Origin of the sequence: Nocardioides sp. LHD-245 (assembly GCF_030929495.1) — a bacterium.
Classification (GTDB): Bacteria; Actinomycetota; Actinomycetes; order Propionibacteriales; family Nocardioidaceae; genus Nocardioides.
Map to the genome: position 1 here is coordinate 227,051 of NZ_JAVFWN010000009.1, position 55,779 is coordinate 282,829.

General features: G+C 72.4%; 56 protein-coding genes (2 of these 56 only partly in view). 14 read left to right on the forward strand and 42 right to left on the reverse strand.

Going from position 1 to position 55,779, the window contains the following annotated elements:
- Positions 1–492 carry the final stretch of a Glu/Leu/Phe/Val dehydrogenase dimerization domain-containing protein gene (locus RB608_RS14660; protein WP_308088722.1) on the forward strand. Its footprint begins 786 nt before the window's first position, so only the last 492 of its 1,278 coding nucleotides appear in the window; its start codon lies beyond the left edge, outside the window; the stop codon is at positions 490–492.
- A 7-nt stretch (positions 493–499) separates the two neighbouring features.
- On the opposite strand, the gene RB608_RS14665 is transcribed toward RB608_RS14660, so the two are convergent.
- From RB608_RS14665 to RB608_RS14715, 11 genes are all read right to left on the reverse strand, one after another.
- Positions 500–1,672: a thiolase domain-containing protein gene (locus RB608_RS14665; RefSeq protein WP_308088723.1), complete on the reverse strand. Its 1,173-nt coding sequence runs from the start codon at positions 1,670–1,672 to the stop codon at positions 500–502.
- Entirely contained in the window at positions 1,666–3,213 is a 1,548-nt protein-coding gene (locus RB608_RS14670) for an AMP-binding protein (protein ID WP_308088724.1), read from the reverse strand. The genes RB608_RS14665 and RB608_RS14670 overlap by 7 nt, the downstream gene beginning before the upstream one ends.
- Before the next feature lie 5 nt (positions 3,214–3,218).
- The gene (locus RB608_RS14675) at positions 3,219–3,818 is read right to left on the reverse strand and encodes a carboxymuconolactone decarboxylase family protein (protein ID WP_308088725.1); all 600 of its coding nucleotides are present in this window, start codon (positions 3,816–3,818) and stop codon (positions 3,219–3,221) included.
- Positions 3,815–4,522 (reverse strand): ABC transporter ATP-binding protein, encoded by a 708-nt coding sequence (locus tag RB608_RS14680; RefSeq protein ID WP_308088726.1) that lies wholly within the window; start codon positions 4,520–4,522, stop codon positions 3,815–3,817. Before RB608_RS14680 ends, RB608_RS14675 begins: the two co-directional genes overlap by 4 nt.
- Positions 4,515–5,243, reverse strand: coding sequence for an ABC transporter ATP-binding protein (locus RB608_RS14685; RefSeq protein ID WP_308088727.1), 729 nt, complete (start codon positions 5,241–5,243; stop codon positions 4,515–4,517). The genes RB608_RS14680 and RB608_RS14685 overlap by 8 nt, the downstream gene beginning before the upstream one ends.
- A complete protein-coding gene (locus tag RB608_RS14690) occupies positions 5,240–6,238 on the reverse strand; it encodes a branched-chain amino acid ABC transporter permease (protein WP_308088728.1) in 999 nt (332 codons plus the stop codon). The genes RB608_RS14685 and RB608_RS14690 overlap by 4 nt, the downstream gene beginning before the upstream one ends.
- On the reverse strand, positions 6,235–7,146 hold the full coding sequence (locus tag RB608_RS14695) for a branched-chain amino acid ABC transporter permease (RefSeq protein WP_308088729.1): 912 nt from the start codon (positions 7,144–7,146) through the stop codon (positions 6,235–6,237). The genes RB608_RS14690 and RB608_RS14695 overlap by 4 nt, the downstream gene beginning before the upstream one ends.
- Positions 7,147–7,222: 76 nt before the next feature.
- Positions 7,223–8,536: an ABC transporter substrate-binding protein gene (locus RB608_RS14700; RefSeq protein WP_308088730.1), complete on the reverse strand. Its 1,314-nt coding sequence runs from the start codon at positions 8,534–8,536 to the stop codon at positions 7,223–7,225.
- A gap of 12 nt (positions 8,537–8,548) precedes the next feature.
- Complete coding sequence (locus tag RB608_RS14705; RefSeq protein ID WP_308088732.1) at positions 8,549–9,349, reverse strand: cyclase family protein; 801 nt, start codon at positions 9,347–9,349, stop codon at positions 8,549–8,551.
- 50 nt (positions 9,350–9,399) lie between these two features.
- Entirely contained in the window at positions 9,400–10,368 is a 969-nt protein-coding gene (locus tag RB608_RS14710) for a fumarylacetoacetate hydrolase family protein (protein ID WP_308088733.1), read from the reverse strand.
- A gap of 121 nt (positions 10,369–10,489) precedes the next feature.
- Positions 10,490–12,133: a helix-turn-helix domain-containing protein gene (locus RB608_RS14715; RefSeq protein WP_308088734.1), complete on the reverse strand. Its 1,644-nt coding sequence runs from the start codon at positions 12,131–12,133 to the stop codon at positions 10,490–10,492.
- Positions 12,134–12,229: 96 nt separating this feature from the next.
- Between RB608_RS14715 and RB608_RS14720 the strand changes: the two genes are divergently transcribed.
- Positions 12,230–12,820, forward strand: a complete 591-nt coding sequence (locus RB608_RS14720) for a helix-turn-helix domain-containing protein (RefSeq protein WP_308088735.1) — start codon at positions 12,230–12,232, stop codon at positions 12,818–12,820.
- 25 nt (positions 12,821–12,845) lie between these two features.
- Here RB608_RS14720 and RB608_RS14725 read toward each other — a convergent pair whose 3' ends face one another.
- Positions 12,846–13,481: a TetR/AcrR family transcriptional regulator gene (locus RB608_RS14725; RefSeq protein WP_308088736.1), complete on the reverse strand. Its 636-nt coding sequence runs from the start codon at positions 13,479–13,481 to the stop codon at positions 12,846–12,848.
- A 76-nt stretch (positions 13,482–13,557) separates the two neighbouring features.
- Here RB608_RS14725 and RB608_RS14730 point away from each other — a divergent pair, with 76 nt between their 5' ends.
- Genes RB608_RS14730 through RB608_RS14740 form a run of 3 tightly spaced genes read left to right on the forward strand, consistent with a single transcriptional unit; the run spans position 13,558 to position 16,437 of the window.
- Positions 13,558–15,156, forward strand: a complete 1,599-nt coding sequence (locus tag RB608_RS14730; RefSeq protein WP_308088737.1) for a FadD3 family acyl-CoA ligase — start codon at positions 13,558–13,560, stop codon at positions 15,154–15,156.
- 46 nt (positions 15,157–15,202) lie between these two features.
- Positions 15,203–15,685 carry a thioesterase family protein gene (locus RB608_RS14735; RefSeq protein ID WP_308088738.1) on the forward strand — a complete coding sequence of 161 codons (483 nt, stop codon included), beginning with the start codon at positions 15,203–15,205 and terminating at the stop codon, positions 15,683–15,685.
- Positions 15,682–16,437, forward strand: a complete 756-nt coding sequence (locus RB608_RS14740) for an SDR family oxidoreductase (protein ID WP_308088739.1) — start codon at positions 15,682–15,684, stop codon at positions 16,435–16,437. The genes RB608_RS14735 and RB608_RS14740 overlap by 4 nt, the downstream gene beginning before the upstream one ends.
- Positions 16,438–16,526: 89 nt before the next feature.
- Here RB608_RS14740 and RB608_RS14745 read toward each other — a convergent pair whose 3' ends face one another.
- Together RB608_RS14745 and RB608_RS14750 are read right to left on the reverse strand one after the other, a co-directional pair.
- The gene (locus tag RB608_RS14745) at positions 16,527–18,200 is read right to left on the reverse strand and encodes an NAD(P)/FAD-dependent oxidoreductase (RefSeq protein WP_308088740.1); all 1,674 of its coding nucleotides are present in this window, start codon (positions 18,198–18,200) and stop codon (positions 16,527–16,529) included.
- Positions 18,201–18,295: 95 nt separating this feature from the next.
- A complete protein-coding gene (locus RB608_RS14750; RefSeq protein WP_308088741.1) occupies positions 18,296–18,901 on the reverse strand; it encodes a hotdog fold domain-containing protein in 606 nt (201 codons plus the stop codon).
- Between the two features lie 96 nt (positions 18,902–18,997).
- Between RB608_RS14750 and RB608_RS14755 the strand changes: the two genes are divergently transcribed.
- Complete coding sequence (locus RB608_RS14755) at positions 18,998–19,765, forward strand: SDR family oxidoreductase (protein ID WP_308088742.1); 768 nt, start codon at positions 18,998–19,000, stop codon at positions 19,763–19,765.
- Positions 19,766–19,829: 64 nt separating this feature from the next.
- On the opposite strand, the gene RB608_RS14760 is transcribed toward RB608_RS14755, so the two are convergent.
- The 12 genes from RB608_RS14760 to RB608_RS14815 form a co-directional block, all read right to left on the reverse strand.
- Positions 19,830–20,714 carry an LLM class F420-dependent oxidoreductase gene (locus RB608_RS14760; protein ID WP_308088743.1) on the reverse strand — a complete coding sequence of 295 codons (885 nt, stop codon included), beginning with the start codon at positions 20,712–20,714 and terminating at the stop codon, positions 19,830–19,832.
- Complete coding sequence (locus RB608_RS14765) at positions 20,711–22,297, reverse strand: AMP-binding protein (RefSeq protein WP_308088744.1); 1,587 nt, start codon at positions 22,295–22,297, stop codon at positions 20,711–20,713. The genes RB608_RS14760 and RB608_RS14765 overlap by 4 nt, the downstream gene beginning before the upstream one ends.
- Complete coding sequence (locus tag RB608_RS14770) at positions 22,294–23,262, reverse strand: amidohydrolase family protein (protein WP_308088745.1); 969 nt, start codon at positions 23,260–23,262, stop codon at positions 22,294–22,296. The genes RB608_RS14765 and RB608_RS14770 overlap by 4 nt, the downstream gene beginning before the upstream one ends.
- Before the next feature lie 2 nt (positions 23,263–23,264).
- Complete coding sequence (locus RB608_RS14775) at positions 23,265–24,446, reverse strand: thiolase family protein (protein WP_308088746.1); 1,182 nt, start codon at positions 24,444–24,446, stop codon at positions 23,265–23,267.
- Positions 24,447–24,462: 16 nt separating this feature from the next.
- Entirely contained in the window at positions 24,463–25,275 is an 813-nt protein-coding gene (locus RB608_RS14780) for an SDR family NAD(P)-dependent oxidoreductase (RefSeq protein ID WP_308088747.1), read from the reverse strand.
- A complete protein-coding gene (locus tag RB608_RS14785) occupies positions 25,275–26,444 on the reverse strand; it encodes an acyl-CoA dehydrogenase family protein (protein WP_308088748.1) in 1,170 nt (389 codons plus the stop codon). Before RB608_RS14785 ends, RB608_RS14780 begins: the two co-directional genes overlap by 1 nt.
- Positions 26,445–26,588: 144 nt before the next feature.
- The gene (locus RB608_RS14790) at positions 26,589–27,587 is read right to left on the reverse strand and encodes a nuclear transport factor 2 family protein (protein WP_308088750.1); all 999 of its coding nucleotides are present in this window, start codon (positions 27,585–27,587) and stop codon (positions 26,589–26,591) included.
- A gap of 4 nt (positions 27,588–27,591) precedes the next feature.
- Complete coding sequence (locus RB608_RS14795) at positions 27,592–28,506, reverse strand: SDR family NAD(P)-dependent oxidoreductase (RefSeq protein ID WP_308088751.1); 915 nt, start codon at positions 28,504–28,506, stop codon at positions 27,592–27,594.
- 30 nt (positions 28,507–28,536) lie between these two features.
- Entirely contained in the window at positions 28,537–29,241 is a 705-nt protein-coding gene (locus RB608_RS14800; protein WP_308088752.1) for an ABC transporter ATP-binding protein, read from the reverse strand.
- Positions 29,186–30,007, reverse strand: a complete 822-nt coding sequence (locus RB608_RS14805; protein WP_308088753.1) for an ABC transporter ATP-binding protein — start codon at positions 30,005–30,007, stop codon at positions 29,186–29,188. Before RB608_RS14805 ends, RB608_RS14800 begins: the two co-directional genes overlap by 56 nt.
- Positions 30,004–30,927, reverse strand: coding sequence for a branched-chain amino acid ABC transporter permease (locus tag RB608_RS14810; protein WP_308088754.1), 924 nt, complete (start codon positions 30,925–30,927; stop codon positions 30,004–30,006). Before RB608_RS14810 ends, RB608_RS14805 begins: the two co-directional genes overlap by 4 nt.
- Before the next feature lie 16 nt (positions 30,928–30,943).
- Positions 30,944–31,831, reverse strand: a complete 888-nt coding sequence (locus RB608_RS14815) for a branched-chain amino acid ABC transporter permease (protein ID WP_308088755.1) — start codon at positions 31,829–31,831, stop codon at positions 30,944–30,946.
- A gap of 258 nt (positions 31,832–32,089) precedes the next feature.
- On the opposite strand from RB608_RS14815, the gene RB608_RS14820 reads away from it, so the two are divergent.
- The 4 genes from RB608_RS14820 to RB608_RS14835 are packed head-to-tail and all read left to right on the forward strand — an operon-like array spanning position 32,090 to position 35,245.
- Positions 32,090–33,361, forward strand: a complete 1,272-nt coding sequence (locus RB608_RS14820) for an acetyl-CoA hydrolase/transferase C-terminal domain-containing protein (RefSeq protein WP_308088756.1) — start codon at positions 32,090–32,092, stop codon at positions 33,359–33,361.
- On the forward strand, positions 33,358–33,843 hold the full coding sequence (locus RB608_RS14825; protein ID WP_308088757.1) for a MaoC family dehydratase: 486 nt from the start codon (positions 33,358–33,360) through the stop codon (positions 33,841–33,843). The genes RB608_RS14820 and RB608_RS14825 overlap by 4 nt, the downstream gene beginning before the upstream one ends.
- A 17-nt stretch (positions 33,844–33,860) precedes the next feature.
- Positions 33,861–34,373, forward strand: coding sequence for a nuclear transport factor 2 family protein (locus RB608_RS14830; RefSeq protein ID WP_308088758.1), 513 nt, complete (start codon positions 33,861–33,863; stop codon positions 34,371–34,373).
- A complete protein-coding gene (locus RB608_RS14835) occupies positions 34,370–35,245 on the forward strand; it encodes a TIGR03620 family F420-dependent LLM class oxidoreductase (protein WP_308088759.1) in 876 nt (291 codons plus the stop codon). Before RB608_RS14830 ends, RB608_RS14835 begins: the two co-directional genes overlap by 4 nt.
- 271 nt (positions 35,246–35,516) lie before the next feature.
- On the opposite strand, the gene RB608_RS14840 is transcribed toward RB608_RS14835, so the two are convergent.
- From RB608_RS14840 to RB608_RS14910, 15 genes are all read right to left on the reverse strand, one after another.
- Positions 35,517–36,677, reverse strand: a complete 1,161-nt coding sequence (locus RB608_RS14840) for an ABC transporter substrate-binding protein (RefSeq protein WP_308088760.1) — start codon at positions 36,675–36,677, stop codon at positions 35,517–35,519.
- Between the two features lie 48 nt (positions 36,678–36,725).
- Positions 36,726–37,880 carry a thiolase gene (locus tag RB608_RS14845; protein WP_308088762.1) on the reverse strand — a complete coding sequence of 385 codons (1,155 nt, stop codon included), beginning with the start codon at positions 37,878–37,880 and terminating at the stop codon, positions 36,726–36,728.
- The gene (locus RB608_RS14850) at positions 37,877–38,272 is read right to left on the reverse strand and encodes an OB-fold domain-containing protein (protein ID WP_308088763.1); all 396 of its coding nucleotides are present in this window, start codon (positions 38,270–38,272) and stop codon (positions 37,877–37,879) included. The genes RB608_RS14845 and RB608_RS14850 overlap by 4 nt, the downstream gene beginning before the upstream one ends.
- Positions 38,273–38,276: 4 nt before the next feature.
- Positions 38,277–39,815: an AMP-binding protein gene (locus RB608_RS14855; protein ID WP_308088764.1), complete on the reverse strand. Its 1,539-nt coding sequence runs from the start codon at positions 39,813–39,815 to the stop codon at positions 38,277–38,279.
- Positions 39,812–40,843 (reverse strand): acyl-CoA dehydrogenase family protein, encoded by a 1,032-nt coding sequence (locus tag RB608_RS14860; RefSeq protein ID WP_308088765.1) that lies wholly within the window; start codon positions 40,841–40,843, stop codon positions 39,812–39,814. Before RB608_RS14860 ends, RB608_RS14855 begins: the two co-directional genes overlap by 4 nt.
- Entirely contained in the window at positions 40,840–42,045 is a 1,206-nt protein-coding gene (locus tag RB608_RS14865) for an acyl-CoA dehydrogenase family protein (protein WP_308088766.1), read from the reverse strand. Before RB608_RS14865 ends, RB608_RS14860 begins: the two co-directional genes overlap by 4 nt.
- A gap of 67 nt (positions 42,046–42,112) precedes the next feature.
- Positions 42,113–43,006 (reverse strand): LLM class flavin-dependent oxidoreductase, encoded by an 894-nt coding sequence (locus RB608_RS14870; protein ID WP_308088767.1) that lies wholly within the window; start codon positions 43,004–43,006, stop codon positions 42,113–42,115.
- 57 nt (positions 43,007–43,063) lie between these two features.
- Entirely contained in the window at positions 43,064–43,864 is an 801-nt protein-coding gene (locus RB608_RS14875) for an LLM class flavin-dependent oxidoreductase (RefSeq protein ID WP_308088768.1), read from the reverse strand.
- Positions 43,865–43,901: 37 nt separating this feature from the next.
- The gene (locus RB608_RS14880; protein WP_308088769.1) at positions 43,902–45,074 is read right to left on the reverse strand and encodes an ABC transporter substrate-binding protein; all 1,173 of its coding nucleotides are present in this window, start codon (positions 45,072–45,074) and stop codon (positions 43,902–43,904) included.
- Positions 45,075–45,206: 132 nt separating this feature from the next.
- Entirely contained in the window at positions 45,207–46,082 is an 876-nt protein-coding gene (locus RB608_RS14885) for a MaoC/PaaZ C-terminal domain-containing protein (RefSeq protein ID WP_308088770.1), read from the reverse strand.
- Positions 46,083–46,123: 41 nt separating this feature from the next.
- The gene (locus RB608_RS14890; RefSeq protein WP_308088771.1) at positions 46,124–47,035 is read right to left on the reverse strand and encodes a hydroxymethylglutaryl-CoA lyase; all 912 of its coding nucleotides are present in this window, start codon (positions 47,033–47,035) and stop codon (positions 46,124–46,126) included.
- A complete protein-coding gene (locus RB608_RS14895; protein ID WP_308088772.1) occupies positions 47,035–48,129 on the reverse strand; it encodes an acyl-CoA dehydrogenase family protein in 1,095 nt (364 codons plus the stop codon). Before RB608_RS14895 ends, RB608_RS14890 begins: the two co-directional genes overlap by 1 nt.
- Before the next feature lie 89 nt (positions 48,130–48,218).
- Complete coding sequence (locus RB608_RS14900) at positions 48,219–48,824, reverse strand: TetR/AcrR family transcriptional regulator (RefSeq protein ID WP_308088773.1); 606 nt, start codon at positions 48,822–48,824, stop codon at positions 48,219–48,221.
- Positions 48,825–48,914: 90 nt separating this feature from the next.
- Positions 48,915–50,102 (reverse strand): acetyl-CoA acetyltransferase, encoded by a 1,188-nt coding sequence (locus RB608_RS14905; RefSeq protein ID WP_308088774.1) that lies wholly within the window; start codon positions 50,100–50,102, stop codon positions 48,915–48,917.
- Positions 50,102–51,484: a hypothetical protein gene (locus RB608_RS14910; RefSeq protein ID WP_308088775.1), complete on the reverse strand. Its 1,383-nt coding sequence runs from the start codon at positions 51,482–51,484 to the stop codon at positions 50,102–50,104. Before RB608_RS14910 ends, RB608_RS14905 begins: the two co-directional genes overlap by 1 nt.
- A 129-nt stretch (positions 51,485–51,613) precedes the next feature.
- Here RB608_RS14910 and RB608_RS14915 point away from each other — a divergent pair, with 129 nt between their 5' ends.
- The 3 genes from RB608_RS14915 to RB608_RS14925 are packed head-to-tail and all read left to right on the forward strand — an operon-like array spanning position 51,614 to position 54,292.
- On the forward strand, positions 51,614–52,798 hold the full coding sequence (locus tag RB608_RS14915; protein WP_308088776.1) for an acyl-CoA dehydrogenase family protein: 1,185 nt from the start codon (positions 51,614–51,616) through the stop codon (positions 52,796–52,798).
- Positions 52,795–53,802, forward strand: coding sequence for a TIGR03617 family F420-dependent LLM class oxidoreductase (locus RB608_RS14920; RefSeq protein ID WP_308088777.1), 1,008 nt, complete (start codon positions 52,795–52,797; stop codon positions 53,800–53,802). Before RB608_RS14915 ends, RB608_RS14920 begins: the two co-directional genes overlap by 4 nt.
- Positions 53,803–53,812: 10 nt before the next feature.
- Complete coding sequence (locus tag RB608_RS14925; RefSeq protein ID WP_308088778.1) at positions 53,813–54,292, forward strand: nuclear transport factor 2 family protein; 480 nt, start codon at positions 53,813–53,815, stop codon at positions 54,290–54,292.
- Positions 54,293–54,368: 76 nt separating this feature from the next.
- On the opposite strand, the gene RB608_RS14930 is transcribed toward RB608_RS14925, so the two are convergent.
- Positions 54,369–54,851: an Lrp/AsnC family transcriptional regulator gene (locus RB608_RS14930; protein WP_308088779.1), complete on the reverse strand. Its 483-nt coding sequence runs from the start codon at positions 54,849–54,851 to the stop codon at positions 54,369–54,371.
- Positions 54,852–54,982: 131 nt separating this feature from the next.
- Between RB608_RS14930 and RB608_RS14935 the strand changes: the two genes are divergently transcribed.
- Positions 54,983–55,779, forward strand: partial view of a Glu/Leu/Phe/Val dehydrogenase dimerization domain-containing protein gene (locus RB608_RS14935; RefSeq protein ID WP_308088780.1) — the 5' portion only. The gene runs 295 nt beyond the window's last position; 797 of the gene's 1,092 nt are visible here — the first part of the coding sequence; its start codon is at positions 54,983–54,985; its stop codon lies off the right edge, out of view.

Consider the following 55,779-nt stretch of genomic DNA (forward strand, 5'->3'; position numbering starts at 1 on the left):
GACGGCTTCACCGCCGACGAGGTGCGCGCGCTCTTCCTGGCCAAGGAGGGCAATGCACTGCGCGCCGACGACCTCGTCCCGTTCGATGCGCTCGACGACGCGATCTGGGACCTGGGCGCGGAGATCTTCCTGCCCTGCGCCGCCTCCCGCCTGGTCTCCGCCGAGCACGTCAAGCGGCTGGTCTCCGGCGGTCTCGAGCTGATCTCCGCCGGCGCCAACGTCCCCTTCGCCGACCCGGAGATCTTCTACGGGCCGACCTACGAGTTCGCGGACCAGCACGTCGCGGTGATCCCCGACTTCATCGCGAACTGCGGCATGGCCCGGACCTTCACCCTCCTCATGGAGGGCATCCCCGAGGTCTCCGACGAGGCCGTCTTCGGGGACGTCTCCCGGACCATCCGGGGGGCCCTGGAGAAGTGCCACGCGCGCTCGCCGTACCCCACGTCGGTGGCGGCCACCGCCTTCGAGATCGCCCTCGACCAGCTGGTCTGAGCCAGCGCTACAGCGCGGCCAGCACCGACACGTGGTTGGCCACCGCGAGACCGCCCATGTTGTGCACCGCACCGACCCGGGCGTTCTCGACCTGGACACCCGGGAAGGTGCCGGTCAGCTGCATCGCGACCGACACGTGCTGGGAGACCCCGGTCGCGCCGACCGGATGCCCCTTGGACTTGAGTCCGCCCGAGGGGTTCACCGGCAGCGCGCCGCCGGGGAGCACGGTGCCCTCGTCGAGGGCGCGCCGGCCCGCGCCGCGCGGGGCGAGGCCGAGCACCTCGTAGAGCTGGAGCTCGGCGATCGTGAAGCAGTCGTGCAGCTCGACGAGGTCGAGATCGGCCCGGCTCATCCCGGCGTCCGCGAGCGCCCGCTGCCAGGCGAGCTCGGTGGCCGCGAACGCGAGCGGGTCCCGGCGCGCCGTCGGCAGGTGGTCGTTGGCGAAGGCCCAGCCGGCCACCCGGACCGCGTCGTGCCGGCGGGAGGTGGGCCGGCGGCCGAGCACCAGCGCCGCCGCGCCGTCGGAGACCGGTGAGCAGTCGGTACGCCGCAGCGGCTCCGCGACCATCGGGTTCCGGTCGGAGGTGGTCGAGCAGAACTCCGCCCCCAGGTCCTTGCGCAGGTGCGCGAAGGGGTTGGCCGCGGCCAGCCGGTGGCTCTTGGCGGCGATCGCGCCGAGGGTGTCGCCCACCGGGCCGTGCCGCTCCTCGTAGGCCCGCGCCACCTCCGCGAAGAGACCGGCGAAGCCCGTCGTCGAGGTGGTGCCCGCGGCGTCGTAGTCGGCGCCCAACAGCGCCGCGCCCACCGTCTCCGGCGGCAGGCCGGTCATCTTCTCCGCGCCGATGACCAGCACGTGCTCGGCCCGGCCGGACAGCAGCTGGGCCAGGCCGGTGTGCACCGCCGCCGACCCCGACGCGCAGGCGTTCTCGACCCGCAGCGCGGGCACGCCGAGGAGGGCGTCGTCGATCTGGAGCGCCAGCGACGACGGGAAGCCGAGCGGCTGCAGGCCGGAGTTGAACTGGCCGAGCACGACCAGGTCGACCTGCCCCGGCTCGATCCCGGCGTCGAGCAGCGCCGCCCGGCCCGCCTCGACGACCAGCGACTCCAGCGTCGCCTCCGCGTGCTTGCCGAACGCCGTGTGACTCCACCCGACGACCAGCGCCTCGTCCCTGCTCACCATCCCGGCCAGCCTCCTCGCAGCTGCTTCTTGTCGATCTTCCCGACGACCGTCGTCGGGAGCGTGTCCACCAGCACGACCGCCTTCGGCCGCTTGTACGTCGTCAGCCCCTGCCGCGCCGCGGACCTGATCGCCGCCGTGGTCACGTCGGGATCCACCGGCCCGTCGGGCACCACGAACGCGACCACGGCCTCGCCCCAGTCGGGGTGCGGCACCCCGGCCACCGCGACCTCGCGCACGCCGGGGACCCGGGCCAGCACCTGCTCGACCTCGCCGGAGTACACGTTGAGGCCGCCGGTGATGATCATGTCCTTCTTGCGGTCGACGAGGTGGAGGTAGCCGTCCTCGGTCAGGTAGCCGAGGTCGCCGGTGTGCAGCCAGCCGTCCCGCAGCGCCGCGGCGGTCTCGTCGGGACGGGCCAGGTAGCCCTCCATCGTGTACGGCGAGCGGGCGGTCACCTCGCCGACCTCGCCGGGCCCGCGGGGCGTCCCGTCCTCGCCCACGACCCGGACCTCGGCCATCACGACCGCCTGCCCGCAGCTGGTCAGCCGGGACGCGCCCGCCGGGTCCAGCCGGTGGTCGTCGCGACGCAGCCGGGTCAGGAAGTTGGGTGCCTCCGACTGGGCGTAGAGCTGCATGAAGACCGGGCCGAACAGCCGCAGGCCCTGCTCCAGCCGGTCGGACGTGATCGGCGCGGCGCCGTACAGGATGGTGCGCAGCGAGGACGTGTCGGCGGGGTCGACCTTCCCGCGCTCGACGACGGCGTCGATCAGCCGGTAGATCATGGTGGGGACGAGGAAGAGGTAGGTGACCCGGTCCCGCTCGATCCGGTCGACGACCGCCTCGACGTCGAAGCCCTCCTCGAGGAGCACCGTCGCGCCCTTGGCGAGCGCCGCCTGGAGCAGGAAGCCCGCGCTGTGGGGCAGCGGCGAGGTCAGCATCAGCACGTCGTCGGCGGTCAGCTCCATCTCCACGAGGTGGGAGAGCAGGTTCATCGCGATGCCGCGCTGGGTGTGGACCACCCCCTTGGGACGCCCGGTGGTGCCGCCGGTGTACATGAGCAGCGCCCGTGCCGGCGCCGGCACGGCGGGCAGGTCGGTGAGCGGCGGGTGGTCGAGCGCGCCCGCCCAGTCGTCGGCGGCACCCCCGACGACCAGCAGGCGCGGCGGGTCGCCGGCGCCGCGGACGACGGCGAGGAGGGCGTCCGCCCGGCGGTGGTCCACCACGCACAGCACGGCCGCGGAGTCGGCCAGGATGTGGGCCTGCTCCTCGTCGGACAGCATCATGTTCATCGGGACCTTCGCGGCGCCGAGCAGTGCGAGCGCGAGGTCCGCGACGACGTACTCGACCGTGTTGGGCAGTGCGAGCGCCACCGGGGAGCCGGGGCCGATGCCCCACGTGCGCAGGCGTCCCGCCAGCCGGCGGGCCTGATCGTCGAGCTGGCGATAGGTCCAGGTGCGCCCGCCCGCGACGACGGCACGGCGGTCGCCGTACCGGGCCAGGGCGGGGAGCAGGTAGTCCCGCAGCACGGGATCGGTGGGCATCTGCATCATCCTTCCGAGAGCGTCGGGACGGTCCCGACCCGCGCGACCCGCATCGCCATGGCCAGGGCGCGGTAGAGGCCGACGAGCCACACGACCTCCTGCAACCGCGGCCAGCCGAGCTGGGTGAGGGCGTCGTCGAACGCGTGCGGCGCCAGGTCGCCGTGCACGCAGAGGTCGTGGGCGACGGTGCGCACCACCAGGTGCGCGCCCGACGCGCAGGGGCGGCCGTCCCGGATCGCGGCGACGACGTCCGCGGGCGCGCCCGCCCGCCGGGCGAGCGGCTCGTGGCCGTCCCTCATGTAGGCGCAGTCGTCGAGCGCGGCGACGACGAGGATGACCAGCTCGCGCTCGGCCGCGGTCAGCGCGCCGTCCCGGAACCGGCCGGCCAGGGCGAGCACCGCCTCCCCGACCAGCGGGCTCGCGGCCATCAGGTCGAAGGGCCCGGACAGCCGGCCCTCGGCGTCGACGGGATCGATGCCGAGGCCGGCGCCGGCCCAGTCGTCCCGGACCCGGGCGACGAACGCCCGCTGGTCGCCGGACAGCGGGCCGGCCGTCGTCCAGGGTGCGCGGCCGAGCAGCGCCGGGGCGGGCGGCGTACCGGTCACTGCTCCCCCAGGTACGCCGAGCGGACCCGGTCGGAGCGGAGCAGCTCCTCGCCCGTCCCCTCGAGCACGATCTGGCCGTCGGCGAGGACGTAGCCGTGCTCCGAGAGACCGAGGGCGCGATGCATGTTCTGCTCGGCCAGCAGCACCGTCACGTCCTGGGCCGCGATGGTCTCGATGACGTCGAAGACCTGCGCGACGACGATCGGGGCCAGGCCGAGCGAGGGCTCGTCGAGGACGAGCAGCCGGGGCCGCGAGACCAGGGCCCGCCCGAGGGCGACCATCTGCTGCTCGCCGCCCGACATCGTCCCGCACAGCTGGCGGGAGCGCTTGCGCAGGATCGGGAACAGGTCGAGGGCGAGCTCGATGCCGTCGTCGGAGCGCCGGCGCGCGGCGGGGTGGTGCAGCCCGAGCCGGAGGTTGTCGCGGACCGTCATCTCCTTGAACAGCCGCCGCCCCTCGGGGGCGATCGCCATCCCCAGCGCGGGACGGTCCGCCGCCGAGCGCCGGGTGATGTCCTCGCCCTCGAGCAGGATCTGCCCGGACGCAACCGGCTGCATGCCCAGCAGTGCCTTGACCAGGGTGCTCTTGCCGGCGCCGTTCGAGCCGATGAGGGACGCCGTCGTCCCCGCCGCCACGTGCAGGCTCACGCCGCGCAGGGCCGCCGCCTCCCCGTAGTTGACGACCAGGTCCCGTACCTCAAGCATCGACCGGTCCTCCCAGGTAGGCCTCGATCACACGAGGGTCGTTGAGCACGTCGGCCGGAGTGCCGTCCGCCAGGTTCTGTCCCTGGTTGAGCACGTACATCCGGTCGGCGAGGGTGGAGACTGCACGCACGTTGTGCTCGATGTAGATCACCGCCATGCCGCGCTCGCGCAGGCTCGCGATCAGCTCCATGCCGAGCGCGGCCTCGCTGGGGTTGAGCCCGCCGAGCACCTCGTCGAGGAGGATGAGGGCCGGGTCGAGCGCGACGGCGCGGGCGATCTCGAGGAACTTCCGCTCGTGCAGGGTGAGCGAGTCGACCGCGTGGCCGGCGTGGGCCGCCAGGCCGACCGCCTTGAGGACGTCCCGCGCCCGGTCGAGGGCCGCGGCCCGGCCGGTGGCGTGGCGCCCGAACATCGACGCGGTGGCGACGTTCTCCTCGACCGTGAAGGAGCCGAGGGGGCGCGGGACCTGGAAGGTCCGGGCGATGCCGGCGTGCGCGCGGCGGTGCGCGCTCGCGCGGGTGATGTCCCGCCCGTCGAACTCGATGGTGCCGGCGGTCACCGGCAGGGAGCCGGCGATCGTGCTCAGCAGGGTGGTCTTGCCCGAGCCGTTGGGCCCGACCAGTCCGACGATCTCGCCGGCGGCGACCTCGAGGTCGACCTCGCTGAGGGCCTTCACCCCGCCGAAGCGCTTGGTGACGCCACGACAACGCAGCAGGCTCATCGCGCCCCTCCTTCCAGTGCCGGTGTCCGCCGCCGGGTCCCCCATCGGCGCGGGATCGCGCCGGACACGCCGTGCGGCAGCAGCGCGATGACGACGACGAGCGCGCCGCCCAGGATGATCTGGGAGAGCTCCGGGGAGCCGAGGTCGAGCAGTGCCTCGCGCAGGATCACGACGGACGCCGCACCGATGAGCGGTCCCCACCAGCGGGTGATGCCGCCGAGGATGGTCATCATGATGACCAGCAGCGGGATGTTCAGGCTGAACACGGCCCCGACCTCGACGTACCCCAGGTAGATCGCCTGCGGTGCGCCGGCCAGGCCGGCGAGCGCCGCGCTGACCACGAAGGTGAGCACCTTGTAGCGGTAGGTCGGTACGCCGAGCGACTCGGCGACCTGCTCGTCGTCGCGGATCGACCGGAGCGCGGCACCCCAGCGGGTGCTCGACGTGGCGATGGCGACGCCCGCGGTGAGCACGGCGAGGCCGACGGCGATCACGAACAGGTGCCGGGTCGACGAGCCGGCCCACGAGCCGACCACGTGCTCGCGGACGAAGACACCGGTGCCACCGTCGAGGAAGGCGACGTTGGACACCACCGTGACCACGATGAAGGCCATGGCGAGCGTGATCAGGCCGAACAGGTCGCCGGAGAACCGGGACGACGCGAAGACGGCCAGTCCGACCACGAGGGCCAGCGCCCCGGCGGCCAGGCCGGCCACCAGCAGCGCCACGACGAAGGGGGCGTCGCTGTGCCGGAAGACGGCCGCCGCGGCGTACGTCCCGATGCCGAAGAAGACGCCGTGACCGAAGCTCGCGTAGCCGGTGTTGCCCGAGAACAGGCCCCAGCTGAGGGCGAGCACGATCCAGGTGACGAACTGGAAGCCGAACGCGATGACGAAGTCAGACCCGAACGCGGGGACGGCGACGACGGCGACGACGGCACAGCCCGCGACCGCGGCGAACTGACGCCACAGGGCGAGGTCGCGCAGGTCGTTCATGCGGTCCTCCCGGAGGTGATGCGCTCGCGCGCGAGGCGGGTGAGCGGCTGGAGGGCGAGGAAGAGGAAGAGCACGCCGAAGGTGACGGCCGGCGCCCACTGTGGCGGGAACCAGAGCGACCAGGCGTTCTGGATCATCATCAGCACGACCGCCGCGACGAGGGCGCCGAGCGGACGACCGAGGCCGCCGAGCATGGTGGCCACCACGACGACGCCGATCCACTGCAGCGGCAGCGTGGGCGTCAACGGCATCCGCAGACTGACCACCATCCCCGCGACGGCCGCGGTGGCCGCGGCCAGGCCGGAGACGGCGAGCGTCAACGGGAGCACGCGTACGCCGAGGGTCTCGGCGATCGCGGCGTCCTGGCGCATCGCCTGCACGGCGCGCCCGGCGCGGGTGCTGCGCAGGGCGTACGTCGCGAGGCCGACCATGAGGGCCGCGCAGACGAGTGCGACCAGGTCGATCGGCTGGACCGCCAGCCGGGGCAGCGGGTCGGGGAGCCGGATGCTCGTCGTGAAGCCGTCCGCGAGGAGTGGGCGGAGGTTGAGCAGGTCCGGGCTCCAGATCATCGACACGACGCTCTCGGTGACGATGAACAGCGCGAAGGTGATCAGCAGGGTCGTGAAGGGCTGGGCGTCGATCAGATGGAAGAGGTACTGGACGCCCACGCCCACCACGAAGAACGCCGGCACGGTGACCGCGAGGGTGAGGAAGGGGTCCCACAGCAGCTCGGTCACCAGGCTGTAGGTCAGGTAGGCGCCGAGCAGGGTGAGCGAGAGGTGGAAGAAGTCGGCCACCCCGAGGTGGCCCCACTTGACGCTGAGGCCCAGCGCGATGCTGCCGAACAGGCAGCCGAGCAGCGCTCCGTTGAGGAGTGTCTGGGCGAGCGCGAGCGAGGAAACGGACATGGAGGTCTCCCAATCGGTCCGGTGGTCGGTCCGGTGGTGGGCCCCGCCTCGGGACCCACCACGACGGCGCGGCGGATCAGGGGTTGTAGTCGAGCTCGGCGCCGGCGACGTCCTCGGGCCAGACCAGGACGCGCTTGCCGTCCTGGACCTGGGCCACCCGGTTGATGTCGATGCCGTAGTTGTTGAACCCGTCGAAGTTGAGCGTCCCCACGACGGTGTCGACCTCGTGGGCGTTCAGCCACGCGATGACCGCCGCGTTGTCGAGGCCGCCCTCGGTCATGCCGGTGAGCAGGATCTGCCAGGCCGCGAGGCTGGCCGCCGCCTGGGTCTCGACGAAGGGGAACAGGTCGTCCTTCTGGGCGACCTCGCTGTAGGCCTTGGTGAAGTACCGGGCGACCGGGGTGTCGCCGAGCGGCGGGTTGTCCTCGTAGATCGAGGAGATCATCATCCCGTCGGCCTTGTCCCCCAGCGCGGCGACGGCGGCCGGCGCCGGCAGCGAGACGTAGATCGACCGCGGCTCGTAGCCGATGGCGTCGAAGGCCTGGTAGAGGTTCGTGACGTCGGCGCCGATGCCGCCCAGGTAGACCAGGTCGGGGTCGGCGTTCTGGATCCGGATCGCGATCGAGCTGAAGTCCGTGGTGCCGAGGTCGTACTCGACGTCACCCTCGATCGTCGTGCCGGCGCCCTCGAGCGCCGCGACGACCGAGCCGCGGTAGCTCAGCGTGGTGGGGAACTTCGCCGTCGCGAAGAACGCCGACTCCGGCGGGTTGCCGCTGGACTCCAGGGCGTCGAGCAGGGTCTGCGCCTGGGCGTCGAACATCCGCTCCGGGTCGTCGACGCCACCCATCTGCCAGGCGGGGAAGTGGTTCTCGCCGATCAGCTTGTCGGGCGCACCGTTGGTGGCGGTGGGGTACGCGTAGCCGGCACGGGTGACCGGGCCGGCGCCGGCGAGGGTCGCCGCACCGCCGTACGGGCCCATCACGAAGTCCACCTTGTCGCCGATCAGGCGCTCGTAGTTGGAGGTCACCGTGGCCGGCGTCGACTGGTCGTCGATCACCTTCCACTCCAGCGGGCGGCCGTCGATCCCGCCGCAGTCGTTGACCCAGTCGACCACGAGGTCGGCGACCTCGTCGTGGAGGGTGCCGGTCGGCGCGAGCGGGCCGGTGAGGCTGAGCGAGCCGCCGACGACGATGGGCTCGCCGGTGGGCGGCGTGCCCTCGGTGCACTCCATCCCGGCGATCGGCGCGACCAGCTCGGCGTCGGGGATGTCGGCGACCCTGTCATCGGCCGACTTGTCGTCCTTCACGACACCGCCGCAGGCGGTGAGCAGCAGCCCGGCGGCGGCACTGAGGGCGAGCCCGCGCACGGCGGGCCTCGAGGCGTGGAACATCGTGGTCTCCAGTCAGTTGTCGAGGAAGCCGACGACCCGGCACGGCGAGGCGCTGGTCTTCGGGAGCTTGATCGGGAAGAAGCCGACGTGGAAGCCGGTCAGCGGCAGCGCCTGCAGGTTGTCGAGCTGCTGGATGATGAAGGCCTCCTTGTCCGCGATAGCGAAGTGGCCGTCCCACAGCTCCTTGGGGTCGCCGCTCGCCTCGTAGGCCGCCTTCATCACGGGGAACGGGCGGTCCCAGGCCATCGCGTCGGTGCCGAGGATCGTGGCGCCGAGTCCGGTGAGGTAGCGGGTGCCGTCGCCGTTCATGCCCGGGTAGTTGAAGAACTCCGGGTCGGCCGGCGTGTAGCGCTCCTGACCGGTACGGAGCAGGAGCGCGTCGCCCTGCCGCACCTCGCGGCCGGTGGCCGCGATCGCCTGCTCCAGCGCCTCGATGGTGATCGCCTCGCCGGGCGCGGCCCAGGGGCGGACGTCGAGCACCATGCCCGGGCGGTACAGCTCGGACAGGTCGATGTCACTGATCGTGCGGGCGGGCTTGCCCTCGATCAGGCTGCCGCTGTGGAGCGGCGCGTCGACGTGGGTGCCGCAGTGGGTGTTCATCTCGGTCAGCCAGTCCTCGCCCCAGCCCTCGCCATTGGGGAGGTGCTCGGCCGGGCAGCCGAAGATGTCCATGGTGCGCTGGAGACCCTCGCCGCCCGGCGCGAGGTAGTGGATCTTCGGGGCGAGCACGGCGGCCAACGGCTCGTAGGCCGGCGGCACCATGTCGCGGTAGGCGGGGTCGAGGGTGCGGGAGAGGTCGACGATCGTGGTCATGTCTGCATGCCTTTCGAGCCGGTGGGTCAGCTGGGTGGTCAGCTGGTGGGTCAGTAGGGGAGCTGGACGCGGTTGCGGAGGATGCCGATGCCCTGGACCTCGAGCTCGACCTCGTCGCCGTCCTTGAGTCGCTTGCCGATCTCGACCGGGCTGCCCGACATCACCGTGCCGGTGCCGAGCACGTCGCCCGCGTGGACGGTGCGGTTGCGGGAGAAGTGCGCGATGGCCTTCTCGAAGGAGTGGTGCATGGTCGAGGTCGAGCCGTGCGACCAGACCTCGCCGTTGACCCGGGCCGTCATCTCGAGGTCGTACGGCGAGCCGAGCTCGTCCGGCGTGACGATGCAGGGCCCGAGCGTGTTGGAGCCGTCGAAGTCCTTGCCGCGGGAGGGGCCGAGCTGCGACTCCATCACGACGCTCTGCAGGTCGCGGCAGCTCCAGTCGTTGAAGATCGTGTAGCCGAAGATGACGCCGGCGGCGTCCGACTCGGCCACGTCGCGGGCGGTGTGGCCCAGTACGGCGGCGAACTCGAGCTCGTAGTCCAGCTGCCGGGTCTCGGCCGGGGCGACGATCAGGTCGCCCGGTCCGCTCACCGCCGTGTGGTCGGCGTTGTAGTAGATGACCTCCCGGGAGAACACCTCCGGGGTGTCGAACTTCCCGGTCGCCACGAGGCGCTCGTACTCGGCCTCGGGGTCCGCGGCCTCGGCCGCGATCGAGCGGGCCATCCCGCGGAAGGCCGGCTGGAGGTGGGCGATGAAGAGCGAGCAGTCACGCAGGCGCGGCGGGTTCGGGAGCGGTGCCCGCAGCGTCACGTCGTCGAGGGCGTGGACCGCGTGCGCCGGGTGGGAGTCGCACAGGTCCCGCGCGTCCTCGACGCCCGCGTCGCCGGACCGGACCAGGTCGAGCATCGAGGCGAACCGCGGATCGCCCTCCGCCGCCCGGGTCAGGCTGATCGCGGTGTCGCCGGCGAGGGCGCCGACGTGGGTCGCCCCGTCCGTCGTGGTGAATGTGATGAGCCTCAAGGTGACCCTTCCTTCCATCGGGTGGGATCACCTTCACGGCCGTGACGGCCGTCACCTAGAGCGTCGCCCGACAGAATCCGGCGGCTCGGGTGTCACGGCGTGCCAGCCGTCGTGGGAGTGCTCAGGCACCCGTGAGCGCGGCACTCAGCGCGTGCATCCGCAGTGCCGTCTCGAGCCGGAACCGATGGTCGACGTCGCGCATGTCGACCCCGAGCACCTCCTCGATCCGCGCGACCCGGTTGCGCACTGTGTTGTAGTGCACGTGCAGCGAGGCGGCCGTGTCGGGCAGGTGTCGGTCGTGGGCGAGATAGGTCCGCAGGGTCGGGACGAAGTCGGTCCCCCGCCGCTGGTCGAGGTCGAGCAGCGGGCCCAGCACGTCACGCACCATGGTCTCCAGCTGGGCCGCCGGCAGGCTGGCCATACCGAGGATGCCCAGCTCGTGGGCGGTGACCACGGAGCCGGCCGCCGAGCCGACCACCGAGCCGCGGATCGCCAGCTCGCAGGCGGCCCGCGCCTCGTCGTACGACGTCGAGAAGTCGAGGAGGTCGGCGCAGCTGCGGCCGAGCCCGACCGTCCAGCCGCGCCGGGAGCGGGCGATGAGGTCGGCGAGCTGGGCCCGCACCCGCGGCGCCGGCCGCCCGGTGGGCGGCAGTACCGCGACCGCGCGGCCGGCACGCTCGAGCGTGACCACCCCCGGGAAGACCGTCCGCAGCTGCGAGTCGAGGTCCGCGCGGCCCACGGGCTCGTGCTCCCGGCTGCCGGCGACGAGGACCTGGGCACCCGGGCCCAGGTCGATGCCCATCATCGAGACCCGGGCCCGGAACTCCTCGGGGTCCCCGATCCGGCCGCTGAGCAAGCCGTCGAAGAGCTCGCCGTTCAGCCGCTCCGCCGTCCGCTCCCGCTCCCCCGCCCGCAGCACCTGCAGCCGGAACAGGCTGATGCACAGGTCGACGAAGGCCTGGCGCTGCTCGTCGGGGTCGCGGGTGTCGATGACCACGACCGTGAGGCCGCCGCAGTCCGCCAGCTCGGTGCGCCGGATCACCCGCGCGTTGCCCTGGCGCAGGTCGCCGGCCGCGCGGACGAGCGTCCCGTCGCCCTGGCGCAGCTCGACCCGGCCGCCGATCTCGCGGGCGAGCAGGTCGAGCGAGCCGACCGGATCGGTGTGGGTGGCGAAGCCGTTGGCCAGGTCGGCGCAGGCGCGCTGCTCCCGGGTCGCGCGCTCGGCACGCCGCTCGGCGGCCTCGGCACGTTGCCCGCGACGCCCGTCGACGTCGAGCTGGTGGAGGCGCACGCCGAGGTCGTGAGCGATCTCCTCGAGCAGCTCGACCTCGGTGTCGGTCCACGGATAGGGGTGCCGGTGCGCGGCGTACAGGACGCCGAGCAGGGAGTCGGCCACGAGGAGCGGGACGATCAGGGTGGCCTGGATCCCCTCGTTGTCGATGAGGCGCTTGAGCAGGGGCACCCGCCGCGAGTCGTGGCGGTAGTCGCGGCTCATCTGGGGCCGGCGCTCGAGCGCGACCCGGCCGCCGATGCCCTCGCCGATCTTGAGCCGCCAGGCCGCCGCCATCTCGGTCGACGCGACGCCGTGGTGCGCGCCCATCACCAGGTAGTCGCCCTCGACCAGCCCGGCCCACGACACCGGGCAGTCCAGGACGGCGGCCACGTGGTCGGCGGCCAGCTGCAGCGCCTGGGTGGGGTCCTTCGCGGCGAGCAGCCAGCGCAGGTACTGGGCGGAGGACGGCGGCGACAGCAGGTCCACGCTCACGACGATTCCTCCTCGCATCGGCATACAAAGTTGTACCCGAGTTCAACCTCTGGCAGTGTACGCAGCGGGAGCCGCACCTGTCACGAAAGGCATGCGATGGCATCCGAGCCCGTCACCGCCCGCGCCCGCCGGGTCGGCCAGCGGCGCGACCGCGTCTTCGACGCCGCGATCGAGCTGTTCGTCGAGCAGGGGTACGACGCGACGACGATGGACGACATCGCCGTGCGCGCCGACGTCGCGCGCACCTCCGTCTTCAACTACTTCGAGCGCAAGACCGCCTTCCTCGACGAGTGGTCGGCCAGGCGCCGGGCCCGCGCCTTCCACGCGACGCCCCGCGAGGCGGGCGGCTCGCTGCGCGACGAGCTGGCGTCGATCACCCGGGAGCTGGCCGCCATCAGCGACGCCTCCCGCGTCGCCACGACGGCGATCATCGGCGCTGCGCTGCGCGAGCTCGACCTGCTGGACGACCATCCGCTCAGCCACGAGTTCCTCGCGGTCATCGGCCGGCACCGCGAGGACCTGCGCGACGACGTCGACCCGGGCCTGGTGGGCCTCACCCTCGCGACGGGCTACTTCGCCGTGCTCCGCGCCTGGATCGGCGCGGGTCCCCCGCCCTTCGACCTGACGACCCGCCTGCTCGCGCTGCTCGACCTGCTCCTCGACGGCGCCAGCCGGCCCGCCTCCTGACCGGCGAGGCTCGGCGCGGCGCGGCTCAGGAGGCGATCAGGCCGCCGTCGAGCATGGTGAGGTACTGGTCGGCGAGGGTGGCGTGCTGCAACCGGCCGCGCGGGTCGTACCAGCGCACCGTCGACCACACGCCGTCGCGGATGAAGCGGTACGTCGTCGTCGGCTCGAGCTCGGAGCGGAAGTCGCCCGAGGCGATGCCCGCGCGGAGCACGTCGAGCCACACCTTCTCGACCTCGCGACTGGCCTTGGTGACGAACGAGAACTCGGGCGTGCTGCCGAGGAAGTTCGCCTCGTTCTGATAGAGCGCGACCGCGTGCGGAGTGCGGTGGATGGTCTCGAAGGAGCTGCGCACCAGGCCGTCGAGCGCAGCCCGGGGGCTGTCCGCCTCGTCCGCGATGGACCGGAACTGCCGGAGCAGGCTGCCCATGAAGTCCTGGAGGATCTCGGTCAGCATCTCGTCCTTGGACGCGAAGTGGTGGTAGAGGCTGCCGGACAGGATCCCCGCCTCGACGGCGATGTCGCGGACCGTGGTCTGCGTGTAGCCGCGGGAGGCGAACATCTCGGCGGCGATCGCGAGCAGCTGGGCGCGCCGGGCGGAGCCGGTGCCGGCACCGGCATTCTTCTTGCGGGCGGTGGCGGCGCCCCCCTTGGTGGTGGCCATGCCTCGATCCTCTCCCACGGTTGCGCCTACGATACCTAACAAGCACTTGGTTAAGCGACGAGCGGAAGGGCCGCCGATGACACCCACCACGATGCCCGCCCTGCTGGAGCGGGCAGCGGCGGCCCACGGGGACCACCCGGCCATCGTCGACGGAGACACCATCATCACCTACGCCGGGCTACGGGACCTCGTCGTGGCGGCGGCCCGCGGCTACCGGGCCCTCGGGGTCGAACCGGGTGACCGGGTGGCGATCTGGGCACCCAACCGGGCCGAGTACCTGGTGGCGCTGCTCGGCGCCCAGCAGCTCGGCGCGTCCGTCGTCCCCCTCAACACGCGCTACCGCGGTCATGAGGCCCGGGTCGTGCTGCAGCGATCGCGCGCGGCCGTGCTGGTCGTGTGCGACGGCTTCCTCGGCACCGACTACTCCGTGATGCTGGCCGAGGCGGGGAGCGACGGCCCGTCCGGCGCCGAGCCGGGACCGGTCGTGGCGGGGCTGCCGCACCTGCGCGCCGTCGTCGACATGAACGCCGCCGGCCGGCCCGGCACCGTCGCCTGGGCCGACTTCCTCGCGGCCGGCGAGCAGATCCCCGTGGCCGAGGTCGAGCGGCTGGCGGCCGACGTCACTCCCGACACGGTGGCCGACATCCTCTTCACCTCCGGCACGACCGGCCTGCCCAAGGGGGTGATGAGCGCGCACCGCCAGACGATCGGCACCGCCGAGGTCTGGGCGCGGGGGGCGAGCCTCGGCGAGCGCGACCGCTACGCGATCGTCAACCCGTTCTTCCACTCCTTCGGCTACAAGGCCGGCGCGATCGCGTGCCTGACCGCGGGGGCCACCATCCACCCGGTCCTCACCTTCGACGCCGAGGCACTGATGCAGCTGATCCAGGACGCCGCGATCACCGTGCTGCCGGGGGCGCCCACGATCTTCATCACCCTGATCAACCACCCGCGACGCGGCGAGTTCGACCTGTCCTCCCTGCGCTTCTCCATCGCCGGGGCGGCCAGCGTCCCGGAGACCCTCTTCGAGCAGATGCAGGAGGTGCTCGGCTTCGACGAGGTCGCCCAGGCCTACGGCCTCACCGAGTGCGTCGTCGCCACCCGGTCGCGGCCCGGCGAGGACCCGCGCCACATCGCCGAGACGACCGGGCCCGGCGTCGACGGCATCGAGGTCCGCGTCGTCGACGAGGCGGGTGCCGACGTCGCCACCGGGGCCGACGGCGAGATCTGGCTGCGCGGCGCCAACGTGATGCTGGGCTACTTCGAGGACCCCGAGGCGACGGCCGCGGCGATCGACCCCGACGGCTGGCTCCACACCGGCGACGTCGGCCGGCTCGACGAGCACGGCTGCCTCAAGATCACCGATCGGATCAAGGACATGTTCATCGTCGGGGGGTTCAACGTCTACCCGGCCGAGGTCGAGAACACGCTGGCCGCGCACCCGGCGGTGATGGAGAGCGCCGTGGTCGGCGTACCGGACGAGCGGATGGGCGCGGTCGGCCGCGCCCATGTCGTCCTGCGACCCGGCGCGAGCGCCACGGCCGACGAGCTGGTCGGCTGGGTCCGCGAGCGGCTGGCCAATTTCAAGGTGCCGCGTGAGGTGGTCCTCGTGACCGAGCTGCCCCGCAACGCCAGTGGCAAGGTGCTCAAGACCGACCTGCGCGCCGACGCCTGACGGTCGGCACCGCCGGCTCGACCAAGCAAATGCTAGGTTGAGTTTCGTGGAGAGGGACACCCGTGTCGCGGACGGTGGGACCGGTCCGGCGCTGCACGCGACCACCCTCCGACTCGGGTACGCCGACACCGACCCGGCCGGGATCCTCTACTACGCCGCATGGTTCCCGTGGATGGAGCGCATGCAGAGCGAGTGGTTCTGGCTCAACGACCTGCGCCAGGACGAGCTGAAGCAGCGGCACGGCTTCTGGACGGTCACCGCGCACACCGCCTGCGACTACCTCGCGGCCGTCGGCCTGTTCGACGAGATCCGGCTCGAGCTGCGGCTCGGCACGGTCGGGCGACGCTCCTTCGAGATGCTCCACCGGATGGTGCGGACGAGCGACGACGAGGTCGTCGCCCGCGCCCGGATCCGGATCGTCACGGTCTCCCCCGAGCTCGGCTCGGTCGACCTGCCACCCCTGCTCCGCCGTCACCTGGACGCCTGGGCGCGCGGCGCCCGCTCGACTCTCCCGGAGGTCACCCCATGACGAGTCCCGACGGCTACGGCCTCACCCTCATCACCGGCGCGAGCGGCGGCATCGGGCAGGCGGTCGCCCGCCGGCTGGCCGCCGACGGTGCGTCGCTCGTGCTGCTGCACCGGCGCACCGCGCCCGACGCCCTGGTCGCCGAGCTCGGCGACCGGGTGCGCGCCAGCGGGTCCTGCGATCTCGCGGACCCCGACGCGACCGCGGCGCTCGTGGGGTCACTGGTGGCCGAGCACGGCGACATACGCACCGTCGTGCACACCGCCGGACCGCACGTGCCCATGGTCCATCTGTCGCGGGTCACGCCCCGGCAGTTCGCCGAGCAGGTCGACCAGGACGTCGTGGCCTTCTTCAACCTCGCCCACGCCGTCCTGCCGACCCTGCGGCGGACCCAGGGCTCCCTCACGGTCGTCACCACCGCCGCGACCCGGCGCTATCCCGTGCGCGACGGACTCTCCGCCGGACCGAAGGGAGCCGTCGAGGCACTGGCCCGTGGCCTGGCGGCCGAGGAGGGCCGGTTCGGCATCCGGGTCAACTGCGTGGGCCCCGGCATGCTGACCGACGGGATGGCGGAGCGGCTGATCGGCTCCGGCGAGCTGGACGAGCAGGCCCTCGACGTCGCCCGCGGCAACATCCCGCTGCGCCGCTTCGGCACGGCGGTGGACATCGCCGAGGCGGTCGGCTTCCTCGCCAGCGACCGTGCCGGCTTCATCTCGGGACAGAAGCTGGACGTCGACGGCGGCTACGGGGTCTGAGCCCGGGCCTGCGCGCGGCGCAACTACCGAATTCGTCGTCCGGACCGCCTCGGCGGAGCAAAGAAGGTAGTTGCGTCGCGCACCAGGCCTCAGCAGACCGCCGGTGCCACCTCGCGCGCGGTGCGGAGCTCGAAGCTCGGGTAGCCCTCGTCGATCTCCTGCTGGAGCCGCCTCCGGTAGCGCGGCGCGCCGCCCAGGTAGACCATGACGCGCGGCTTGTCGTCCCGGTCGAGGTTGATGTTGTGCCCGTTGAACCACGACTTCGAGTGGGCGAGCAGCAACAGGCTGTTGATCTCCCGCACGTGCTCGACCCAGGCGATCTCGGCCTCGCGCCGGCCCTCGACCCGTACGACGTCGTTCGCCTCGATGTGGCGCACGGTCTCGGTCATCCAGTTGACGACGTCCTCGATGCCGCGGGGGAAGTTCGCCGTCGCCGATCCGGACTGGGGTCCGACCAGCATGAAGAGGTTGGGGAAGTTCGTGACCTGGACCCCGACACAGGTCTCGGGGCCGTCCTGCCACTGCTCCTTGAGCCGCACGCCGTCGACGCCTCGGAAGTCGATCTTGTCGAACGGTCCGGTGACCGCGTCGAAGCCGGTCGCGTAGACGATCACGTCCAGCTCGAGGTCGCGCACGCCACCGTCGGCGAGGTCGAGGCGGATCCCGGTCTCGGTCACCTCTCGGATCGGGTGGGCCATCAGGTCAACCAGCTCGACGTTGTCCTGGTTGAAGACCTCGTAGAAGCCGGACTCGCCCGCGACCCGCTTGTTGCCGAAGCCGTGGTCCTTCGGGATGAGCAGCTCGGCGACCTCGGGGTCCTCGACCCGCTGACGGATGCGGTCCGCGACGAACTCGGAGAGCTCGCGGTTGGGCCCCGCCTCCATCATCGTGTCGCGGTAGTTGCCCATGTAGAGCGCCGCCCCGTGGCCGTTGTCGTAGAGGTCGTTCCAGTGGCGCAGCCGCTCCTCACGCGTGACATCCGTGGAGAGGACCCGGTCGGGGCGATGCACGAAGCCGGCCGGCGTCTCCTTGCACCACGCGAAGATCTCGTCGTACGACGCCCGGAGCCGGGCCATCTCCTCGGGCGTGATCGGCTCGTTGCCGAGCGGCGCGCACCAGTTGGCGTCACGCTGCAGCACCGTGAGCTGCTCGACCTTGTCGGCGATGTCGGTGATGACCTGCACGCCGCTGGCCCCGGTGCCGATCACGGCCACCCGCTTGCCGGTGACGTCGAGGTCCTCGGGCCAGTCGAAGGTGTGGGTCTCCACGCCGCCGAAGGTGCCGAGCCCGGCGACCCGCGGATAGGTGGGCACCGACAGCAGGCCCATCGCGCACAGCACGAAGCGGGCGCGCAGCTGCTCGCCGTCGGCCATGGTCACCAGCCAGTGCAGGCCGTCCTCGATCCACTCGGCGCGCTCGACACGGGTGTTGAGGCTGATGTGGGGGTGCAGGTCGAAGCGGTCCGCGACGTGCTCGAGGTAGGAGAGGGTCTCGGGCTGCGCGGCGAAGCGCTCCTTCCAGTCCCACTCGTCGAGGAGCTCCTGGGAGAAGGAGTACTGGTAGGTGTAGGACTCGGAGTCGAACCGGCACCCCGGGTAGCGGTTGTTGTACCAGGTCCCGCCGAGACCGGCGTTCGCATCGACGACCCGCACCGACACCCCGAGCTCGAGCAGCTGGTGCAGCTGGTAGAGCCCGCAGACGCCGGCGCCGATGATCAGGTAGTCGAGACCAGGCGTCGGCTGCCGGTTGGTCTGGATGGTCATGGTCGGTTCTCCTCTATAGAATCAAGCGCTTGCTGCACATTACACGAAGGGCGGGGCCTCGGCGACCGTGGCGATCGCCGGATCGGCCCGGACGTTCAGGGCTGGCCGGGACGCAGCTCGACGAAGAGGGCCTCGGCCTCGGCACACACGACGCCGCCGTCGCGGATCTCCCCGCGGACGTACTGCTTGCGCCCCTCCCTCCGGTCGCGCCAGACCCGGAAGTCGAGATCGCGGTCGAGCCGCACGACCGCACGGAAGTCCACATGGAGGTACGCCGTGCGGGCCGGCGGCCGGCCATCGCCGTTGATCACCCGGCCGAACAGCTCGTCGAACAGGAGGGGGACCGCTCCCCCGTGGGCGGCGCCGTTGCCGCCGAGGAAGAAGCCCCCGAAGCACGTCACGCCACTCAGCTCGACGTCGTCCGCCGCGGTCACGCGGTAGGCCGGCGTCATCGCCTGGCCGTGGGACGCGACCCCGGGCCGCCGGCCGAAGAGCCGCTCGTGCTCGGCTCCGGCCGCCCGGTCGGCGAGGCGCTTCGTCCAGTCCCGGAGGCGCCCCGTCAGGTCGTCCGCCACGGTGGCGTCGGGCACCGCGGCGGCCAGCGCGTCGAGGAACCGCCGGGTCGCGCCGACCAGCTCCTCGTAGGTCGCGTCGTCCACGACGGTCGCCGCACACTCGCCCGGGGCAAGGGATTCCTTCATGTCGTCACCTGCTTCCGCACCTCTTCCGTCGCCGACCGACATCGGTTAATGTATCAAGCACTTGCTTGATTTTCTAGAGGTGTACCGGAGGAACCGATGGATCTGCAGCTGCACGGGCGCGTGGCGCTGGTGACCGGAGCCAGCGCCGGGATCGGGCGCGCCACCGCGCTCGCCCTCGCGGCGGAGGGAGCCGACCTCGTCCTGGTCGCACGCCGGCGCCCGCTCCTCGACGAGCTCGCCGGCGAGGTCGCCGAGGTGGCCGCCGCCGCGGGCCGGTCCACGGCGCCGCTCGTGATCGAGGCCGACCTCACCGACCCGCGGGCCGCCGCGCGGATCGCCGACACTGTCGCCGGCGAGCGCGGCGGGCTGGACGTCCTGGCCAACGTGGCGGGCGCGGCCGAGCAGCCGGGGGACGTCCTCACCGAGGAGCTCTGGCACCGGCAGTTCGAGCTCAACTTCCACTCCAAGCGCCGCCTCACCGACGCCGTGCTGCCCCTGCTGTGCTCCAGCGTGAGCGGGCGGGTGGTCAACTTCGTCGGACTGCTGGAGCCGAGCGTGGTGTCCGCGGCCCAGGCCGCGGTCGCCGCCTGCATCCTGTGGTCGAAGGCCCTGGCCCGCGCAGTGGCACCGGACGGGGTCACCGTCAACTGCATCGCCCCCGGCCGGATCGAGAGCGAGCAGGTCCGGCGCAGCTACCCCACCGAGGAGTCGCGGGCGGGTCTCATCCGCAGCCGGATCCCCGCCGGCCGCTTCGGCACCCCGGAGGAGGCCGCCGCACTCGTCGCCTTCCTCGCCTCCGGCCCCGCGTCGTACATCACCGGCGACATGTTCAGCGTCGACGGCGGCATGCACTGGTCGATCTAGCTCACGGCAGATCGCTGCCGATCGCATCAACCTGGTTGATGCGATCGGCAGCGGTACGCCGACCTCAGAGGCCGACGATCTCGGCGTAGCGCCGCATGTCCCTCTCGTAGTTCTCGTCACCGATCCGGGGGGAGACCACGACCTCGTCGATGCCGAGGCGGAAGGCCTCCTCGATGTAGGCGCGGTCGTCCTCCCAGTCCTTCTCGGTGGTGCCCTTGCTGCGCCGGCCGACCTTGAGGGAGAGCTCGGACATGTCGCGTCCGGCGGCCTCCATCAGTACGGCGAGCTTCTCGGTGAAGACCTTGATGTCCTCATGGGTGCGGCTGTAGCCGGCCCAGCCGTCGCCGTACTTCACGATCCGCTCGAGGGTGGCCCGGCTGTTCCCGCCGACGATGACGGGCAGCCGCTTCTGCGCGGGCTTCGGGAAGCAGTAGAGCGGCTCGAACTCGACGAACTCCCCGGAGAACGTGGTCTCCTCGGCCTCGTCCCACAGGGCGCGCATGGCGGCGAGGTACTCGTTCATCCGCTCGCCGCGGCGCTCGAAGGGCACGTCCAGCGCGGCGTACTCCTCCTCGGACCAGCCGACGCCGACGCCGAACTGGAACCGTCCGCCGCTGAGCCGGTCGATGCTGGCGATCTGGCGGGCGGTGATGATCGGGTTGCGCTGGGGTACGACGAACACGTAGGTGCCGATGCGCAGGTTCGTCGTCGCCGCGGCGATCGCGCCGGCCAGGACGAGGGGGTCGTGGACGCCCAGCATCCGGTGCACCTCCTGGGCGCCGCCGGACTCGTAGGGGTACTGCGAGCTGTAGCTCGGGAAGAACACGACGTGCTCCGGCAGCCACACGGAGTGGTAGCCGATCTCCTCGATCAGCTGTGCGGCGTCCATCGACCAGCGCCCGTCGCGCGGCCCGGATCCGGGGAAGAGCTCACTGATGCCCAGCTTCACGGCTGGCCTCCTGTCGTGTCGGTCGAGCCGGCCGGGTCGGTCGAGCCGGCCAACTGCTCCTTGAGGACGTGCTTCATCACCTTCATCCCCGAGTTGCGGGGCAGCTCGGGAAGGAGGAAGAGATGGACCGGCTTCTTGTAGCCGGCCAGCTGCGAACGGGCGAAGTCGCGGACCTCGTCGACGGTCACGCCGGACCCGGGCCGCAGGACGACAGCGGCGGAGACGGCCTCGCCCCAGCGCTCGTCGGGCAGCCCGAAAACGGCGGCCTCGGTCACGTCGTCCATCAGCATGAGGACCCGCTCGACTTCGGCCGGGTACACGTTGGCGCCGCCGCTGATGATCAGCTCCTGCGCGCGGCCGGTGAGGTAGTAGTAGCCGGCCTCGTCGCGGTAGCCGAGGTCGCCGGTGAAGTAGGAGCCGTCGCGCAGCGCGGCCGCGGTCTTCTCCGGCTGGTTGTGGTAGCCGGAGAACATGGTGTCGGCCTCGATGACCAGCTCGCCGACCTCGCCGGCCGGCAGCGGGTTCCCGTCGGCGTCGACGACCCGCATCGAGGACGTCGGCAGCGGCCGGCCCACGGTCTCGAAGATGCTGTCGGCGCCGCCGAGGCCGCGCCAGTCGGACCGGTTGGTGATGGTGATCGGCCCGACCACCTCGGTCATGCCGTAGGTCTCCACAAGGCGGTCGTCGATCAGGGCGACCAGGTCGGAGGCGAGCTCGGGCGGCAGCGGCCCCCCGGAGTGGAGGACCGACTGCAGGGTGTCGAGGGCGGCCGGGTGGAGCCGCAGCGCCTCCATCAGGCCGGGGATGAGCGGCGTCAGCCCGAGGGTGAAGGTCGCCTTGTTCTCGACCATGTGCCGTCCCCACTCGTCGGGAGTGGCACCGGCGATGAAGGCGACGGTGCCGCCGGTGTAGAAGTGCGGGAAGATCACGCCCCACAGCCCCGACACGAAGGACCAGCCGCCCGGGAAGGCGGCGTGTCCCTGGAGCGGGAAGCGGTACGCGTAGGGCACCAGCTTGACGCAGTTGACGACCGCCCGGTGGCTGACCAGGACGCCCTTGGGGAAGCCGGTGGTGCCGCTGGTGTAGCCGACGAGCGCGATGTCGTCGGGCGTCGCCGCACTGGGCACCGGCTGGTTCGACGCCGCCGCGAGGACGTCGTCGAAGGGCTCCGCGCCCGTCGGCGGGTTGTCGCCGATCGCGAGCCAGGCCGCGAGCCCGGTCCTGGTCGTCAGCTCCGCGGCGACGCCCGCGGCGCCGTCGGTGTGGACCAGCGCCACGGCGCCGGAGTCGGAGATGACGTAGTCGACCTCCGGCGCAGTGAGCCGGTCGTTGACATGGACGGCGGTGTAGCCGCCGAGGGCGAGGCCGACGTAGACCTCCAGTGACTCGACGCGGTTGGCGCCGAGCATGGCGGCGACGAACGCGCCGGGCGCGACCCCGCGGTCCCGGAGGGCGTGCGCGAGCCGCCAGCCGCGGTCGATGACCTCGCCGAAGGTACGGCGCTCCGCACCGACCGTGACCGCCACGTTGTCGTGGAAGCGCCGGCCGGCGTTGGCGAACAGGGCTCCGAGGGTGTCGCTCATGTCAGCTCCTTGAGGTCGAACAGCCGGCCGGCGTTGCCGGCGAGGAAGAGCCCGAGCTCGTCGTCGGCGAGGACCGCGGGATCGCCGTCGTACGGCGAGGCGAGGTCTCTCACCATGCTGACCCAGCGCTCCAGGTCCGCACCGTCCGGGTCCTCCTTCGGGCCCCGGATGATGTCGGAGCCGAAGACCAGGCGGTGCGCCCCGACCTGCGCGCGCATCGCGCGCACCCGGCGGCGGAACTCCGGGTAGTCGACGGCCGCCACGCGCTGCCACAGCGACAGCTCGAGATAGGCGTGCTGCCACCCGGTCGCGCAGTCGAGCGCCTCGCTCCACCAGGCCTCGATGCCGGCGTGGGCGAAGGACACCCGCAGCGTCGGGTACGACGCCAGCAGGGCGCCGATCTCGGCGGGTCGGCAGCGGATCACCTGCAGGGGGTCGCCCCCGAGCGGGCTGCAGTGGATGACGGCGGGGATCTCCCGCTCGACCAGGGCCTCGAACAGCCAGGCGTGCGCGGGATCGCGCAGGTCCCAGCCGGCGGCGGGGTACAGCTTGAAGCCACGGCAGTGCGGGTGCGCGGCGGCGGCCTCGAAGAGGGCCCGGGCGTCGGGGTGGCGCGGGTCGAGGCCGGCGGCGAAGTAGAGCCGCCCCTCGTTGCGGGTGCAGACGTCCTCGTACCGGGCGTTGAGGTCGCCGATCGGCAGGTGCTCGCCGCCGGGGGCACCGACGATGGTCCAGTCGACGACGGGCACGAGGCCCGCGGTCACCCCCGCCCGGTCGAAGGCGGCCACCGTCAAGGAGGCGTCGGGGTCGCTCTGTCCGACCGCGACATGGGCGAGGATGTCCTCGGGATCGCGCTCGGGCAGCCGGCGTCCGGAGCCCTGTCGGGCCCAGGCCCGGCGCAGCCCCTCCGGGAGCCAGGTGGCGTCCCAGACGTGCATGTGGGCGTCGATGACGAGGTCGGTCACCGTCAGCCCTTCGCCAGGATGTGCACGCTCGACGCGGCGGTCAGCCAGTCGACGACACCGCCGCCGATCTGGACCACCGCGCGGCGCGGGTCCTCCAGTTGGAGGTCGCCGGCCTCACCCCGGAGCTGCTGGACGACGTCGTGGATCTGGGCGAGCCCGCTGGCACCGAGCGCGTGGCCGCGGCCGACCAGGCCGCCGGAGCGGTTGACCGGCATGGCGCCGCCCGCCTCCGTCACACCCTCCATCGCCCAGCGCTGCTCGTCGCCGGGCGCGCAGAGCCCGACGTCGGTCCACGCCATCAGCTCGTAGGCGACCGACGCGTCGTGCACCTCCGCGAGGTCCATGTCGGCGGGACCGAGACCGGCCTGCTCGTACGCCGCCTGCGCGGACGCCTCGACCGCGTTGGGCGCGTCGGGCTGGTCGGCGGGCGGGCGGGTGGCCATCCGGGAGCCGAGGATGTCGATCGAGCGGGCCGAGGCGACCACGTCGGGCCGGCTGGTCACCACGACGGCGGCGGCGCCGTCGCTGACCGGCGAGCTCATCAGCACCGTCAGCGGCTCGACCACGACCCGGGCGTTGAGGACGTCCTCCGGCGATCCGCCGAAGCGGCGGTGCGCGAAGGGGTTGAGCCGGGCACTCTCCAGCGAGCGCGAGGTGACCCGGGCCAGGCCCTCCATCGTCACCCCCCGCTCCTCGAAGAGGGTGGCGGCGAGCCGCGCCTGGCGATCCACGAACGGGCTGCGCTCCTGGCCGGCACCGTCGCCGGTCGCGAAGCCCTGCTCGACGTCCATGCCCGCGGCGTAGGCGCTGAAGGTGCGCTGCCGGTCCTCGTGGTTGGCCTTCTCGACGCCGAGGGCGAGCACAGTGTCGTACATCCCCGACGCGACGGCCATCCAGGCGAGGTGCAGCGCGTTGCCGCCGGAGGCGCAGGCGTTCTCGACGTTGTGGATCGGGATGCCGGCCAGGCCCATCGGGTAGCCGACGACCTCGCCACGGATGCACTCCTGGCCGGTGATCAGGCCGGCCAGTGCGTTGGAGAAGAACATCGCCTGGACGTCCTCGACCCCGATGCCGGCGTCGGCCAGGGCGGCGTCGACCGCGACCTTGCCGAGGTCCTTCATCGACCTGTCCAGGAACTTCCCGAACGGGCTCATCCCGACACCACTGACGACGACCTTGCTCATCTGCTGCTCCTCCTGCTCACGACATGACTGGGGGGACGGGCCAGGCTGCGCTCACGCCGCCGTCCACGAGAAGGCTCTGGCCGGTCACATAGCCGGCGTCGTCGCTCACCAGGAAGGCGACCGCGCCCGCGGCCTCCTCGGGGCGGCCCTCACGCCCCATCGGTACGACGGCCGCGCGGGCGGCTCCCGGCGCGTCGCCGAACTCGCGGCGCACCAGGGCCGAGTCGATGTTGCCGAGCACGACCGCGTTGGAGCGGATCCCGCGGTCGGCGTACCGGACGGCGACATGGCGCATCACGGCGAGCTGGGCGGCCTTGGTGGCCTCGTAGGAGAGCGAGCGCCGGCTGCTGTAGACGCCGGCGGTGGACCCGACGAACGCGAACGCCCCGGAGCCCTGGGCCAGCATCGGGCCGAGCGCGGCCTGCGCGGTCAGCCAGTGCGAGCGGACGTTGACGTCGGAGGCGAGATCCCAGTCCTCGAGGCTCTGCACCTTCAGCGGCTCCCGGCCCGACAGCCCGACGTTGCAGACGACGACATCGAGCCGGCCGGCGCCGTGCTCGACCGCCGCCGCGACCGCGGCCCGGCAGGAGTCGGGGTCCGCCGCGTCGACCTCGACGGCGAGTCCCGGCTGGTCGAGGTGCGCGACGGTCGCCTCGGCACGGGCGAGCACCTTGTCGCCGACGACGACCGTGGCGCCCTCGGCCGCCAGGCGCAGCGCGATGGCGCGCCCGTTGCCCATCGGCAGGGCCTCGCCCGGGCGGGCCGGGCCGTCGCTGCCGCCGCCGAGGACGTAGGCGATCCGGCCCTCCAGGCGCGGTGCGGCGGTCATCAGTAGCTCCGCGGGAGGCCCAGCACCTGCTGGGCGATGAAGTTGAGGGACATCTCCTGGCTGATCGGCGCCAGCTTCATGATCCGCGCCTCCCGCCAGTAGCGCTCCACGTGGTACTCCTCGGCGTAGCCGAGACCACCGTGGGTCTGCACCGCGCGGTCGGCGGCGTCGTAGCCCGCGTCGGCGGCGAGATACTTCGCCATGTTGGCCTCGGCGCCGCAGGACAGGCCGGCGTCGTACCGGCCGGCGGCGACCATGGTCAGCTCCCAGGCCGCCTCGAGGCGCGCGTAGGAGTCGGCCAGCGGGTGGCTCAGCGCCTGGTTGCTGCCGATCGGGCGGTCGAAGACCCGGCGCACCTTGGCGTACTCGGTCGCCCGGCGCAGCGCGGCGTGGCCGATGCCGGTGGCCTCCGCGGCGATCAGGATCCGCTCGGGGTTGAGGCCGGCCAGGATGTGCTTGAAGCCCTTGCCCTCCTCGCCGACGAGCCGCCAGCCCTCGACGGGGAGGTCGTCGTAGAAGGTCTCGCAGGTCGCGACCGCGTTGCGACCGGCCTTGGCGATGGGCCGGATGTCGACGTGCTCGGGGTCGAGGTCGATCAGGAACAGGCTCAGGCCGTCGAAGCGGCCGCCCTCGGTGTCCGGGGCGGGCGCCGTGCGGGCGAGCATCAGCGCCATCGACGACTCGAGCGCCTTGCTGGTCCAGATCTTCTGCCCGCTGATCCGCCAGCCGTCGCCGTCGCGCACGGCGCGGGTCTTGATCCGGGACGTGTCGGTGCCGGCGTCCGGCTCGGTGACGGCGAAGGCGACGTGCAGGTCGCCCGCGGCCGCGGCCGGGAGGAAGGTCTCCTTGAGGCGGTCGTTGCCGTACTTGATCACCGGCTGGAGCCCGAAGACGTTCATGTGCAGGGCGGTGCAGCCGTTCATGGCCGCCCCGGAGGCCGCGACCTCACGGAGCAGGATCGCCGCCTCCGTGACGCCACGACCGCCGCCGCCGTACTCCTCGGGGATGGCGAGGCCCACCCAGCCGTCCTTCGCCAGTGCGTCGAAGAACTCCCAGGGGAACCGGTGGTCGCGATCGCACGCCGACCAGTAGTCGTCGTCGAACCCGGCGATGCGCTCGCGGATCGCCCGGGCGATCTGCTCGTGCTCGGGGTCGCGCAGCTCACGCATCGGCAACCGCCGACAGGAGAGCGGATCCGGCCTCAAGGCGGAACGTGAGCATCATCGTCGTCCTTCGTGGGGTGTTCGGTGAGCGACTCTCATCGCACAGTAGAGCATGCGCTTGATTAGAATCAAGCGTTTGCTTTACACAGGTCACAGGTCGATCCCGTACACGTCGAACGCGTGCCGGGTGTCGCAGTACTCGCGGATCTCGGCCAGCCGCCCGTCCTCCGCGCGGAGGACGAAGACGTAGCGGTTCTGGTAGGTGCCGCCGCGCCGGTGCACGCCGTGGCCCTGCACCTCGACCGCGACCAGGCCGGTGCGGTCGAAGTCGTCGTCGGTGACCACGCGATGCGCCCTCAGGCGCAGGCCCTCGGGGAAGGTGGTACGCAGGCCGCCGATCCGGGGAGCCCGGACGGTCACCGGCACCCGGCCCACGACCACCAGCGCGGCGTCCGGGTCCGCGGGAGCCTCGGGCCCCGCGGTGCGCGTCCGGCCGCCGTCGGCCCACCAGGTCGCCGTCGGCGTGCAGAGGGCCAGCAGGCGGTCGTCGTCGGCCTCCTCCAGCGCCGCCAGGAAGTCCGCGGCCAGCCGCTCGCCCGACCCCGAGACGCCGTCCGTCCGCACGTCGGCTCCCACGGCGGCGAGGACGTCGGCCGTCGGCTCCGGCGCACGGGAGCGCCGGTCCAGGCCGCGGCCGTCGAAGACCGCGGCACTGTGCGCCGTGTCCAGGTACTCCCGCAGGGAGGTCACCGCGCCGTCACGCACGGTGATCACGAAGGCGTACCGGTTCCGGTAGGGCCGCTCCCCCAGGAACAGCCCGTCGCCCTCGACCTCCAGGACGGCCACGTCGCCACCGGCGAAGGAGCGCCGCACGTGCTGGCGTACGCCGCCGGGGAAGCGCTCCGGCACCGAGCGGAGCAGGTCGCACTTGGCCTGCGCCGGCATCAGCCCGTGCAGCGGCCACGGCCGGTCGTCGCCCGGGTCGACGTCGAGGACGCCGGCGGCGCGGTCCAGCCCGGTGTCGACCCACCAGGTCCCGTCCGGCGCGAAGCAGCGGCGCACGCCCTCCGCGTCGTTCGCGTCCAGCGCCGCCAGCAGGCGCAGCGCCGTGGCGAGGGCTCCGTGGTCGGCCGGCCGGGACTCGGGCATGGGCTCAGGCTCCGGTGCGCTCGCCGTCCGACAGCAGCTCCACGAGGACGCCGAGCTCCTGCTGGAAGGAGGTCATCACCTCCGCCAGGTCGGGGTCGTTCACGGTGTCCCAGCTGTCGCGCAGCGCCTCGGGCGTGACCTCGCGGGAGAAGAAGCCGGGCGTCTGGGCCACGACGACCCGGGCCACGCGGCCACCACCGACGTTGTAGACCTCGCCGGTCGTCTCGCACTCGGCGGCGGCCAGCCACAGCACGACCGGTGCCACCAGGCTCGGGTCGAGCCGGTCGGCCAGGTCGCCGAGCAGGTTCTCCGTCATCCGGGTCCGCGCGCCGGGCTCGATGGCGTTGACCTGGATGCCGCTGCGGGCGCCCTCGATCGCGAGGGTCTTCGTGACCCCCCAGATGCCGGCCTTCGCCGCGGCGTAGTTGGTCTGGCCGAAGTTGCCGAAGATGCCGGCCGCCGAGGTCGTGTTGATGATCCGCCCGTAGCCCTGCTCGGCCATGACCGGCCAGGCCGCCTTGCTCATCCAGATGGTGCCGCCGAGGTGGACGTCGAGGACGGGGCCGACCTCCTCGGGGGTCAGCTTCGCCATCGACCGGTCACGCAGGATGCCGGCGTTGTTGACCAGGATGTCGAGCCGGTCGTAGGTGTCGGTCGCGGTGGCGACGATCCGGGAGGCGCCCTCCAGGGTGCTGACGTCGTTGGTGTCGGCGACGGCGATGCCGCCGGCGGCGCGGATCTCCTCGACGACCTGCTCGGCCGGCGACGCCTCGCCGCCCGCGCCGTCCAGGGCCCCGCCGCGGTCGTTGACGATCACCGCGGCGCCGCGCGCGCCGAGCAGCAGCGCGTGCTCGCGGCCGAGGCCCCGTCCAGCGCCGGTGACGATGGCGACACGGCCGTCCAGCCTGATCTCGCTCATGATGGTGGAACTCCTTCTGTTCGCGACGGCTCAGCCGAAGAGTGCGGACATGACCTCCGCGCGGCCGCGCACGGCCTCCGCGGTTCCGGTGGTGACGATCTGGCCGCGCTGCATCACGTAGACGCGCTCGCTGACGGCCAGGGCGAGCTCGGCGTTCTGCTCGACGAGCAGGATCGTCGCGCCGCTGTTGTGCAGGGTCTCGATGGTCTCGAACAGGATGTCGACGATCGACGGCGCGAGGCCCATCGACGGCTCGTCGAGGAGCAGCACCTCGGGCCGGGTCATCAGTGCGCGCCCGAAGGCGAGCATCTGCTGCTCGCCACCGCTCATCGACGCCGCGAGCTGGTCGCGCCGGTCGGCGAGCCGCGGGAAGAGGTCGAAGACCTCCGTCAGCTGCTCCTTCTGCTGGGCCTTGCTGCTGCGCCCGCTGTACGACGACAGCTCGAGGTTCTCCAGCACGGTCAGCGGAGGCGCCACCCGGCGGCCCTCGGCCACCAGGGCCACGCCGGAGCGGACCACCTTGTGACAGGCCCACCCGGTGATGTCCCGGCCGCCGACCGTGACCGTCCCGCCGGACGGCTTGTGCAGCCCGGCGATCGTGTTCAGCGTGGTCGTCTTGCCGGCGCCGTTCGAGCCGATGAGGGCGACCAGGGTTCCCTGGGCGACCTCGATGTCGACCTCACGAACCGCCGGGACCGCGCCGTGCGCGGCGGAGAGTCGCGATACGCGCAGCATCGGATCGCTTTCCAAAGTAGGCCTCCTTGACCTCGTCCTGCTCCAGGCACCACGTCGGCGCACCCTCGGCGAGGAGTGCACCGGAGTTCATGACCGAGACGGTCTCGCAGAACTCCTCGACGAGCCGCATGTTGTGCTCGATGAGGATCAGCGTCAGGCCGAGCTCGCGGAGCTCGACCAGCAGACGGCCGACCTCCTCGGACTCGACGTCGTTCATGCCCGCGGTGGGCTCGTCCAGGAGCAGCACCTTGGGGTTGGTCGCCAGCGCCCGGGCGATCTCGACCCGGCGCTGGTCGCCGTACGAGAGGGTCTCGGCGAGCGCCGAGTGCGGCGCCCGGCAGCCGACCTTCTCCAGGAGCTCGGCCGCGCGCTCGCGCATCTCCCGGCGCTCCCGCCGCTCGGTCGGGCTCATCAGGATCGCGCCGGCGATCGTGGAGCTGCGCTGCATGTACGCGCCGGCCACCACGGTCTCCAGGACGGTCAGCCCGGGGAACAGGCGGATGTTCTGGTAGGTCCGCGCGACACCCCGGCGGGCGATCTGGAAGGGCTGCATCCGGGTGACGTCCTGGCCGAACACGTCGATCCGCCCGGAGTCGGCCTGGATGAAGCCGCTGACCATGTTGAGCACGGTCGTCTTGCCGGCGCCGTTGGGGCCGAGGATGCCGTGGATCCGGCGCGGGGGCACCTGGATCGTCACGTCGTCGACGGCCGTGAGGCCGCCGAAGGCCTTGGTGAGGCCGACGATGTCGACCGCCAGCCCGGTCACGAGGCCACCTCCGCACGGACGGTGGGCTGCGGGTCGCGCGGGTCCGGCCCGTCCGGCTCGGCGCCACCGCCCTTCGGACGCCACCAGCGTGAGCGCACCATCCGGAGCCGGCGTACGTCGACCAGCCCGCGGGGCATGTAGATGATGATCAGGACGAGGAGCACGCCGGTGACGACGCGGTCGTACTCGCCCATCGGCTCGCGCAGCAGCTCCGGCAGGATCGTGAAGACGATCGCGCCGACGATCGGCCCGAGCCAGTGGAACGCACCGCCCAGGACGACCGCGGCCAGCGTGACGAAGCCCAGGTGGGTGTAGAAGGTGTCCGGCCCGATGTACTGCAGGAAGCTCGACTGCAGGATGCCGGCGACGCCGCCGAGGGCGCCGGAGATGATCATGCCGATGAACTGGATGCGGCGCGGCGAGATCGCGAGCGTCTCCGCCACCGCCGGGTCCTCCCGGACCGCGTCGGCGGCGAGGCCGAAGCGCGACCCGGCGAGCCGGGCCATCACGTAGGCGGCGACGACCAGGGTTCCGATCAGCCAGGCCCAGGTCCCGAGATCGCCCGGCACGAGCGTGCCGGTCGCGCCGCCCGTGTACTCCGGCAGGTTGAGGATCAGGACCCGCCCGATGAGCACCATGGCGATCGTGGCCATCGCGAGGTAGTGGCTGTCGAGCCGGATCAGCAGACCGGCGGTCAGTGCGCCGAGGCCGGCGCCGAGGGCGGCACCGAGGAGCAGGCCGAGGAACGGGGACAGGCCGAGCGTGCCGGCGACGTACCCGAAGGTGAACGCGCTGACGGCACCGAAGAAGACCGGTGCGAGGCTCAGGACGCCCGTCCACAGGGACGCGTAGATCGCCAGCGCGAAGAGCGCGTTGACCCCGGCGAACTGCAGGGTGATCATCCAGGCTGTAGTGCTCACGAGTCTCTCTCCTTGCTCAGGCTCGGACGAGCTGTCGTTCGCCGAAGATGCCCTGCGGCCGGAGCACGAGGACCACCAGCAGGACGCCGAAGGTGATCGCGTCCCGGAAGCCGGACGAGATGTACTGCGCGCTCATCACCTCGAGCACGCCGATGGCGACGCCGAGCAGAGCGGCACCCCGGATGTCGCCGTACCCGCCGACGACGACGGCGGCGAAGCCCTTGAGCAGCAGGGCCTCGCCGATGCCGAACGACACGTTGTTGTCGGACAGTGCGGCGAGGATGCCGGCCAGTCCGGCGATCGCCGCCGCGAGGAAGGCGACCGCGATCAGCGTGCTGCGGGCGTTGACGCCGACGATGGTCGCCGAGCGCGGGTCGACCGAGACCGCCCGGACGGCCGCACCGAAGCGGCTGCGGGTGAGCAGGAGGTGGACGGCGGTCACGATGACCACCAGCGCGATCACGCTGATCACCTGCGCGGGCAGGAACAGCAGGCCGGCGACCCGGATCGGCTCGGTGGGGACCGACTCGGTCGGGTAGCTCGTCGCCGTCGGGCCGCTGAAGGCCTCGGCGAGGGTGAGCAGCACGATCCAGATGCCGATGCTGGCGATGATCGGGGCGAACGTGCCGGCATTGCGCTTGCGCAGGGGCTCGAACGCGATCAGGTCGGCGGCCACGCCGAGCGCACCGGCGAAGACGACGCCGAGCAGGAGGGCGAGCCAGAAGCTGAGCCCGTGCTCGGACACCAGCCAGTACGACGACAGGGCGCCCCAGGTCGCGAACGTGCCGTGGGCGACGTTGAGGATGCCCATCTTGGCCAGGATCAACGAGAATCCGACCGCGAAGAGCGCGTAGATCGACCCGAGTGCGATGCCGTTGAGCAGCTGTTGCATCAGCAGTTGCACGGAACGGTCCCTCCTTCTGGCGAGCGACGCCGAGTCCGGTCCCGTCGCTGAATCAAGCGCTCGCTTGAAGTGCTAGTAAGCCACGTCACAGGGGCCCTGTCAAGACGTGAATCAAGCACTTGCTTAAATCGATCTGGCGGACTACGTTCGCGGATGCCCCGGGACCCGCCGGGCACCCCGACGGCCCCCTCTCCGCAGCCCTGCCGGCGCCGCACGAGAGACCGTCCCGGGACGACCCCGACACAGGAGGTGGCCCTCGTGCAGCTGCCCGACCGCAGCACGCCGAGCGAGGCCGTGCGCCGGATCCCACCTGGCGCCGCGATCGTGGCCTCCCCCGGTTGCGGGACGCCCGAGACCCTGCTCACCCACCTCGCCGCGTCGGCCGACCTGCTCGGCCGGCCCACCCTCTACTCCGGCCTGCAGCTCGGTGCCTACCCGTTCCTCGAGGCCGCCGCCGAGGGATTGCTGCGCTACCGCACCTGGCATCCCTACGGCCCTGCCCGGGCGGCGCTCGCCCCCGGCCGGGTGGACTACGTGCCGGCCCGCGGGTCCGCCGTCCCGGGTCTGCTGGACCAGTGGCAGACCTCGGTCGCGCTGGTCCGGGTCTCCCCGCCCGACCGCAACGGCTGGTGCAGCCTCGGGCCGTCCGCCAGCTACGTGTGCCACGCGGTCGCCCGCGCCACGCTGGTTATCGCCGAGGTCGACCCCCGGACCCCCCGCACCACGGGCGACTCGATGCTGCACGTCTCCCAGATCAGCGTGCTCGTGGACGCCGACACGCCTCCTTGCGAGTTCCCCGCCGCAGTACGGGACGAGACCAGCGACCGCGTGGCGGCCCACGTTCTCGGGCTGCTGCCGCCCGAGCCGACGCTCCAGCTGGGCATCGGCGCCGTCCCGGAGGCGATCACCGCCTTCCTCGCCGAGAGCGGCGTGGGCCCCGTGCGCATCGTCGGCATGGGCAACGACGCCATGGTCGGCCTCTTCGAGCGCGGGCTGCTGCGCTGGACCGACACCGGCGACGCCCCTGCGATCTCCGCCGCCGAGCTGATGGGCACCCGGACGCTGATGGAGTTCGCCGACGGCAACCCCGCGATCGTGCTGCGCGACAGTCGGGTCGCCCACGCGCCCCGCGCACTCGCGCGGATCCCCCGCCTGGTCGCGGTGAACTCGGCGATCGAGGTCGATCTCGCCGGCCAGGTCGGCTCCGAGCTGGTCCGCAGCCGTCAGGTCTCCGGGATCGGCGGCAGCGCCGACTTCGTCGAGGCCGGCTTCGGCTCCGACGGCGGGCTGTCCGTCATCGCGCTCCCGTCGACGACCCCGGACGGACGGCACAGCCGGATCGTGCCGCGCCTCGGCGCGGACGTCGTCTCGCTGGCGCGACACACCCCCGACGCTGTGGTCACGGAGTACGGCGTCGCCTGGCTCCGCGGCCGCACCGAGGCCGAGCGCGTCGAGGCCCTCGTGGCCGTCGCGCACCCCGACCACCGGGACGGCCTGCTCACCCCCACCGAGCCCCAGGAGACACGATGACCGTCCACACCCGCCGCGGCCGCTACTACGAGGAGATGATCCCGGGCGACGTGTTCAAGCACGAGCCCGGACGCACCGTCACCGAGGCCGACAACGTGCTGTTCTGCAGCCTGACCCTCAACACCCAGACCCTGCACCTCGACGCGGTGAAGTCGGCCGAGTCGGAGTTCGGCCAGCGGCTGGTCAACAGCCTGCTCACGCTGGGCATCGTGTGCAGCATCGGCGTACCGGACCTGACCCAGAAGACGACGATCGCCAACCTCGGCTTCCAGCAGATCGCCTTCCCGGCGCCGGTCTTCATCGGCGACACGCTCTACTGCGAGACCGAGATCAAGGACCGCCGGCCGTCCGCCTCCCGGCCCGGCCAGGGCATCGTCACGCTCGAGCACCGCGGTCTCAACCAGGACGGCGTGCTGGTGTGCTCGGCGGTCCGCACCGCCCTCGTGAAGTTCCTCCCCGAGGGCGAGACCACGCTCGCCTGACCCGACCGGAGGACGGCATGACGACTCCCATCACGAAGCCCGCCGAGGACTCCTCGGCCCGGCTGGCCCGGCTGGAGCAGCGGATCGCCGAGCTCGAGAGCGTACGCGCGATCGAGGCACTGGCCAGCCGCTACCACACGCTGTGCGACGGCGGCTGGGCCGGACCGAGCCACGCCGACGTCGACGCGCTGGCCGAGCTCTGGCTGCCCGACGGCGTCTACAGCATCAACGCGGCCCGGCCTCCGTGCCGCGGCCGGGCCGAGATCCGCGAGCAGTTCGTCCGGCTGCGGACCTCCATGCCGTGGATCCTGCACACCTTCACGAACAGCGAGATCGACGTCGACGGCGACCGGGCGACCGGCACCTTCAAGGGCATCGCCTATTACCGGCGAGCCGGGGGCAGCCACGTGGTCGTCGGCTCGTACACCGGCCGGTTCGTGCGGACCGCCGAGGGATGGCGCTTCGCCTCCTGGGTCGCGGACCTCGCCCACGGCTCGGTCCTGACGCCGCCCGCGGGGACGGACCGGTGAGCCTCCCCGCGGGACGGTGGGGCGCCTGGTCCAGTGCGCTCCGGCTGCGCGAGACATCCGCCGCCCAGGACGCCGCCGCGGCGTTGGAGGAGGCGGGCTGCTCGGCGCTGTGGATGACCGGTGGACTCAGCGACCCGTTCCCGCGCGTGGCGGAGCTGCTCGCCGCGACGTCCCGCACCGTGGTCGCGACCGGCATCCTGAGCATCTGGACGATGACCGCCGAGGAGGTCGCGAGCGCCGCCCGGGCGCTGCCGGACCCCGACCGGTTCCTGCTCGGGCTCGGGGTCAGCCACGCCCAGCTGGTCGACCACGCCGACCCGGGCCGCTACCGGCGTCCGCTGAGCCGGATGCGCGAGTACCTCGACGAGCTCGACGTCGCCGGCGGCCCCGGCGCCGGCAGCCGGGTCCTCGCGGCCCTCGGCCCCCGGATGCTCGAGCTCGCGGCCACCCGGGCTGCGGGGGCGCACCCCTACCTGACGACGCCGGAGCACACCGCGCTCGCCCGGGCGGCACTCGGCCCGGCGTCGTACCTGGCGCCGACGCAGATGGTGGTGCTCGAGGCGGACGCCGGCCTCGCCCGGGCCGCGGCTCGCCGCCACCTCGCGATGTACCTCGCCCAGCCCAACTACCGCTCCAGCTGGGAGCGGCTCGGCTTCACCGAGGACGACGCGAGCCAGGGCGGCTCGGACCGTCTCGTCGACGCCCTGGTCGCCTGGGGAGACCCCGAGCGGATCGCCGTACGGCTCCACGAGCACGTCGCCGCCGGCGCCGACCACGTCTGCCTCCAGGTCCTCGACCGGCAGGCCGGTTGGAAGGACCAGGCGCTCCCTGTCGCCGACTGGCAGCGCCTCCTGGCCGCCCTCGCCCCCTGACCCGGCTCACCCTGAATCCAAATCAACGCCGACCCGGCTCAGATTGAACTCGGAATCGCGCCGACCCGGCTCAGATTGAACTCGAAGCAGCGCTGACCCGGCGCGGATCGAACTAGGAAAGTTCAATCCGAGCCGGGTCGGCGACGTACGGGATTCAGGTTGAGCCGGGTCGGCGTTGTTCGGGATTCAGGTTGAGCCGGGTCGGCGTTGTTCGGGATTCAATCTGCGACGGGTCGGCGTGATTCAGATTCAGTGTGAGCCGGGTCAGGGGTCAGGCGGACCAGGGGGTGAGCGATCCGCCCTCGCCCCAGACCAGGTACTGCCCGGGCTCCTCGACCTCGGCCTGGCCGTCGGCGTAGGTCAGCGAGCCATAGACGGAGACCTGCTCCTCGACCTCGGCGAGGGCCGCGGCGACCTTCGCCGGGTCGCCGCTGCCGGCGTCGCGGATGGCGGTGGCGACCAGCCACATGGCGGTGTAGCCCTGGGCGGCGAACATGTCGGGGGCCGCGCCGTACTCCTCCTCGTAGGCGGCCGCGAACTCCGCGCCCTCCTCGTTGACCGTGAAGGCGGCGCTGAACGGGGTCGGGAAGACGGTGCCCGCGAGGTCGCCGTCGGACGCGTCGTACGCCGCCCGGCTGTCGGCCCCGACGTTGGAGACGATGGGCTTGTCGTAGCCACGGCTGCGCAGCGCCTTGGCGAGGTTGGCGGTCGACGAGCCGATAGTGCTGGCGACCACGACGTCCGGGTCGATGCTGGCGATCTCGGTCGCGACCGCCGTGAACGACGTCTCGGCGGTGCCGACGCGGATCGTCTTGGCGAGGTCCACCCCGTTGCGCTCCAGCCCGGCCTCGTAGACCGCGGCGTCCTGCACCATCGCGTCGTTGTCGTCGTTGACGACCATCACGGCGTCCGCGAACTCGCCCGCCGGGAGCACGGTGTCGAGGAACTGGTCGTACATGCCGCCGGGCGCCGAGGGCACCTCGAACGGCCGGAACAGGTACGGCGGGTCGGCCAGGTCCTCGAGGATGGAGACCGTCACGACGCCGGGCACGGTGCTCTCCCGCAGCAGCGGCGACAGCGCTCCGGCCTCACCGCCCAGGGTGCAGCAGAGCACGGCCGAGGCGTCGTCGGCCTCGAGCTGGCGGTAGGCCGCGATCGCCTTGCCCGGGTCGCCCGCGGTGTCGACGATCTCCAGCTCGATCTCCGAGCCGTCGCCGAGGAAGTCGCTGGCGTTGATCTCCGCCACGGCGAGCTCGATCCCCTGCGCCACCGGCTTGCCGGCGAAGGCGCCGGGGCCGGACTGCACGATCGGCGCCCCCACCAGGTACGTCGTCGCGCCGCCCTCGTCGTCCGACGAGGAGCATCCCGCGAGGACGCTGCCGGCGACGGCGAGGGCGGTGAGGGCTCCGGCGGCACGGGCGGCTCGGCGCATGGGTGGATCTCCTGTCGGGATGGGCCCTCGGATGGGTCCTCGGATGGGTCAGAGGGTCGCTGCGCTGCCGAGCACGAGGGTGCCGGAGCTCATGAACATGCCGCCGACGCCGGTGCAGACGCTGATGTCGACGCCGTCGACCTGCGCCGGCGCGGTGCCGCGGACCTGGCGCACGGACTCCTGGATGGCGAACATGCCGTACATCCCGGTGTGGGTGTACGACAGCCCGCCGCCGTTGGTGTTCATCGGCAGGCTGCCGCCGGGGGCGGTGTGGCCGTCCTCGATGAACGCCGGCGCCTCGCCCCGGCCGACGAAGCCGAGGTCCTCGAGACCGTAGATCGGGACGTGCGCGAAGGCGTCGTAGATCATCAGGTGGTCGACGTCGGCGTGCGCGACGCCCGACTGGGCGAGGGCACGCTCGCCGCCGAGGCGGATGGCCCGCGACGACGTCAGGCTCTCCAGCCCGGAGACGACCGACGACTCGCTGGACTCCCCGGCGCCGAGGACGTAGACGGGCGGGTTCGGCAGGTCGAGCGACCGGGCCCGCTCGGCCGAGGTGAGCACGAGGGCGCCGCCACCGTCGGTGACCAGGCAGCAGTGCAGCAGGTGCACAGGGTCGGCGATGACGGGCGAGGCGAAGACGTCCTCGACGGTGATCGGGTCGCGCAGCTTGGCGCGGGGGTTCATCGCCGCCCACTGGCGCTGCACGACCGGCACCAGCGCGAGCTGCTCGCGGGTCATGCCGTACTGCGCCATGTAGCGGCGCACGCCGATCGGGAACAGCGACGGCGCGCCCACCGGGCCGTGCGGCACCTCCAGCTGCGCCATCAGCGACTGCGGGGCCGGCGCCCACGGCGTCATGCCGATCCGCGAGCGTCCGGACTCGCCGTGGGTGACGAGGACCGTCTCGCACAGGCCCGCGCTGATCGCGGCCATGGCGTGCCGCACGTGCAGCATGTACGACGAGCCGCCGACGTTGGTGCCGTCGAGGTACTCCGGCACGATGCCCAGGTAGTCGGCGACGTCGTTGGGCAGCTCGCCGGCCGAGGCGACGCCGTCGATGTCGGCCGGGGTGAGGCCGCAGTCGGCCAGCGCGTTGAGCGCGGCGTCGACGTGCAGCTCCAGGGCGGACTTGTCGGGGATCTTCCCCAGGTCGGTGCTCTCGGCGGCGCCGACGATCGCGATCGCTCCGCGCAGGCTCATGCCGTGGCCTCCTCGAGGTCGAAGCAGACGACGCGGCGCTCGCCGCGCTCCTCGAAGGCCACCCGCACGGGCGCGTCGACCTCCAGCAGCTCGGGCCGGTCGGTGCGGACCACACCGGTCAGGTGCGGTCCTTCGGCGAGCGCGACGACGCCGAGGGCGTACGGCGCCTCGAATCCGGCCGGGGCGCGGTGGTTGACGACGAACGACAGCAGCACGCCGGTGCCGGCCGCCGGGACCAGCTCGACCGTGCGTGCGCCGCAGCGGGGGCAGCTGCTGCGCGGGTAGAGGAAGAACGACGCGCAGGCCGTGCAGCGGGGCACGGTCAGCTCGCCGGCGTCGATCCGGTCGAGCCACGCCTGGGTGTCCGGGGTGGCGAGGGGGACGGGCTTCACGAGGTCACTCCTGGACGAGTTCGGGCAGCAGGTGCTTGCGGAGCTTGCCGTTGGCGCCGCGAGGCAGCTCGGCGACGACCTGGTACTGGCGCGGCACCTTGTAGCGCGCGAGACGGTCGTGGAGGAAGGGGCCGAGCAGGTCGGCGACGTCGTCGCCGAACAGCGGCGAGCCGGGGACGGCCTGGATGACGGCGCAGGAGAGCTCGCCCCACTCGGGGTCGGGCAGCCCGACGACGCCGGCGTCCTGGATGTCGGGGTGCTCGAGCAGGGCGGCCTCGACCTCGGCGGGGTAGATGTTGACGCCACCGCTGACGATGACCTCGGCCGAGCGGCCGAGCAGGAAGAGGTAGCCGTCCTCGTCGAGGTGGCCGAGATCGCCGACGGTGACGAAGTCGCCGACGCGACCGGCCTGGGTCTTGGCGTCGTCACCGCGGTACTCGAACGCGTTGGCGCCCATCCGGAGGTAGACCGCGCCGGCGGTGCCGGTGGGGACCTGCTCGCCGTCGTCGCCGAGGACCCGGACCTCGGCGCCGGGCTGAGGACGTCCGACGCTGCCGGGTCGCTCGAGCCATTCGGCGCTGGAGATGGCGGTGCCCGCGGCCTCCGTCGCGCCGTAGTACTCCCACACGACGGGTCCGAACCACGCGATCACCGCGCGCTTCACCGTCTCGGGGCAGGGCCCGGCACCGTGCACGAGCGAGCGCATGCTGCCGACGTCGTACGCCGCCCGGGTCGCCTCCGGCAGGCGCAGCAGCCGGTGCAGCTGGGTCGGCACCAGGTGGGTCGTGGTGACCCGGTGCTCCTGGATCAGGCGGAGCACCTGCTCCGCGTCGAAGCGGCCGGTCAGCACCACGGCGTGGCCGTAGTGCAGGGAGGTCACGGCGAGTCCGCTGACCGCGGTGTGGCTGAGCGGCGAGGTCACCAGGTGCACGCCGTCGTCGAGCGGGGTGATGCCGAACATGCCGAGCTGCCAGGCGGCGCCGGCCGCGAACACGTCGTCCGGGTCGCCCTCCGGCAGCCGGCGCAGCACGCCCTTCGGACGGCCCGTCGTGCCGGAGGTGTAGCCGAGGTAGGAGCCGGGCGTGCGGTCCTCGACCGGTCCCGCGGGCACGTCGGCGATCTCGACGGTGAGGTCGCGGAAGCCGTCGGCCTCGCCGAAGGCGAGGCGCCGATCGGCCGGCAGGCCGACCGCGTCGGCCGCGGCCCGCACCGTGTCGGCGTACGCGAGCGAGCAGAGCACGGCCACCGGAGCGGCGTCCTCGACGATATAGCCGACCTCGGTGGTGGTCAGCGCGGTGTTGACCGGGACGTAGTAGGCGCCGATCTGCTGGCAGGCGAGCACCACCGCGATCGCCCACGACTCGTTGGCGACCACGCCCACGACGCGGTCGCCGCGGTGGAGGCCGAGGTCGCGCAGCAGCCGCGAGGTGGCGTTGGCCCGGGCCAGCAGCTCGCCACGGGTGACGGTGGTGCCGTCCGGCTCGACGACCGCGCACGCCGCGGGGTCGCTGCCGGCCAGGCGCCAGAAGCCCAGCTCGCTCATCCGCGGCGCTCCTGGCCGACGCGCGCCACCAGCTCGCGCGCGAGGTCACGGCGCAGCGCCGTCGTCGTGCCGTACGACGCGGCGAGGCCCATCACGCGCTTGAGCCAGATGTGCAGGTGGTACTCCCAGGTGAACCCGATCCCGCCGTGCAGCTGGAGGGCGTCGACGTTGGCCCGCGCGGCCGCCTCGCCGGCGTAGGCCTTGGCCGCGGCGGCGCGGCGCGGCCCGTCGGGCTCGTCGGCCGCGTCGAAGGCGGAGAGCGCCGCGGCGGTCGCCATGTCGACCATGACGGCGAGGTCGGCCGCCTTGTGCTTGACGGCCTGGAAGGAGCCGACCGGCCGGCCGAACTGCTCGCGGACGGCGACGTACTCGACGGTGAGGTCGAGCAGACGCTGGGAGGCGCCCGCGAGCAGACAGGCCGCACCGGAGAGGGCGAGGGTCCGGGTGCGGGCGACGACGGCGCCGTCGTCACCGACCTCGGTGCCCGCGCCGGTGAGGACGACCCGCCCCAGGGGACGCAGCGGGTCGAGTGCGGGGACAGGCGTGACCTCGAGCTCGTCGGCTGCGAAGGCGCGCACGGCACCGTCGTCGGCGACGTCGAGCAGCAGGTCGGCGTCGGCGGCGTACGGCAGGAGAGGGGTGAGCTCGCCGAGGCGGACGACCACGACGGCGTCGCCGGCGGCGATCCGCGGCAGCCAGGTGTCGGCGACCGGACCGGGCAGGGCGTCGAGCACGGTCGCGGCCAGCACCGCGGTCTCCAGGTAGGGCTCGGGTACGGCGTGCCGGCCGAGGCTGTGCAGCACGCCCGACAGGTGCGCGGGCGTCAGTCCCGCACCGCCGTGCTCCTCCGCGACGAGAGCGGAGACCAGGCCGGTCTCGGCCAGCCGGCCCCAGAGTCCGGGGGTGTGGGCGGTGCCGTCGTCGATCCGGGCGCGCAGGAAGTCGAGGTCGCAGTGCCTGCCCAGCAGGTCGTCGGTGAGCTCGACCAGCTCGCGGCGGTCCTGGTCGAGGGTGTCGTGCGGGGTCATCGTCGCGGCTCCATCGGCAGGCCCAGCACGCGCTCACTGATGATGTTGCGCTGGATCTCGTTGGTGCCGCCGAAGATCATGGCGGCCCGGGCGTACCAGTAGCGGTGGTGCCACTGGGACCACGCGCGCAGCGTGGCGGGATCGGCGTCCGGCAGCGAGCCGGGATCGCCGACGACGGCGCCGTCCTCGGCGAGCAGGCGGATGCCGGTGTCGAAGATGTCGTGCTGCATCTGGGTCCAGAAGACCTTGTTGATGCTGGCGGTGCTGTCGAGCTCGCCACCCGCCTCGGCGCGGGCCGCGAGGCGGTAGACGTTGGCCCGGTAGACCTCGGTCTGCACCAGGACCCGGCCCAGCTCGTCGAGCGCGTGCGTGTCCTCGTCGAGGTCGCGCGCGTCGACGAGCGCCGCCAGGTCGGCGACGTCGTTGGAGAACTTGGCGTGGTCGCCGAACACGGCGCCCCGCTCGAAGCCGAGGGTCGACATCGCGACCGCCCAGCCGCGGTCGACCTCTCCGACGACGTTCTCGACCGGAACCCGGACGTCGGTGAAGAAGACCTCCGCGAAGCCGCGGGTGCCGTCGACCATGGCGAGCGGCCGGACCTCGACGCCGGGCGAGCGCAGGTCGATGCACAGGAAGGTGATGCCGTCGTGCTTGCGCTTGCGACCCGCCTCCGGGTCGGTGCGCACCAGCGCGAAGATCCAGTCGGCGAAGCCGCCCATCGAGGTCCAGATCTTCTGGCCGTTGACGACATAGTGGTCGCCGTCGCGCTCGGCCCGGGTCCGCAGCGAGGCGAGGTCGGAGCCCGAGCCGGGCTCGCTGAAGCCCTGGCACCAGATGGTGCGGCAGGCCAGCAGGTCGGGGATCCAGCGTGCGCACTGCTCGGGCGTGCCGTACTGCATCAGCACCGGGCCGAGCAGGTAGAGGCCGCCCATGTTGATCCGCTCCGGGGCACCGGCGCGGTAGTACTCCTCGGCGAAGGCCATCGACCGGCGCAGGCCGGCGTCGCGACCGCCGTACTCGGTGGGCCAGTCGACGGCGGCGTACCCGCCGTCGAAGAGCCGGCCCTCCCAGGCACGGTGCAGGTCGAAGCCCGCCCGCTCGGTCCACGGCGGCAACGGCTCGGCCGGGACGTTCTCGGCCAGCCAGGCGCGCACCTCGGCGCGGAACTCCTCGACGTCGGCGTCGGTGACGGGCGCGCTCATGCCGGGGTCCCCGATCGGTTGTTCGCGGAGGAGCGGAGCGGGGGAGCGAAGAACCGAGTGGGGTGGTTCATGCCGCGAGTCCCAGCGCGTCGGAGACCGCCCGCATCGTGTCGGCGTAGTCGTGCGCCTCCATCCGCAGGGACAGGTTGACGCCGTCGGCGCCGAGCTCGAGATAGCGCTCGACCACGGCGGGCAGCGCGTCCATCTCGCCGGTGAAGCGGAGCCCGGCGATCACGTGCTGGTCGGCCCGGTCACGACCGGCCTCCTCCAGCTGGGCGCGGTACGTCGCGTGGTGCTCGGCGAACTGCGAGGGGGTCAGGTTCCAGGGGTACCACCCCGTCGCGACCGCCGCGGCCCGGCGCAGCGCGGCCGGCGAGTGCCCGCCGACCAGCATGCGGGGCATCGGCGCTGGATCCTCCGGATAGATGTCGTCGGGGTCCTCCCACAGGCGGGTGAGCTCGGCGATCCCCTCGCCGCAGCGGCGGCCGCGGGTCTTGAACTCGGTCTGGCAGGCGGCGAACTCCTCGGCCGACCAGCCCACGCCGACGCCGAGGTCGACCCGTCCGTCGGTGAGGGCGGCGACGGTCATCAGGTCGCGGGCGAGCAGTCGCGGGTTGCGCAGCGGCAGCAGCATGACCGAGCTGCCGATCCGCAGCCGGGTCGTGGCGGCGCACACCTCCGCCGCGGCCTGGAGCACGTCGAGCAGCCCCTGGTCGGCGGCTGCCTCCACGCGGGCCTTGCCGTCCACGGTCTTGTTGTGCCGCTCGACCTTCTCGGGGTCGGTGGCCGACGGCGCCTCGGGGTAGGGGTACTCCGAGGTGTACTCGTCGAAGAACACGATGTGCTCCGGCAGCCAGATGCCGGTGAAGCCCAGCTCCTCGGCCGTCCTCCCGAACTGTGCCATGAAGGCGGGGTCCCGCTCGGCGCTGCCGTCGAACAGGTCGACCAGACCGATCTCCACCGAGGCTCCTCTCGTGGTCGTGCGCTTGACGATGGGGTTGTCGTTGGGTGCCGCGACTCAGGCGAACGCCGCGATGGCGGCGATCTCCTCGTCGGTCGGCAGGTGGTCCAGGTCCGCGACGAGCTCGTCGACGCGGACCGGCAGCGAGGCGATCGCCTCGCGGGCCGCGGGCAGGTCGGCGACCGGCACGCACCAGGTGCGTCGTACGCCGTCGGCGGCGTCGCCGAGCACCTTGCCGAGCACCTCGATCGAGGCGATCAGGTCGTCGCGGCCCGCCTGCCAGGCCAGCCAGCCGGCGGGGGCGCCGTGCGCGGCGGCGTACCGGTCCAGGGCGTCGGCCGAGGTGGCCCGCAGGTGCGTGGCGGGGACCCGCTCCCCCACCGGCTTGGGCAGCGCGATGGCGCCGGTGAAGGACACGTGCTCGCCGTCGTACGACGCCCGGCGCTCGGTCCACAGGGCGCGCATCGCGCCCAGGTTGTCCAGCGCCCGGCCGACGTGGTCGTCGACGTCGCGGAACGGGTCGGCCAGCTCGGCGGGCGGGGCGCCGAGGTCGAGCCCCAGCTCCAGGCGCCCGCCGGCGAACCAGTCGATGCTGGCGATCTGCTTGGCGCGGACCGCCGCGCTGTGGAGGGAGAGGAGGTCTCCGGAGAGCCCGAGCCGGATCCCGCTCGTCGCCCGGGCCAGGCGCTGCAGGCCCAGGCTCGGGTCGTGCGCCCGGTCGGTGGCGGCCTCGCGGTCGCCACCGGCCCACCAGGAGGCCAGCCCCGCCTGTTCGGCGGTCGCACCGGCCCGCGCGATGGCGGCGCCGAGCGACTCACCTCCCGTCGCGCGGAAGCTGCAGGCGATTCCGAGGTCCATCGACATCCTCTCCCTCACACGGCCAGCGACCCGTGGGTCAGCCGGCCCACTCCGTGAGCGTGCCCTCGGCGGTCCACTCCAGGTAGGAGCCCGGCGCGTTCAGGCTGGCCTGGCCGTCCTTGTAGACGAGCTCGCCGTAGACGGTGTCCTGCGAGGTGATCCCCTCCAGCGCCTTGGCGACCTTGGCCGGGTCCTTGTCGCCCGCCTCCTTGATCGCCTCGGCGAGCAGCCACATGGCGGTGTAGCCCTGGGCGCCGTACATGTCGGGGTCCTTGCCGTACTCGGCCTTGTACGCCTCGGTGAACTTCGTGGCGAGCTCGTTGTCGGTGAAGCCGGCCTGGAAGGGCACCGCGAACAGCGCACCGGCGAGTCCGCCGCCCGAGGACTTGAAGAGCTCGACGCTGTCGACGCCGTAGCTGGTCAGGATCCGCTTGTCGTAGTCGCGCTCACGCAGCGACTTGGCGAGCAGCGCGGCGGGGGTGCCGAGCATGCTGGCGACGACGGCGTCGGGGTCCAGCGACTGGATCTCCGTCGCGGCCTGGGTGTAGTTGGTGTCGGTCGACGACGTGTTGATGGTCTTCACCACGTCCACGCCGTTGCGCTCCAGGGCCGCCTTCCAGACCTCGCCGTCGCCGACCATGCCGTCGTTGTCGGCGGTGACCACGAGCACCGCGGTCTTGATGCCCTCGGCCGGGACGACGCTGTCGATGAACTGGTCGTAGATGCCCTCCGCCTCCGCGGGGAGCACGACCGGCCGGTAGACGTAGGGCGGCTCCGCGAGGCCCGCGAGGATCGCCGAGGTGACGATCGCCGGGACCTTGCTCTGCTTGATCATCGGGGCGAGGGCGCCGGCCTCGGAGGAGAGGCCGCAGCACAGGACGCCGGAGGCGCCGTCCGCCGCGTACTGCTTGTAGAGCGCGATGGCCTGGGCCGGGTCGCCCTTGATGTCGTCGATCTTGAGGTCGATCGTCTTCCCGTCGCCGAGGAAGTCGCTGTCGTTGATCTCCTCGACGGCGAGCTTCGCCCCCTCGGTGATCGGCACGCCCGCGAAGGCGGCCGGGCCGGAGGTGAGGGCGGGGAAGCCGACGAGGTACTCGGTGTCGCCTCCCTCGTCGGAGGAGCTGCATCCCGAGAGGGCGACCAGTGCCGCCGTGGTGATGGCCGCGGCTGCCGTACGGAACCGGCGGCGGTGGGTGATGAGTCGAGACACGGGCGTCCCTTTCTTGCGGGAGGGTCAAGCAAATGCTTGATTAATGTGAAGCAAGTGCTTGATCATAAGCACAGTGATGCCGGTCACGCAATGGCCCGAGGTCGCAATTCCCGGCGGATTCGGGGGGCGGGGTCAGGCGCGGGCGTCCTGAGCCGCCTCCGGACGGTCCAGCTCGAACCTCCCGCGGTCGATGACGACGTCGCCGGCGGGCGTCAGCACCCGGAACACGCCCTCCTCGCCGTCGCGCCACACCACCAGGCGGAGCGCGTCGCCGGGGAGCACCGGTCGCGTGAAGCGGCCCGCCATGGCGCGCAATGCGCTCGCATCGCCACCGGCGAGCCGGTTGACGAGCAGCCGCGCCACGCAGCCGTAGGTGCACATGCCGTGGAGGATCGGCCGATCGAAGCCGCCCCGCGCCGCGAACACCGGATCGGCGTGCAGCGGATTACGGTCGCCGGTCAGGCGGTAGAGCAGAGCCTGGTCCGGCCGGCTCGCGAAGTCGATCTCCAGGTCAGGACTCCGCTCCGGGGCGCTCCACGCCGGGCTGGGGCCGCGCTCGCCGCCGAAGCCGCCGGCGCCGCCGAAGAACGCGCCCAGCCGGCTGCGCATCAGCCGCCGGCCGGTGGCCGCGTCGACCAGCTCCGACTCGGTCCACATGACCGCGTGCGGGTCCTTGTCCCAGATCTCGGTCACCGTCGTGACGACATGGGCCTCGCCGGCTGCCGGGATCGGCCCGTCCACGACGAACTCCTGCTCGGCGTGGACGGCCCGGGTCGGGTCGAAGTCACCGACGTCGGGCAGACCGTGGGCCAGGCCGAGGACCACCCCGAAGGTCGGGATCACCTGCTGCGCGACGCCCTCGCTGTTCTCGGTGGTGAGGGCGAGCTCGGCGAGCGGGTCGTCCTGGCCCGCGCCGACGGCGAGGGCGTAGAGCAGCGAGTCCTTGTCGGTCCAGGTCACCGGGTGCGGTCCGGTGACCAGGCCGACGCGGGTGGGGTCGAGGGGCATCAGTTCCTCCAGGAGGTGCGGGGTCGGTTGGCGGAGCCGGGTCAGACGGAGAGGCGGGTGCGCGGGCCCGCCTTGAGCAGGCGGGACGGCAGCTCGCGGCCGACCAGGCGCTGGGCGAGCTCGGCGACGTCGAGGAGGCGCTCCAGGTCGACCCCGGTCTCGACACCCAGCTCCTCGAGCAGGTAGACCGCCTCCTCGGTGGCGATATTGCCGCTCGCGCCGGGCGCGTACGGGCAGCCGCCGAGACCACCGACGCTCGCGTCGAACTGCCACACACCCATCTCCAGGCCCGCGACGAGGTTCGCCATGCCGGTGCCCCTCGTGTCGTGCAGGTGCAGGGTCAGGGGCGCGTCGGCGTCGAGCTCGCGGAACCGGCCGACCAGGCGGCGTACCCGCGGCGGCGAGCCCATCCCCGTGGTGTCGCCGAAGCAGATGCTGTCGGCGCCGTCGCGACGGGCCCGGGCGGCGTACGACGCCACGGTCTCCTCCGCGACCTCCCCCTCGTAGGGGCAGCCGAACGCCGTCGCGACGATCACCTGGCAACGCGCGCCGGCCGCGTGGGCCAGGTCGATGACCTCGGCGATCCCGTCGAGGGACTCCTCCGGCGTGCGGTTGATGTTGCGAAGGTTGTGGGTGGTGGAGGCCGAGACGACGACCTCGATGTCGCGGAAGCCCGCGTCGAGCGCGCGCCTGGCGCCCACCAGGTTGGGCACGAGCGCCGAGTAACGGACGTCGTCGCGGCGGCGCACCGCGGACCACACCTCGGCCGCGTCGGCCATCTGGGGGATCGCGCGCGGGTGAACGTAGGAGACGGTCTCGATCTCGCTGAGCCCGGTCGTCCCGAGCGCGTCGACGAGCTCGACCTTGCTGGCCGTGGGCACGGGCGGCTCGTTCTGCAGGCCGTCGCGGGGGCCGACCTCGCGCAGCACGACCCGGGAGGGGACGTCACTCATCAGAAGCCCCGCTCCGCGGCCACCAGCGCCCGGTGCGCGGTCGGCGTGCCGTAGAGGGCGCGTGCGGCGGTGACCCGGCGGAAGTGGTGGGAGATCTCGTGCTCCCAGGTGAAGCCGATGCCGCCGTGGACCTGGACGGCCTCGCGCAGCACGAGCATCGCGGCGTCGCCGGCCCGGACCTTGGCCGCGGACACCGCGAAGCGCCAGTCGTCGGCCTCTTCCGCCGCCGCGGCCACCGCGGCGAGCACCGCGCTGGTCGCGGTCTCGAGCTCGGCGTACATGTCGACGAGCTTGTGCTTGATGCTCTGGAAGGAGGCGACCGGCCGGCCGAACTGCTGCCGGTCGACCGCGTAGTCGCGGGCCAGGTCGAACGCCCGGTGCGCGGCGGCGAGGGCGTCGACCGCGGTGAGCAGGGCACCGACCAGCCAGGCGTCGCGCACCGCGGCGGCGACGTCCGGCCCTGCGGCCACCGTGGTGGCGCGGGCACCGTCGAGGTCGAGGAGCGCCAGTCCGCGCCCGGGGTCGACGGCCTCCATGGCGGTCACGGCGACACCCGGTGCGGTGGCGTCCACGAGCACCAGCTCGACGGCGCCGTCGGCGCCGACCGCCGTGACCAGGAAGGCGTCGGCGTGGGTGCCGCTGTCGACGAACGTCTTGCGCCCGCTGACGGAGAGCGTGGCACCGTCGCCGGCGAGCCGGGCGGCCGTGTCCAGGGCGAGCCCGGCGCCGTCCTCGTGCAGCGCGGGCACGACGACCCGCCCGTCCTCGGCGAGCGCCCGGCGCAGGCCCGTGGCATCCGAGGGGTCGACCCGGCGCAGGAGCGTCGCGCCGACGCCCGAGGCCGCGACCAGCGGCCCGGACCACCCGCAGCGCGAGGTCTCGGCGACCGCGGCGGCGAGCTCGGTGAGCGAGGCCCCCTGGCCGCCGTACTCGTCCTCGACGAGCAGGCCGGCGGCGCCGACCTCCTCGACCAGTCCGGTCCACAGCTCGGGGAGCCCCGGGCCGCCGAGCCGGCTCACCTCCACCGGTCCGCGCTGGTCCAGGAACCGCGCGAACACCGGCGACAGCTCGGCGCTGATGACCAGGCCTGCCATGATCTCTCCTCCCGCTCGTTGTAGAGCAAGCGCTTGCTATTCTCCGCTGACGAGAGAACGCCGCCGAGCGGCGCTCTCCCGTCAGGCTGTCAGGCCGTGCGGATCCCGTCGAGCAGGATCGCGGTCTGCACCTCGATGACCCGGTCGATGCCGACCCGGCCGCGGGGGTTGAACCAGCGGATCACCGCCTGGATCGCACCCATGATCGTGCGGTAGATCATCCGGGCGTCGATGTCGTCGCGGATCTCCCCGGCGTCGATGCCACGCTGGATCGTCTCCAGCCAGACCTTCTCGATCTGGTGCTGCCGCTCGACGATGCCCTTCATCGGACCGACGTAGTGCCAGTCGTTCTGCAGGATCGTGACGTGCTGCCGGTTCTCGACCAGGCCGCGCAGCGCGCACGCGACCAGCTGCTCGAGCGCGACGACGGGGCCGTCCGCCTCGGAGACCGCCACGTCGTACCCCCGGACCATCGAGTCGAGGTACTCGACGAGCACCTCCTCGACCATCGCCTCCTTGGAGTCGAAGTAGTAGTAGAGGCTCCCCGAGAGCATGTCGGCGTCGTCGGCGATGTCACGCACGGTGGCGGCGGAGAAGCCCTTCTCCGAGAACACCTTCGCCGCGGCACGCATGATCAGCTCCTTGCGCGCCGTGCCCGTGGGGGAGCCGGTCGAGCGGCGACGGGTAGTACTCACGTTGCGCTGCCTTTCTGCAACCGGTCCACGTGCTCGGACACCTTAACGGACCGGGTCGTGGTCGGACCGGAGATGCACGGACGGCCCATCTCAGGGTCGTCGGTCGGAGACGATGGTGACCGCGCTGACCAGGTCTCCCGGGCTGCCGCCCTGGTTCTGGACCAGCCCGAACCGCGGATCCGCGACCTGACGCTCGCCGGCCTCACCGCGGAACTGCAGCCACATCTCGAAGATCATCCGCAGCCCGCTCGCGCCGATCGGGTGCCCGAAGCTCTTCAGGCCGCCGTCGATGTTGACCGGCAGCGCGCCGTCACGGTCGTAGCGGCCGTCGAGAACGTCGCGCCAGGCCTTGCCGCGCTCGGAGAAGCCGAGCTCCTCCATGAGGACCAGCTCGGTCGGCGTGAAGCAGTCGTGCACCTCCGCGAGCGAGATCTCGGTGGCGGGATCGGTGATGCCCGCCTGGGCGTACGCCGTGCGCGCCGACGCCGCCGCCTCGGCGAGGTCGGAGTAGTCGTAGTCGCTGTCGTTGCGGCCGGTGCCCGAACCGGCGTCGAGCGCCAGCGCGTGCACGTAGAGCGGCTTGTCGGTGTACTTCAGCGCGTCCTCGGCCCGCACGATGACCGCCGCGGCGGCACCGTCGGCGACGCCGGAGCAGTCGAACACACTGAGCCGGCCGGCGAGGGTGGGTGCCGCGGCGATCGTCTCCTTGGGCACCTCCTTGCGGAACTGCGCGCGCGGGTTCCGGGCCCCGTTGCCGTGGTTCTTCCAGGCGATGTGGGTCATCGCCTCCTTGATCTGCTCCTCCGACACGCCGTAGCGGCGCGCGTAGGCGGGCACGATCATCGAGTACATCGCGGGCGCACTGAGGACCGGCGGCGTGCCGTCGTTGGGCACGCTCGGCATCTCGAGGCCGGAATAGCCCGCGTCCTTGAGCTTCTCTCCGCCGACCGCCATCACGACGTCGTAGGCGCCCGAGGAGACGGCGTAGCAGGCGTTGCGGAAGGCCTCGGAGCCCGTCGCGCACATGTTCTCGACCCGGGTGACCGGCTTGTGGGAGATGTTGAGCGGGCGGGTGAGGGTCAGGCCCGAGACGCCCGAGATCATCGAGCCGAGCCAGAACGCGTCCACGTCGTCGACCCCGAGGCCGCCCGCCGCGCCGAGCGCGCCGTGGGTCGCCTCCACCAGCAGGTCGTCGACGTTGCGGTCCCAGAGCTCACCGAAGTTGGTGCAGGCCATGCCGACCACGGCGACCGGTGTCGCCAGGGCGTGAGATCCCATCAGTCCTCCTCCTCGAGGTGCGGCCGCACCTTCCACACGTAGTTCCGGACGCCGTTGGCGGCCACACTCGCCAGCCGGAAGGTCGGGCTCACCCGGTCGCCGATCGCGAGCTCGCGGCCGACGGCGTCGGTCATCTCGCACTCGAAGCGGCCGCTGCCCTCGAAGTCGACCGCGACCACGCGGGCCGGGAGCTGGACGGACTCGGAGAGCCAGTCGTCGGTGAACGTCGCGATCCGGCCGGGCACGTCGACCATCGAGACCGGCTCGAAGCCCTCGGAGGCCGAGCAGCGCAGGCAGACCTGGCGCGGCGGCAGGTTGCGGTAGCCGCACGAGCCGCACTGCGCGGCGACGAAGCCGAACTTCCAGGAGGCGGTACGCCGGGCGGCGGGCGGGACCGGCGGCTTGACGTCGGGGCGCCGGGCCGGCTCGCGGGGCAGCAGGCCCCGCCAGTTGAGGAAGTCGCCGTAGGAAACCGGCTGCCCGGGAGGCGTGTCGGCGAGCCCGCTGCGTCCGCTCGTCGCATGCCGCTCGGTCACCCGGAACACGAAGGCGTCGGCGCCGTCGGTGGCCGACACCGCCAGGACCAGATCGCCGGGCGAGGCGGCATCGAGCGCGAGCGCCAAGCCGACGGCGAGGTCGGCGGCGCCGGCGTACCCGAGGGCTGCCGCGTCGGTGGCGGCCAGCTGCGCGGCCTCGAAGCCGCGGCGGGCACTCGCGCGGGCGCGGGCGTGGGGGGTGCTGAGGACGACGTGGTCGATCTGCTCGCGCTTGAGCTCGCAGCGGCCGAGGACGTCGTCGACGACGCGCTCGACGAGCGGGACGTACTCCTCGACCCCGAAGCGCTCCTCCCAGGTCCGGGTGCGGACCTCGCCGGGGATCCGCCACCGGTCGAGGAACTCGCTGGTCAGGGACGCGGTGCCGACCAGCTCGGCGATCGGGTCGGGGCCGACCACGAGGGCGGCGGCGGCGTCGGCGCCCTCGGCCTCGTCCGCGGAGCCGGGCAGGCCGTAGCGGACGTCGCTCGCGACGACCACGGACGCACCGGCGGAGAGGCCGGCACGCAGCGCGCCGGCGCCGCCGCGCAGGGCGCCGGACAGGTCGTAGGCCGCGACCTCCGCCGCCAGGCCCGCGGCCGCCGCGACGGTGGCCGCGTTCGACTTCTCCAGGTAGGCGGGGCGGGTCGTGGCGAACCACAGGCTGTCGACACCGCCACCGCTGCGCAGCGCGGCGCGGGCCGCCGCCACACCCATGGTGGTGGCGTCCTCGTCGTACGAGGCCACGGGACGCACGCCCTTGCCGCGTCCGCCGATGACACGGGCCACGTCGGCGCGGTCCAGGCGCGGCACCGGCAGGTAGACCGCATATGACTCGATGCCGACCACGGCACCTCCTTCTGCCCCGTCTCCGGAGACACTTTCAATCAAGCACTTGCTTTGATATCTTAGGCGCGCCGCCCCACCGACGCAACCGTGCGTCGAGCCAGGAGCCCCGATCGGAGGACGATGTCGACCGTGAGTGAGCAGGATTTCCGGCAGCGCGTCACCGAGGTGATCGGCGCCTTCGCCCCACGGCGGGCCGACGCCGGGAACACCTGGGGAGAGGGCGACGACCGGGTCTCGGTCGTGGCCGAGCGTTCCGAGGGTGAGGCCGAGGAGATCGCGGAGCTGCGGCGCTACCGCGCCCACCTCGACGCGCACGCGCTCGCGTGGGTCGAGGGGCCGGCGGCGTACGGCGGCGCCGGGCTGTCCACCCGGCACGCGGATCTCCTGCGCGAGGTCGAGACGGAGCACGAGCTCCCCGACGACGCCTACCTCCGGTTCAGCGCCTCGACGCTGTGTCCCACCCTGCTCGAGCACGGCACCGAGGAGCAGCGCACCGGCCTGCTCCGCCGGCTGCGGACCGCCGAGGTCATCGCCTGCCAGCTCTACAGCGAGCCCGGCGCCGGGTCCGACCTCGCCGGCCTCTCCACCCGGGCCGAGCGCGACGGCGACGGCTGGCGCCTGAACGGGCAGAAGGTGTGGAGCTCGGGCGCCCACTACAGCGACCTCGGCCTCTGCATCGCCCGCACCGACCCCGACCGGCCCAAGCACGCCGGCCTGACCACTTTCCTCGTCGACCTCCGGGCCCCGGGCGTCGAGATCCGGCCGATCCGCCAGCTGACCGGCGGGGCGTCGTTCGACGAGGTGTTCCTCACCGACGTCCACGTCCCCGACACGGCGCGGGTCGGCGAGGTCGACGGCGGCTGGAGCGTCGTGGTGACCTCGCTCCTCAACGAGCGCTCCGCCATCGGCCGGGAGGTCGGGGTCGACGACGCCCTGGTCGACCGGCTCGTCGACCTCGCCCGCCACGTGCAGGATCCCGTCGACGACCGCACCCGCGACCAGCTCGCCGACGTCGTCGTACGGGCCTGGGCCGCGCAGCTCACCACCGCCCGCTACCTCGACGGCGGCGGGACGCCCGGCCCCGAGCTGGCCATGACCAAGCTCCTCACGACGGACCTGCTGCGCCAGATGAGCGACGTCGCCGCCGACGTCCTCGGCGCCGGGCACGTCGCCGACACCGGGGCGTGGGGCACCTACGCCTGGTCCGAGCTCACCCTCGGGCTGCCCGGCCTCCGCGTCGGCGGAGGCACCGACGAGATCCTCAAGAACGCCGTCGGCGAACGGGTCCTCCACCTACCGAAGGACGCACGATGAAGATCGACATGGGCATGATCGGCTCCTCCGCCGCCGGCTGCGGACCGATCGCGGCGGACGCCGAGACGCAGGGCTTCGACGGCGTCTGGGCGAGCGAGAGCGTCACCGACGCCTTCCTCCAGTCCCAGGCCGCGCTGCTCACCACCGAGCGGCTGTCCGTCGGTACGGCGATCGCGGTCGCCTTCGCCCGCAACCCGATGTCGGTCGCCTATCTCTCCTGGGACCTCGCCGCCATGTCCGGCGGGCGCTTCGTGCTCGGTCTCGGCAGCCAGATCCAGGCCCACATCGAGCGCCGCTTCTCCATGGAGTGGAGCCCGCCGGTCGACCGGATGCGCGACTTCCTCCTGGCCCTCGACGCCATCTTCACCTCGTGGCGCGACGGCACCCGCCTCGACTACCGGGGCGAGCACTACCAGCACACGCTGATGACGCCGGTGTTCACGCCGCACCACCACACCCATCGGATCCCGACGATGATCGCCGCGGTCGGCGCCAAGATGACCGAGCTCGGCGGCGAGCTGTGCGACGGCCTGCTCCTGCACGGCATGACCACCACGGCGTACCTCGACCAGGTGACGCTGCCGGCCGTCGAGCGCGGCCTCGCCGCCTCCGGTCGCGACCGCGGCGCGCTCGAGCTCTACGTGCCGCTGTTCCTCGTCATGGGCGACACCGACGCCGAGCTGGAGGACATGGCCCGCCGCACGCGCGAGCAGATCGCGTTCTACGCCTCCACCCCGGCGTACGCGAAGGTGCTCGCGAGCGTCGGCTACGAGAACCTCCAGCCCGAGCTGCAGGGCCTGTCCCGCGAGGGCAAGTGGACCGAGATGGGCGACCTGATCGACGACCGGCTCCTGCACGAGATCGCCCTCGTCGGCAAGCCCGAGGAGATGCCCGCGCTGTGCAAGGAGCGCTTCGGCGGCCGGGTCGACCGGGTCTCGTCGTACTTCGGCTGGCCCACCGACGACCCCGACCGGCTGCGCGAGATCCTCGCCGCCTTCGCCTGAGGAGACCCCTATGCCCCGACTCACGCCCGGCGACCTCGTCGCCCGCGCCGAGATCAGCGACACCCTGCACGCCTACAGCAGGGGCGTGGACCGCTGCGACATCGACCTGCTCGCCGACCTGTTCTGCGAGGACGCCACCTTCGACTACGGCCACGGCAACGTCACGGCCGGGCGCGAGAGGCTGCGCGGCCTGTTCGAGGCCGCAACCGGCCGCTACACCGCGACCAGCCACCACGTCTCGACCGTGAGCTTCCTCGAGGTCGCCGACGGCACCGCGCGGACCATCGCCTACGTCTACGCCTTCCATGACAACGCCGAGCAGGACCTCCACCTGCATGTCTGGGGCTGCTACGACGACGAGCTCGTCGACGAGGGCGACCGCTGGCGGATCAAGTCCCGCAAGGTCCGGATCGCCGGCACCAAGTCGACCGGGTCGGAGCAGATCCCCGAGCGGTTCGAGCGGTACGCGCGGGGCAGCAGGCCCTTGTAACTAAGTGTTACGTCACGGTTTTGGGTGGTTGGATCGTTCAAAAGCGTACGTAACACTTAGTTACAAGCTACGCACGTCAGCCGAAGCGGGTCCACTGCTCCAGGACGACGAGGGTCTTGGTGCTGGCCACGGCACCGCCGGAGCGCAGCGAGCTGACCACCCGGCGCAGGTCCTCGACGCCCTCGACCCGGATCCGGACCAGCGCGTCGGGATCCCCGGCCAGGGTGAGCACCTCCTCGACCTCGGGGATCTGGGCGACGAACTGCATGATCTGGGCCAGATCGAGGTCATCGGCGAAGTGCAGCTCGGTCATCGCCTCGATGCCGGTGGCGATCCGGCCGTGGTTGATCTGCACGGTGTAGCGCTCGATCACCCCCGCCTTCTCCAACCGCGCGATCCGCCGCTGGACCGGGGCGACCGTGAGGCCGACGGCGGTCGCGATCTCGCGCAACGGCCGGCGCGCGTTCTCCCGCAGCAGGTCGAGGATCGCACGGTCGGTGGCATCCAGGGCGGCGGGACGATCGGCTCGCTCGCCCGGGCGCTGGGTCGGCTCGGTCACGCAACAGAATCTACTCCCGACAGCCCGCTTGTTGCGCCTCCCGAGGCGATTCCGTCATGCTGATTGCGAATCGACGCCAAACCCGGCGACAGGAGTTGTGACCGGGCCCACCATGCCCCAGGCTCGTGCGCATGACCCTCACCGCCGCCCCCGCCGATCTGGTCTTCGAACGCTCCGACGAACTCGGGACCGCCGGGCACGAGCAGGTCGTCTTCTGCCGGGATGCGGCGAGCGGGCTGCGCGCGATAATCGCGATCCACGACACCCGGTTGGGCCCGGCGCTCGGCGGCACCCGCTTCTACCCGTACGCGTCCGAGGCCGAGGCACTCACCGACGTGCTGCGGCTCTCGCAGGGCATGACCCACAAGGCCGCGGCGGCCGGCATCGCCCTGGGCGGCGGCAAGGCTGTCATCATCGGCGATCCCGCGACCGTCAAGACGCCCGCGCTGCTGGCGGCGTACGGCCGGTTCGTCGACACCCTCTCGGGGCGCTACATCACCGCCGGCGACGTGGGCACGAGCGCCCAGGACCTCGACATCGTCGCGACCGCGACCCGGCACGTCGTCGGGAGCACCGGTGGCTCGGGCGACAGCGGCTACTCCACGGCGTACGGCGTCTTCAGCGCGATGCGCGCAGCCGCCGAGCACCGGTGGGGCCCGGACGGCCTCCGCGGCCGGCGGGTCGGCGTCGAGGGCGTCGGCAAGGTCGGTGCGCAGCTGGTCGGCCTGCTGCTGGAGGAGGGCGCCGAGGTCACCGTGTCCGACGCGTCGGGCGACGCCCTGGCCCAGGTGCTCGAACGGCACCCCCGGATCACCATCCGGCATGCCGTGCTCGACGCGCCGGTCGACGTCTACGCCCCGTGCGCACTCGGCGCCACCCTGACGACCGGCTCGGCGGACGCGATCCGCGCGAGCATCGTGTGCGGCGC

What these genes read in the sequence shown, in the direction of transcription:
- RB608_RS14745 (WP_308088740.1), bottom strand. Translation starts at nt 18,200, where the DNA reads ATGACCATCCAGACCAACCGGCAGCCGACGCCTGGTCTCGACTACCTG.
- RB608_RS14665 (WP_308088723.1), bottom strand. Translation starts at nt 1,672, where the DNA reads ATGGTGAGCAGGGACGAGGCGCTGGTCGTCGGGTGGAGTCACACGGCG.
- RB608_RS14725 (WP_308088736.1), bottom strand. Translation starts at nt 13,481, where the DNA reads ATGGCCACCACCAAGGGGGGCGCCGCCACCGCCCGCAAGAAGAATGCC.
- RB608_RS14785 (WP_308088748.1), bottom strand. Translation starts at nt 26,444, where the DNA reads ATGCGTGAGCTGCGCGACCCCGAGCACGAGCAGATCGCCCGGGCGATC.
- RB608_RS14845 (WP_308088762.1), bottom strand. Translation starts at nt 37,880, where the DNA reads ATGAGCCTGCGCGGAGCGATCGCGATCGTCGGCGCCGCCGAGAGCACC.
- RB608_RS14825 (WP_308088757.1), top strand. Translation starts at nt 33,358, where the DNA reads ATGACCGTCCACACCCGCCGCGGCCGCTACTACGAGGAGATGATCCCG.
- RB608_RS14905 (WP_308088774.1), bottom strand. Translation starts at nt 50,102, where the DNA reads ATGGGATCTCACGCCCTGGCGACACCGGTCGCCGTGGTCGGCATGGCC.
- RB608_RS14830 (WP_308088758.1), top strand. Translation starts at nt 33,861, where the DNA reads ATGACGACTCCCATCACGAAGCCCGCCGAGGACTCCTCGGCCCGGCTG.
- RB608_RS14670 (WP_308088724.1), bottom strand. Translation starts at nt 3,213, where the DNA reads ATGCCCACCGATCCCGTGCTGCGGGACTACCTGCTCCCCGCCCTGGCC.
- RB608_RS14790 (WP_308088750.1), bottom strand. Translation starts at nt 27,587, where the DNA reads ATGCCCGAGTCCCGGCCGGCCGACCACGGAGCCCTCGCCACGGCGCTG.
- RB608_RS14695 (WP_308088729.1), bottom strand. Translation starts at nt 7,146, where the DNA reads ATGTCCGTTTCCTCGCTCGCGCTCGCCCAGACACTCCTCAACGGAGCG.
- RB608_RS14875 (WP_308088768.1), bottom strand. Translation starts at nt 43,864, where the DNA reads ATGGACCTCGGAATCGCCTGCAGCTTCCGCGCGACGGGAGGTGAGTCG.
- RB608_RS14775 (WP_308088746.1), bottom strand. Translation starts at nt 24,446, where the DNA reads ATGAGCAAGGTCGTCGTCAGTGGTGTCGGGATGAGCCCGTTCGGGAAG.
- RB608_RS14920 (WP_308088777.1), top strand. Translation starts at nt 52,795, where the DNA reads ATGAAGATCGACATGGGCATGATCGGCTCCTCCGCCGCCGGCTGCGGA.
- RB608_RS14750 (WP_308088741.1), bottom strand. Translation starts at nt 18,901, where the DNA reads ATGAAGGAATCCCTTGCCCCGGGCGAGTGTGCGGCGACCGTCGTGGAC.
- RB608_RS14740 (WP_308088739.1), top strand. Translation starts at nt 15,682, where the DNA reads ATGACGAGTCCCGACGGCTACGGCCTCACCCTCATCACCGGCGCGAGC.
- RB608_RS14690 (WP_308088728.1), bottom strand. Translation starts at nt 6,238, where the DNA reads ATGAACGACCTGCGCGACCTCGCCCTGTGGCGTCAGTTCGCCGCGGTC.
- RB608_RS14720 (WP_308088735.1), top strand. Translation starts at nt 12,230, where the DNA reads ATGGCATCCGAGCCCGTCACCGCCCGCGCCCGCCGGGTCGGCCAGCGG.
- RB608_RS14885 (WP_308088770.1), bottom strand. Translation starts at nt 46,082, where the DNA reads ATGCCCCTCGACCCCACCCGCGTCGGCCTGGTCACCGGACCGCACCCG.
- RB608_RS14895 (WP_308088772.1), bottom strand. Translation starts at nt 48,129, where the DNA reads ATGGCAGGCCTGGTCATCAGCGCCGAGCTGTCGCCGGTGTTCGCGCGG.
- RB608_RS14860 (WP_308088765.1), bottom strand. Translation starts at nt 40,843, where the DNA reads ATGACCCCGCACGACACCCTCGACCAGGACCGCCGCGAGCTGGTCGAG.
- RB608_RS14925 (WP_308088778.1), top strand. Translation starts at nt 53,813, where the DNA reads ATGCCCCGACTCACGCCCGGCGACCTCGTCGCCCGCGCCGAGATCAGC.
- RB608_RS14700 (WP_308088730.1), bottom strand. Translation starts at nt 8,536, where the DNA reads ATGTTCCACGCCTCGAGGCCCGCCGTGCGCGGGCTCGCCCTCAGTGCC.
- RB608_RS14780 (WP_308088747.1), bottom strand. Translation starts at nt 25,275, where the DNA reads ATGACCGCCGCACCGCGCCTGGAGGGCCGGATCGCCTACGTCCTCGGC.
- RB608_RS14800 (WP_308088752.1), bottom strand. Translation starts at nt 29,241, where the DNA reads ATGCTGCGCGTATCGCGACTCTCCGCCGCGCACGGCGCGGTCCCGGCG.
- RB608_RS14730 (WP_308088737.1), top strand. Translation starts at nt 13,558, where the DNA reads ATGACACCCACCACGATGCCCGCCCTGCTGGAGCGGGCAGCGGCGGCC.
- RB608_RS14890 (WP_308088771.1), bottom strand. Translation starts at nt 47,035, where the DNA reads ATGAGTGACGTCCCCTCCCGGGTCGTGCTGCGCGAGGTCGGCCCCCGC.
- RB608_RS14705 (WP_308088732.1), bottom strand. Translation starts at nt 9,349, where the DNA reads ATGACCACGATCGTCGACCTCTCCCGCACCCTCGACCCCGCCTACCGC.
- RB608_RS14685 (WP_308088727.1), bottom strand. Translation starts at nt 5,243, where the DNA reads ATGAGCCTGCTGCGTTGTCGTGGCGTCACCAAGCGCTTCGGCGGGGTG.
- RB608_RS14855 (WP_308088764.1), bottom strand. Translation starts at nt 39,815, where the DNA reads ATGAGCGAGCTGGGCTTCTGGCGCCTGGCCGGCAGCGACCCCGCGGCG.
- RB608_RS14795 (WP_308088751.1), bottom strand. Translation starts at nt 28,506, where the DNA reads ATGAGCGAGATCAGGCTGGACGGCCGTGTCGCCATCGTCACCGGCGCT.
- RB608_RS14765 (WP_308088744.1), bottom strand. Translation starts at nt 22,297, where the DNA reads ATGAGCGACACCCTCGGAGCCCTGTTCGCCAACGCCGGCCGGCGCTTC.
- RB608_RS14755 (WP_308088742.1), top strand. Translation starts at nt 18,998, where the DNA reads ATGGATCTGCAGCTGCACGGGCGCGTGGCGCTGGTGACCGGAGCCAGC.
- RB608_RS14680 (WP_308088726.1), bottom strand. Translation starts at nt 4,522, where the DNA reads ATGCTTGAGGTACGGGACCTGGTCGTCAACTACGGGGAGGCGGCGGCC.
- RB608_RS14865 (WP_308088766.1), bottom strand. Translation starts at nt 42,045, where the DNA reads ATGAGCGCGCCCGTCACCGACGCCGACGTCGAGGAGTTCCGCGCCGAG.
- RB608_RS14840 (WP_308088760.1), bottom strand. Translation starts at nt 36,677, where the DNA reads ATGCGCCGAGCCGCCCGTGCCGCCGGAGCCCTCACCGCCCTCGCCGTC.